Origin of the sequence: Mycobacterium sp. DL592 (genome assembly GCF_011694515.1) — a bacterium.
GTDB lineage: Bacteria > Actinomycetota > Actinomycetes > Mycobacteriales > Mycobacteriaceae > Mycobacterium.
The window spans coordinates 2,229,301-2,286,971 of record NZ_CP050192.1 but is presented as its reverse complement, the minus strand read 5'-3'; the positions used below and the strand labels follow the sequence as shown (position 1 = coordinate 2,286,971).

General features: G+C 68.3%; 47 protein-coding genes, 1 tRNA gene and 1 pseudogene (1 of these 49 running past the window's edge). 33 read left to right on the top strand and 16 right to left on the bottom strand.

Features of this window, described 5'->3' with window-relative positions; translation table 11 throughout:
* Nucleotides 1-1,047 carry the 3' portion of an MFS transporter gene (locus HBE64_RS11055; RefSeq protein ID WP_167101566.1) on the top strand. The gene continues 360 nt to the left of window position 1, outside the view, so 1,047 of the gene's 1,407 nt are visible here — the last part of the coding sequence; the start codon falls outside the window, past its left edge; its stop codon occupies nucleotides 1,045-1,047.
* Here HBE64_RS11055 and HBE64_RS11050 read toward each other — a convergent pair.
* On the bottom strand, nucleotides 1,044-1,748 hold the full coding sequence (locus HBE64_RS11050) for an MgtC/SapB family protein (RefSeq protein WP_167101563.1): 705 nt from the start codon (nucleotides 1,746-1,748) through the stop codon (nucleotides 1,044-1,046). The two genes, HBE64_RS11055 and HBE64_RS11050, sit on opposite strands and share 4 nt — an antisense overlap.
* A gap of 98 nt (nucleotides 1,749-1,846) precedes the next feature.
* Between HBE64_RS11050 and HBE64_RS11045 the strand changes: the two genes are divergently transcribed.
* Nucleotides 1,847-1,920: transfer RNA gene (locus HBE64_RS11045), tRNA-Cys, on the top strand.
* Between the two features lie 133 nt (nucleotides 1,921-2,053).
* Here the strand turns inward: HBE64_RS11045 and HBE64_RS11040 are convergent.
* Nucleotides 2,054-2,371 (bottom strand): hypothetical protein, encoded by a 318-nt coding sequence (locus tag HBE64_RS11040; RefSeq protein ID WP_167101560.1) that lies wholly within the window; start codon nucleotides 2,369-2,371, stop codon nucleotides 2,054-2,056.
* A gap of 96 nt (nucleotides 2,372-2,467) precedes the next feature.
* On the opposite strand from HBE64_RS11040, the gene HBE64_RS11035 reads away from it, so the two are divergent.
* A complete protein-coding gene (locus tag HBE64_RS11035; RefSeq protein WP_167096570.1) occupies nucleotides 2,468-5,128 on the top strand; it encodes a hypothetical protein in 2,661 nt (886 codons plus the stop codon).
* A 13-nt stretch (nucleotides 5,129-5,141) separates the two neighbouring features.
* On the opposite strand, the gene HBE64_RS11030 is transcribed toward HBE64_RS11035, so the two are convergent.
* Nucleotides 5,142-6,608: a glycosyltransferase family 39 protein gene (locus tag HBE64_RS11030; protein WP_243841577.1), complete on the bottom strand. Its 1,467-nt coding sequence runs from the start codon at nucleotides 6,606-6,608 to the stop codon at nucleotides 5,142-5,144.
* A 410-nt stretch (nucleotides 6,609-7,018) separates the two neighbouring features.
* Between HBE64_RS11030 and HBE64_RS11025 the strand changes: the two genes are divergently transcribed.
* The 3 genes from HBE64_RS11025 (at nucleotide 7,019) to HBE64_RS11015 (ending at nucleotide 12,218) form a co-directional block, all read left to right on the top strand.
* Nucleotides 7,019-7,465 (top strand): universal stress protein, encoded by a 447-nt coding sequence (locus HBE64_RS11025; protein WP_167101553.1) that lies wholly within the window; start codon nucleotides 7,019-7,021, stop codon nucleotides 7,463-7,465.
* Nucleotides 7,466-7,491: 26 nt separating this feature from the next.
* Nucleotides 7,492-8,514 (top strand): magnesium transporter CorA family protein, encoded by a 1,023-nt coding sequence (locus HBE64_RS11020; protein WP_167101550.1) that lies wholly within the window; start codon nucleotides 7,492-7,494, stop codon nucleotides 8,512-8,514.
* Between the two features lie 368 nt (nucleotides 8,515-8,882).
* Nucleotides 8,883-12,218: a right-handed parallel beta-helix repeat-containing protein gene (locus tag HBE64_RS11015; RefSeq protein WP_167101547.1), complete on the top strand. Its 3,336-nt coding sequence runs from the start codon at nucleotides 8,883-8,885 to the stop codon at nucleotides 12,216-12,218.
* A gap of 12 nt (nucleotides 12,219-12,230) precedes the next feature.
* Here the strand turns inward: HBE64_RS11015 and HBE64_RS11010 are convergent, their stop codons facing one another.
* Nucleotides 12,231-12,455, bottom strand: a complete 225-nt coding sequence (locus HBE64_RS11010; protein ID WP_167101544.1) for a hypothetical protein — start codon at nucleotides 12,453-12,455, stop codon at nucleotides 12,231-12,233.
* A gap of 79 nt (nucleotides 12,456-12,534) precedes the next feature.
* Complete coding sequence (locus HBE64_RS11005) at nucleotides 12,535-13,212, bottom strand: MBL fold metallo-hydrolase (protein ID WP_167101541.1); 678 nt, start codon at nucleotides 13,210-13,212, stop codon at nucleotides 12,535-12,537.
* Nucleotides 13,213-13,295: 83 nt separating this feature from the next.
* Here HBE64_RS11005 and uvrA point away from each other — a divergent pair, with 83 nt between their 5' ends.
* Complete coding sequence (gene uvrA / locus HBE64_RS11000) at nucleotides 13,296-16,196, top strand: excinuclease ABC subunit UvrA (protein ID WP_167101538.1); 2,901 nt, start codon at nucleotides 13,296-13,298, stop codon at nucleotides 16,194-16,196.
* A gap of 4 nt (nucleotides 16,197-16,200) precedes the next feature.
* On the opposite strand, the gene HBE64_RS10995 is transcribed toward uvrA, so the two are convergent.
* The 4 genes from HBE64_RS10995 to HBE64_RS10980 form a co-directional block, all read right to left on the bottom strand.
* On the bottom strand, nucleotides 16,201-16,515 hold the full coding sequence (locus HBE64_RS10995; RefSeq protein ID WP_243841576.1) for a hypothetical protein: 315 nt from the start codon (nucleotides 16,513-16,515) through the stop codon (nucleotides 16,201-16,203).
* A 40-nt stretch (nucleotides 16,516-16,555) separates the two neighbouring features.
* Nucleotides 16,556-18,037: an alpha/beta hydrolase family protein gene (locus HBE64_RS10990; protein WP_208300674.1), complete on the bottom strand. Its 1,482-nt coding sequence runs from the start codon at nucleotides 18,035-18,037 to the stop codon at nucleotides 16,556-16,558.
* 89 nt (nucleotides 18,038-18,126) lie between these two features.
* A complete protein-coding gene (gene lysX / locus HBE64_RS10985) occupies nucleotides 18,127-21,450 on the bottom strand; it encodes a bifunctional lysylphosphatidylglycerol synthetase/lysine--tRNA ligase LysX (RefSeq protein ID WP_167101535.1) in 3,324 nt (1,107 codons plus the stop codon).
* Between the two features lie 43 nt (nucleotides 21,451-21,493).
* The gene (locus HBE64_RS10980; protein WP_167101532.1) at nucleotides 21,494-21,829 is read right to left on the bottom strand and encodes a DUF1844 domain-containing protein; all 336 of its coding nucleotides are present in this window, start codon (nucleotides 21,827-21,829) and stop codon (nucleotides 21,494-21,496) included.
* A 287-nt stretch (nucleotides 21,830-22,116) separates the two neighbouring features.
* Here HBE64_RS10980 and infC point away from each other — a divergent pair, with 287 nt between their 5' ends.
* From infC to HBE64_RS10940, 8 genes and pseudogenes are all read left to right on the top strand, one after another.
* Nucleotides 22,117-22,716, top strand: a complete 600-nt coding sequence (gene infC / locus HBE64_RS10975) for a translation initiation factor IF-3 (protein ID WP_167109057.1) — start codon at nucleotides 22,117-22,119, stop codon at nucleotides 22,714-22,716.
* 22 nt (nucleotides 22,717-22,738) lie between these two features.
* The gene (rpmI, locus tag HBE64_RS10970; RefSeq protein WP_167101529.1) at nucleotides 22,739-22,933 is read left to right on the top strand and encodes a 50S ribosomal protein L35; all 195 of its coding nucleotides are present in this window, start codon (nucleotides 22,739-22,741) and stop codon (nucleotides 22,931-22,933) included.
* 44 nt (nucleotides 22,934-22,977) lie between these two features.
* Nucleotides 22,978-23,367, top strand: coding sequence for a 50S ribosomal protein L20 (gene rplT / locus HBE64_RS10965; RefSeq protein ID WP_011780528.1), 390 nt, complete (start codon nucleotides 22,978-22,980; stop codon nucleotides 23,365-23,367).
* Nucleotides 23,336-24,163 (top strand): RNA methyltransferase, encoded by an 828-nt coding sequence (locus tag HBE64_RS10960; protein ID WP_167101527.1) that lies wholly within the window; start codon nucleotides 23,336-23,338, stop codon nucleotides 24,161-24,163. The genes rplT and HBE64_RS10960 overlap by 32 nt, the downstream gene beginning before the upstream one ends.
* 118 nt (nucleotides 24,164-24,281) lie before the next feature.
* A complete protein-coding gene (locus HBE64_RS10955) occupies nucleotides 24,282-26,552 on the top strand; it encodes a xanthine dehydrogenase family protein molybdopterin-binding subunit (protein WP_167101525.1) in 2,271 nt (756 codons plus the stop codon).
* Nucleotides 26,552-27,094, top strand: a complete 543-nt coding sequence (locus tag HBE64_RS10950; protein ID WP_167101523.1) for a (2Fe-2S)-binding protein — start codon at nucleotides 26,552-26,554, stop codon at nucleotides 27,092-27,094. The genes HBE64_RS10955 and HBE64_RS10950 overlap by 1 nt, the downstream gene beginning before the upstream one ends.
* Nucleotides 27,091-28,077 carry a xanthine dehydrogenase family protein subunit M gene (locus HBE64_RS10945; RefSeq protein ID WP_167101521.1) on the top strand — a complete coding sequence of 329 codons (987 nt, stop codon included), beginning with the start codon at nucleotides 27,091-27,093 and terminating at the stop codon, nucleotides 28,075-28,077. Before HBE64_RS10950 ends, HBE64_RS10945 begins: the two co-directional genes overlap by 4 nt.
* Nucleotides 28,078-28,167: 90 nt before the next feature.
* A pseudogene (locus tag HBE64_RS10940) lies at nucleotides 28,168-28,498 on the top strand (hypothetical protein); the annotation flags it as partial.
* Nucleotides 28,499-28,660: 162 nt separating this feature from the next.
* On the opposite strand, the gene HBE64_RS10935 reads toward HBE64_RS10940, so the two are convergent.
* Both HBE64_RS10935 and HBE64_RS10930 read right to left on the bottom strand, forming a co-directional pair.
* Entirely contained in the window at nucleotides 28,661-29,899 is a 1,239-nt protein-coding gene (locus tag HBE64_RS10935) for an acyl-CoA dehydrogenase family protein (protein ID WP_167101517.1), read from the bottom strand.
* Nucleotides 29,900-29,912: 13 nt separating this feature from the next.
* Nucleotides 29,913-30,941: an oxygenase MpaB family protein gene (locus tag HBE64_RS10930; RefSeq protein WP_167101515.1), complete on the bottom strand. Its 1,029-nt coding sequence runs from the start codon at nucleotides 30,939-30,941 to the stop codon at nucleotides 29,913-29,915.
* 134 nt (nucleotides 30,942-31,075) lie between these two features.
* Between HBE64_RS10930 and HBE64_RS10925 the strand changes: the two genes are divergently transcribed.
* Nucleotides 31,076-31,975, top strand: a complete 900-nt coding sequence (locus HBE64_RS10925; protein ID WP_167101514.1) for an adenylate/guanylate cyclase domain-containing protein — start codon at nucleotides 31,076-31,078, stop codon at nucleotides 31,973-31,975.
* Between the two features lie 9 nt (nucleotides 31,976-31,984).
* Nucleotides 31,985-32,797: a rhomboid-like protein gene (locus tag HBE64_RS10920; protein ID WP_243841635.1), complete on the top strand. Its 813-nt coding sequence runs from the start codon at nucleotides 31,985-31,987 to the stop codon at nucleotides 32,795-32,797.
* Here HBE64_RS10920 and HBE64_RS10915 read toward each other — a convergent pair.
* Nucleotides 32,729-34,309, bottom strand: a complete 1,581-nt coding sequence (locus HBE64_RS10915) for an FMN-binding glutamate synthase family protein (protein ID WP_167101512.1) — start codon at nucleotides 34,307-34,309, stop codon at nucleotides 32,729-32,731. The two genes, HBE64_RS10920 and HBE64_RS10915, sit on opposite strands and share 69 nt — an antisense overlap.
* Before the next feature lie 146 nt (nucleotides 34,310-34,455).
* Here HBE64_RS10915 and pheS point away from each other — a divergent pair, with 146 nt between their 5' ends.
* From pheS to HBE64_RS10860, 11 genes are all read left to right on the top strand, one after another.
* Nucleotides 34,456-35,502: a phenylalanine--tRNA ligase subunit alpha gene (gene pheS / locus HBE64_RS10910; RefSeq protein ID WP_208300621.1), complete on the top strand. Its 1,047-nt coding sequence runs from the start codon at nucleotides 34,456-34,458 to the stop codon at nucleotides 35,500-35,502.
* Nucleotides 35,502-37,997, top strand: a complete 2,496-nt coding sequence (gene pheT / locus HBE64_RS10905) for a phenylalanine--tRNA ligase subunit beta (RefSeq protein ID WP_167101511.1) — start codon at nucleotides 35,502-35,504, stop codon at nucleotides 37,995-37,997. The genes pheS and pheT overlap by 1 nt, the downstream gene beginning before the upstream one ends.
* Nucleotides 37,998-38,110: 113 nt before the next feature.
* Nucleotides 38,111-39,160 (top strand): N-acetyl-gamma-glutamyl-phosphate reductase, encoded by a 1,050-nt coding sequence (gene argC, locus HBE64_RS10900; RefSeq protein ID WP_167101510.1) that lies wholly within the window; start codon nucleotides 38,111-38,113, stop codon nucleotides 39,158-39,160.
* Entirely contained in the window at nucleotides 39,157-40,365 is a 1,209-nt protein-coding gene (gene argJ, locus HBE64_RS10895; RefSeq protein ID WP_167101509.1) for a bifunctional glutamate N-acetyltransferase/amino-acid acetyltransferase ArgJ, read from the top strand. Before argC ends, argJ begins: the two co-directional genes overlap by 4 nt.
* Nucleotides 40,362-41,231 carry an acetylglutamate kinase gene (argB, locus tag HBE64_RS10890; RefSeq protein ID WP_167101508.1) on the top strand — a complete coding sequence of 290 codons (870 nt, stop codon included), beginning with the start codon at nucleotides 40,362-40,364 and terminating at the stop codon, nucleotides 41,229-41,231. Before argJ ends, argB begins: the two co-directional genes overlap by 4 nt.
* Nucleotides 41,228-42,406, top strand: a complete 1,179-nt coding sequence (locus HBE64_RS10885; protein WP_167101507.1) for an acetylornithine transaminase — start codon at nucleotides 41,228-41,230, stop codon at nucleotides 42,404-42,406. Before argB ends, HBE64_RS10885 begins: the two co-directional genes overlap by 4 nt.
* Nucleotides 42,403-43,332, top strand: a complete 930-nt coding sequence (gene argF, locus HBE64_RS10880; RefSeq protein ID WP_167101506.1) for an ornithine carbamoyltransferase — start codon at nucleotides 42,403-42,405, stop codon at nucleotides 43,330-43,332. Before HBE64_RS10885 ends, argF begins: the two co-directional genes overlap by 4 nt.
* Before the next feature lie 28 nt (nucleotides 43,333-43,360).
* A complete protein-coding gene (locus HBE64_RS10875) occupies nucleotides 43,361-43,846 on the top strand; it encodes an arginine repressor (protein ID WP_167101505.1) in 486 nt (161 codons plus the stop codon).
* A 24-nt stretch (nucleotides 43,847-43,870) separates the two neighbouring features.
* Nucleotides 43,871-45,109: an argininosuccinate synthase gene (locus HBE64_RS10870; protein ID WP_167101502.1), complete on the top strand. Its 1,239-nt coding sequence runs from the start codon at nucleotides 43,871-43,873 to the stop codon at nucleotides 45,107-45,109.
* Nucleotides 45,106-46,515: an argininosuccinate lyase gene (gene argH, locus HBE64_RS10865; RefSeq protein ID WP_167101499.1), complete on the top strand. Its 1,410-nt coding sequence runs from the start codon at nucleotides 45,106-45,108 to the stop codon at nucleotides 46,513-46,515. The genes HBE64_RS10870 and argH overlap by 4 nt, the downstream gene beginning before the upstream one ends.
* Entirely contained in the window at nucleotides 46,512-47,735 is a 1,224-nt protein-coding gene (locus tag HBE64_RS10860; protein WP_167101496.1) for an MFS transporter, read from the top strand. The genes argH and HBE64_RS10860 overlap by 4 nt, the downstream gene beginning before the upstream one ends.
* Here HBE64_RS10860 and HBE64_RS10855 read toward each other — a convergent pair.
* Nucleotides 47,732-49,513, bottom strand: coding sequence for an ABC-F family ATP-binding cassette domain-containing protein (locus HBE64_RS10855; protein ID WP_167101493.1), 1,782 nt, complete (start codon nucleotides 49,511-49,513; stop codon nucleotides 47,732-47,734). The genes HBE64_RS10860 and HBE64_RS10855 overlap by 4 nt on opposite strands.
* A 103-nt stretch (nucleotides 49,514-49,616) precedes the next feature.
* Here HBE64_RS10855 and HBE64_RS10850 point away from each other — a divergent pair, with 103 nt between their 5' ends.
* The 3 genes from HBE64_RS10850 (at nucleotide 49,617) to HBE64_RS10840 (ending at nucleotide 53,403) form a co-directional block, all read left to right on the top strand.
* Nucleotides 49,617-52,610 (top strand): acyl-CoA synthetase, encoded by a 2,994-nt coding sequence (locus tag HBE64_RS10850; protein WP_167101490.1) that lies wholly within the window; start codon nucleotides 49,617-49,619, stop codon nucleotides 52,608-52,610.
* Nucleotides 52,611-52,680: 70 nt separating this feature from the next.
* On the top strand, nucleotides 52,681-53,190 hold the full coding sequence (locus tag HBE64_RS10845; protein WP_167101487.1) for a hypothetical protein: 510 nt from the start codon (nucleotides 52,681-52,683) through the stop codon (nucleotides 53,188-53,190).
* A gap of 9 nt (nucleotides 53,191-53,199) precedes the next feature.
* Nucleotides 53,200-53,403: a Trm112 family protein gene (locus HBE64_RS10840; protein ID WP_167101483.1), complete on the top strand. Its 204-nt coding sequence runs from the start codon at nucleotides 53,200-53,202 to the stop codon at nucleotides 53,401-53,403.
* Here HBE64_RS10840 and HBE64_RS10835 read toward each other — a convergent pair.
* The 3 genes from HBE64_RS10835 to HBE64_RS10825 are packed head-to-tail and all read right to left on the bottom strand — an operon-like array spanning nucleotide 53,381 to nucleotide 55,487.
* Nucleotides 53,381-53,974 (bottom strand): TetR family transcriptional regulator, encoded by a 594-nt coding sequence (locus tag HBE64_RS10835; protein ID WP_167101480.1) that lies wholly within the window; start codon nucleotides 53,972-53,974, stop codon nucleotides 53,381-53,383. The two genes, HBE64_RS10840 and HBE64_RS10835, sit on opposite strands and share 23 nt — an antisense overlap.
* Nucleotides 53,971-54,789, bottom strand: coding sequence for an ABC transporter permease (locus HBE64_RS10830; protein ID WP_167101478.1), 819 nt, complete (start codon nucleotides 54,787-54,789; stop codon nucleotides 53,971-53,973). The genes HBE64_RS10835 and HBE64_RS10830 overlap by 4 nt, the downstream gene beginning before the upstream one ends.
* The gene (locus tag HBE64_RS10825) at nucleotides 54,723-55,487 is read right to left on the bottom strand and encodes an ABC transporter ATP-binding protein (RefSeq protein WP_167101475.1); all 765 of its coding nucleotides are present in this window, start codon (nucleotides 55,485-55,487) and stop codon (nucleotides 54,723-54,725) included. Before HBE64_RS10825 ends, HBE64_RS10830 begins: the two co-directional genes overlap by 67 nt.
* Nucleotides 55,488-55,536: 49 nt before the next feature.
* Between HBE64_RS10825 and HBE64_RS10820 the strand changes: the two genes are divergently transcribed.
* Nucleotides 55,537-56,157, top strand: coding sequence for a DNA-3-methyladenine glycosylase (locus HBE64_RS10820; RefSeq protein ID WP_167101472.1), 621 nt, complete (start codon nucleotides 55,537-55,539; stop codon nucleotides 56,155-56,157).
* Between the two features lie 27 nt (nucleotides 56,158-56,184).
* A complete protein-coding gene (gene tyrS, locus HBE64_RS10815) occupies nucleotides 56,185-57,459 on the top strand; it encodes a tyrosine--tRNA ligase (protein ID WP_167101470.1) in 1,275 nt (424 codons plus the stop codon).
* Nucleotides 57,460-57,671: the final 212 nt, after the last annotated feature.

Here is a 57,671-nt window from a genome sequence, read left to right as displayed (position 1 = left end):
GCCGGGGGCGTGCTCGCCGGGCTCGGCTATGCGGTCATCAGCGCCGCGCTGCCCGATCGGTTGTGGACTCGTGCGTCTGCGGTCGTCTCGGCGATGTGGGGGATCGGCACCCTCGTCGGGCCCGCAACGGGTGGTCTGTTTGCCCAATTCGGTTTCTGGCGAGGCGGTTTCGGATCGCTGGCCGTCCTGGCCGTCGCGATGAGCGCGCTGGTGCCGATCGCACTTCCGGCTCGCGCGCAATCCCCGGACGGGGAGGGGCCGCGCAGCGGGATCCCGGTCTGGTCGCTGGTTCTGCTGGGATCGGCGGCGCTGGCCGTAAGCGCCGCGGCGATACCTCGCAACCCCGCCGCCATCGCCGCGCTCCTGGGTGTCGGAGCGCTGTTGGTGGCCACGTTCATCACCGTCGACCGGCGGCTAGGCGCTGCAGTCCTGCCGCGCAAGGCTTTTCAGCCGGGACCGCTCAAGTGGATCTACATGACATTGGGTCTTCTGATGGCGGCGACGATGGTTGACATGTATGTGCCATTGTTCGGCCAGCGGCTGGGCGGGCTGGCCCCCATCTTCGCGGGGTTTCTCGGGGCGGCGCTATCGGTGGGGTGGACGGTCGGCGAGATCGCCAGCGCCTCGATTACCAACAGTCGGCTGACGGTGCGGGTTGTCGCAGTCGCCCCTGTGGTGATGGCGGTCGGTCTCGCGGTGGCCGCGGTGACCCAAAATAGCCATGCCTCAACAGCACTCGTGCTGTTGTGGGCGGCCGCGCTCGCTGTCACGGGCGCCGGCATCGGGATGGCCTGGCCGCACCTGTCGGCATGGGCGATGGGCTCGGTCGTCGACGATTCGGCGCAGCAGGCGGTGGCGGCGGCTGCGATCAGCACCGTGCAACTGATGTGCGGGGCGTTCGGCGCGGGCCTGGCCGGCGTCATCGTGAACCTGCGGGCCACCCCCGATGCCACCGCGAGTCGGTGGATGTTCGGGGTCTTCGCGGTCCTGGCAGCAGTCGGCGTAGTGGCCTCGGCCCGGTCTGGGCGCGGCCGGGTTGCGGCCTAATCTTCCTTGTCGTCCATGCGCCGGACGCTGGTGACCCCGTCGACGCCGGCGACGGCGCTGGGTGCGTGTCGGATGCCCGAACCGGTCAGGGTGAGCAGGACCCCGCCATCAGGGTCGCTGTTGAGTGCGGACAGCGTCCACTTGTGTTTGTCGCAGGCGCCCAGGATTCGGCCGATCACGCCGCGGTTCTGTTCGTAGGTGATGTGCAGTCGCACCGAGCCTGACAGTCGCGCGGTCAGCCGCTGGGTCAGCGGCGTGAAGCCGAGCACGATCACGAAATGCAGGATCGTCACGACGATGGCCAGCTTGACCAGACCGGCGCCGGCGGCCATGCCGATCGCGGCGCACTCCCAGATCGCCGCCGCCGTCGTCAGCCCGTGAACCGCGCCCTGGCGGGTGATGATCAGGCCCGCACCCAGGAAACCGATGCCCGAGACGATCTGGGCGGCTACCCGCGAGGGGTCGACTTCCACGGTTCCCGGGCTTAGGACGTCGGAAAAGCCGTACTTGCTGATGATCAGGATCAGCGCCGCGGCGGTGCCCACGATGGTCTGGGTGCGTAGCCCGGCGGCCTTGCCGTGTACCTCACGCTCGAGCCCGATCAGGGCGGTCAGCCCGAACGCGATCAGCAGCTCGACGATCTGGCGGGTGCCCTGCCCGGGGCCGCCGAGTAGGGGCGGATCAGCCAACCAGGTCTGCATGCCGTCACGGTAAAGCGCGAAGCGCCGGGTCAGCTAGTGCTCACGCTGATCGAAACGCTGGCCGGGACCCTGCCGTGCTGGAATCGTGACCTTCACGTGCGGGTGTGGCTGAGTGGCTAGGCACCGGCCTGCAAAGCCGTTTACACGGGTTCGAATCCCGTCACTCGCTCCACGTTCTTCATCCGATCGGCCCTGAGCCGTCATCGCCCGGGTAACTGCTGCGGCACCGGTTAGCAACAGTTCGGTAACCGCCCGACCGGCACCGCCGCGCAGAACTTACACGTCTGTAGTTTTCCCCTCAGACCTCACCACAGGAACGGGGGAACCATGTCTCGAACCACCACTCGCATAGCGGCGGTTACCGCTATGGCGACTGTTGGGTGCTTCTGGACGGCTCCTTTGTTCAGCCCACGGGCGATGGCCGACATCGTTCCCGGGGTTCCGTGCGTCAACATCATCCAGCAGGTCGCCTCGAATCCTCCCGACCTCAGCCAGGGCATCCCCGGTTCGGCGTCGTCGATCTTCACCAACAACCCGCCGGTCGCCGGCGGGCCGATCCCTCCCGCGACCGTCCCCGGCACCATCAAGGTGCCGCCGGCCAGCGTCCCCGGAACACCGGGCACCCACTCTGTCGCCAGCGGCGCAACACCGCCCGCGACGGTTCCCGGCGCACCCCGCCCGGCGGGATCGTCGGCGGCACCGGCACCCCGCCTGCCGCGGTGCCGGGCACCCCGCCCGGCGGGATCGTCGGCGGCACCGGCACCCCGCCCGCCGCAGTTCCCGGGACGCCCCCGGGCGGTCTGGTCGGTGGCGTTCCGACACCTCCGGGCGGCGTCGTCGCCCCGCCGGCGGGAGCAGGACTTCCGCCCGCCGGAGTTCCCGGTGCGCCTATCGCTGACGCCGCGGCAGGCCTTCCCGGTGGCGGCGCCGGTGCTGCGGGTGCCCCGATCGCCGACGCGTCGGCAGGCCTGGAAGCCGGTGCACAGATCGGCGCCGCCGGTGGCGGCGCAGGTGCGGGTGCCGGTGGCGGCGCAGGTGCCGCCGGTGCCCCGATCGCCGACGCTGCCGGCGCGCTGCCGGGCGGTGTGCCCGGTGCGGCCATCTCGGATGCTGCCGGTGCGCTTGCCCCGGTGCCTGCCGCGGCCCCCGGTGCCCCCATTGCCGATGCCGCCGGTGCGCTTCCGGCTCCGCCGGCCGCCGTCCCTGGTGCTCCGGTTCCCGCAGCCGCCGTGGTACCGCCCGGACCGCCGGCTGCTGTCCCGGGCGTTCCGATCCCCGAGGCCGCAGCCGTTCCGCCCGGGCCGCCCGGCGGCGTGCCCGGCGTGCCCGCCGGCGGGGGAGTCAACGTGCCCCCAGGACCTCCGGCCGCTGTCCCCGGAGTCCCCGCTGCTGACGCTGTTCCCTTCCCCGGGACTCCGCCCGGCGGTGTGCCCGGCGGGCTCGTGACCGACACCGCCGCAACACCTCCGGTGCCCCCCGCCGGGGTTCCTGGAGTTCCCGCCGCTGCAGCGGTGGACACCCCGCCCGTTGCAGGGGTCGGCACCCCCGGCGCCGAGATCCCGGTGTCGGTCAGTACCCCCGGTGCTCCCGGCGTCGAAACCCCCGCCGCGCCCGCCGCCGCATCGGTGCAGACACCCGGCGTTCCTCCGGTGGCCAATCCTGGTGCTGCCGTGAACAATTCGGTGTCCACGTTGCCTCCTCCGCCGCTGTCGATCCCGGGCAGCTCGGTGGGCGGCGGCACACTGCAGGTTCCCGGCACCCCGCCGCTGACCCTGCCCGGTGTGCCCAGCGCAGCGTCCATCCCCGGCATCAGCACGCCGCCGGCCGCCGTTCCGGGCACGCCCGGAGCTGTTGCCGCCGAAGGTGTTCCCGGTGTGCCCGCCGTGGTTCCCGGTGCTCCTGCCGCCGCGTCCGTCGAGACCGCGGGCACCCCGCCCGCAATGGTGCCGGGCACCCCCGGCGGGCCGGTCGTCGAGGGCGGCGGAGTTCCGCCCGCCGAGATCCCCGGTTCGCCCGGTGCACCGATCGTCCAGACCGGCGGTACGCCGCCGGCCGCGGTACCCGGTACGCCCGGTGGACCCGTTGTCGAAGGTGGCGGTACGCCTCCGGCGGCGGTGCCGGGTGCGCCTGGTGGTCCCGTTGTCGAAGGTGGCGGTACGCCTCCGGCGGCGGTGCCGGGTACGCCTGGTGGTCCGGTTGTCGAAGGTGGCGGTACGCCTCCGGCGGTTGTCCCGGGTACGCCCGGCGGCGGCGAAGGCGGCGGTCTGCCGACCCCGCCCGCAGCGATCCCCGGCGCCCCGGTCGGTGGCGGCGGCGGTGTCCCCGCAGCCGGGGGCGTGCCTGCCGGCGCGATCTCCGACGCTTCCGGCGTGGTGCCTCCCGCGGGTGCCGCGCTGGCCGACAGCTCAGGTCAACTCTCCGACGCCGCCCTGCAAGCCGGCGCTGGAGCCGGCGGCGGCGGTGGTGCCGGTGCTGGTGCCGGTGCGGGTGGCGGAGCTGCCGCCGCGGGCGCCGTCGGCGCTCCGATCGCAGACACCTCCGGCGTAGTCAGCCCGGCGGCTGGAGTTCCCGCCGAAGCGATCGCCTCTGCCGCTGCCGGGTTGCCGGCACCGCCGGCAGCCCTGCCTGCCGCCGCTGTCGGTGGTGGTGGTGGCGGGGTGCCTACTCCGCCGGCGGCCGTCCCGGGCCTCCCGGGCGGTGGCGGTGGCGGTGGGCTTCCCACTCCGCCCGCCGCGGTTCCGGGTGTGCCGGTTGTTGATACGGGTCTGGTCCCGCCGACTCCGCCTGCGGCGGTTCCGGGTGTGCCGGTTGTTGATACGGGTCTGGTCCCGCCGACTCCGCCTGCGGCGGTTCCGGGTGTGCCGGTTGTTGATACGGGTCTGGTCCCGCCGACTCCGCCCGCCGCGGTTCCTGGCACCCCGGTCGTCACCACCGGCGGCACGCCGCCCACCCCGCCGACGCGGACGCCGGGCAGCCCCATCGGCAATATCGACGCCTACCCGGCGACACCGCCGCGGGCGGTTCCCGGCACCCCCGGCGTCAACGCCGCGGCAAGCACCCCGGGGCTGCCGAGCCTGATCCCGGCTGCGCCGATCGCCAACGCGGCGGGATCGCTGCCGACGCCACCTGCCCAGGTTCTGCCCGCGGTGGCACAAGGTGTCGCAACGCTGCTGTCGCCGCCGCAGGTGACGATCCCGGGTATCCCCGGCTTCGGCATTCCGCTGCCGACGACGATCTCGACGCCGCGCGACCTGCTGTGCGTCGGCACCGGATGGTCGGCCACCAAGCCCGGTTCGGAGTCCGGTGCACCAGCCGGCGCCCCCGCCGGTGCGGTGCTCGGGGCCGATCTGCCGAAGGCCAACCGCTGGTTCGACGACTAGCTCGTGATTTCGCCTAGCGCGTCGACTTGGTCACCTGGGCGAAGCTGAACTGCCAGCGCTCCACAACACGAAAGCCGAACCGGCTGGGAACCTGATACGCCATGGCACGGCCCAGACGTGGTCCCGCCGCCAGCGGTGTGCCCTGCTCGTGGTCGGGACGCGTCGTGTCACGCTCGGTGACTGTCCAGATGGTCGGGCAACCGGGCATCTTGTCGGCCCATCGCCAGATTGCGATATGGCTGTCCCACAATCGGTTTCGCGCAATCGCAGGCGTCCCGCGGCCGTAGTCGCGGAGCTTCTCGAAGGCAGCGGGGCGCGCGGCGATCAGCGGCCGGATCGGCCCCGGTTTCCAGGCCGCCGAGTTGTCCATGATCAGGCAGTCACCCGGCTTCGCGTAGCGGGTGATGACGTCAGCCACCTGGCTGTAGTCCATCCCTTCCTTCGCATACGGGCCGCGCTGAGCAAGGTAATTGGGCGTCGCTGCGAGGGCGAAAAGCAGCAGCAGCCCCGCCACACCCGCGCGTGAGCGTCCGACGTTCACGACGCACAGTCCGATCAGCAGTGCGACCGCAGGCACCGTGAACGACAAGTACCGGGGGTAGTACACCGGATGGCGCACAACGGAGTACACCAGCAGCGCGGCGGTGGGGATCACGATCCAGGCGATCGCCACGATGACCAGCCGGGCGGGCTGCGTGCCGGCCAAGGTGGCCCGGGACCGGCACACCACTCCGGCGACGATGACCAGCGCCGACAGTATCGCGAACGTCAGCGAATGATCGAAGTACTGCTCCTGCAGGATCTTTCCGACCGTGTGGAGGCCCAGGGGGGAGATCCACCCGATCTGGAACACCTGCGTCTGGGTGAAGTAGAGGAACGGCACCGCTGGCACGACGGCGGCCAGCGCCGCCATGGCCCAACGCAATCGGATGCTGCGCGAGTCCGACGAGACGCCCACCAGGACGGCGTGGACGCCGACGATGAGCACCACGAAGACGTTCAACAGCGTGCCGAGAAGGACCAGTGCCGCGTAGCCGGCCCACCATCGCGGCCGGTTGCGCCGAATCGCGGTGACGCAGAGGGCGGTCAGCCATACCCCGGCGACCATGCACAACGCATACGAGCGGGCTTCGATACCGGCCCAGGTGACGCGGGGGAGAAGGGCGAACACCACGCCCGCGGTCACCGCCACCGGGCGCGTGGAGAGTTGGCGTCCCACAACGACCACACCGGCCGCAGCGACCCCGACGGCCAGCGAGCTCGACAGCCGCGACCAGAATTCGGTCGCCGGGAAGACCGCGAACCAGCCGTGCATCAGCAGGTAGTAGAGGCCGTGGACGGCGTCGATATTGCCCAGCATTCGCCACAATTCGGCGAAACTGCGCGTGGAGGCGGAGATGGTGGCGGCCTCGTCGAACCACAACGATGGCCGGGCTGCCCCCGCCGCGCTGACCGCAATGGCGAAGATCGCGACGGCCACAGCATCGAAGTGTCGGGGATCCCCTGACCGCTCGAGGACGCCAGTGCTTCGCTCTGGCCGGAAAGTAGTGCTCACGCCGGTTATCTCGTACCCATGTCCGTTGGTGTGCCAAACGGTAACGTGCACGGCGGCCGACCGCGCGGCATACGCCCGGCGACATCGATTTGGCGGCTGCATTTGCATATAGGGCATTGGTGTGGCGCAGCCGACAAAGGTCATTGTGTGCGGTCCCGATTCGCAATTCGGGTTGCTGTCGCGAAACTCACGGGACTAACGATGGCTGCGTTTGGGCCGGTAAAGTGACTCGTCGAAACGTTGTGCAAATGCCAGCTGGGGTGAATCGCACCCTGGCGTGGTGAAGAGGCGTTACTGTTCCCGATGGCGCTGTCATTGGAGACTGGAGGGTACGAATGGGCGGTTACAAGACCGTGGTCGTCGGAACGGACGGCTCGGATTCCTCGCTGCGTGCGGTCGATCGGGCGGGCCAGCTCGCCTCCGATCCCGGTTCGAAGGTCATCGTGGCGACCGCCTACTTCCCCGCCTCGGAGGACACCCGGGCAGCCGATCTGTTGAAGGACGAGGGCTACAAGATGGCGGGCAATGCCCCCATCTACGCGATCCTCCGCGAAGCACGTGACCGGGCCAAGGCCGCAGGCGCCGCCGATGTCGAGGAGCGGGCTGTCGTCGGCGCCCCGGTCGACGCCCTGGTGGAGCTGGCCGAAGAGACCAACGCCGACCTCCTCGTCGTCGGCAATGTCGGCCTGAGCACCATCGCCGGCCGTCTCCTGGGTTCGGTGCCCGCCAACGTGGCACGCCGCTCCAAGAGCGACGTGCTGATCGTGCACACCACGGGCTGAGTCCGCGTCGTCACCAGACCACGGCCGTGAGCACGCCCCAGGACACCGTTCGCACCCGGCTCTGGATCGACGGTGAGCTCAAAGCGGAGAACTTTCCGCTCGCGGACGTCTCGACGCATCTCGGCGAGGACCGCGCGCTGGTCTGGGTGGACCTGTGCAACCCCGATCACGACACGTTGTGCCGGCTGGCTGACGAACTCAATCTCGACGCGCACGCCGTCGAAGATGTCGTCGAGCGCAGTGAACGCACCAAAGCCACCCGCTACACGACCCACACCTTCTTGACGGTGTACGCCACGGCGCTCGGCCCCGAGTTGCCAGATGACCTCCAGTCCCGCTTGCTCACCGCACGGGTGTCCATCTTCGTGCTGCACGGCGGCGTCGTGACGGTGCGCCACGAAATCGACCCGCAGCGACCGGTTTTCGACGTCGAGGAGGCGGTCCGCCGCTGGGACGACAACACCGACCTGTTGCGGCTCGGCAGCCCGGCGCTGCTGCACGGCCTGCTCGACGTGATCGTCGACGGCCAGTTCGAGACCATTCAGGACCTCGACGACGCCATCGAGGCCCTCGAGGACGGTCTGTTCGACGACCGGGCGGTGACTCGAAAGTTCCAGCGCGACACCTACCGGCTGCGTAAGGAACTCGTGGAGTTGCGCCGCATCGTGCTGCCGATGCGCGAGGTCATCAACACGATCATGCGTCGCCGTGCCGAACGTGGCGACACCATCGAGCTCGACAGCTGGTACGCCGATCTCTACGACCACGTGATCCGTGCCGCCGAGTGGACCGAGTCGCTGCGCGACATGATCACCACCGTCTTCGAGACGAACCTCTCCCTGCAAGACGCCCGGCTGAACACGATCATGAAGAAGCTCACCGGTTGGGCCGCCATCATCGCGGTCCCGACGGCGGTCACCGGGTGGTACGGCCAGAATGTGCCGTACCCGGGCTTTCAGAGCGCGGCCGGTGTCATCGCCAGCGCGGCGATCATTCTGGTGACCTCGGGTCTGCTGTATCTGGCGTTCAGGCGGCGGGGCTGGATCTGAGGCCCCCAAACCTCGATTAGTGACACTCGCGCAAATTCCTGTGCGGCAAACAGCGTGTCGGTACGCTTTGGCCGAACAACGGCCGGCCGGGATCGGGGGGAATCGTGGTTTCTCGGAGCATGCGGTTTGCGGCGGCAGCCTTCGTCGTCGGGGTGTCGCTCACGGGTCCGCAAGTTGCGGTGGCGACTGCCGACGGACCCGACAGCGACTCGACAACGACGGCGGACTCGGCGAGTGCGGCTGCCGGGAATCGCACCGGGGCGACCGCGCGGTCAGGCAGGCCGGCAGCCGGCGTCACGCGCGCCGATCGCCGCGGCCGGGCGCCGGTTGGTTCCGCCGCGGCCCAGCGTGCCCGAGGTGCCGGTGCCGTGGTGCGGCCACCGGTATCAGCGTTGCGAACCGGTCAGTTGTCGCCGGACGTGAACATCACGGCAGCGCAGCCGGTTTCGGGTGCAGCAATCGATCCTGAGCTGACCGTAACGTCCGCCGCTGGTGCGGTCGGACAGTTCCCGGTCGCGGCGCGGGATCGGGTGGCGGCGCTGTCGGTCGGCAATAGTGGATGCGCGGCGTGCTGGGGGTTGGAGGCGCCGTCGATCACCCAGGCGGTCGGCACGGTCGTCAACCACCTGTTCAATTCGGCATTCACGTTGTTGTCCAGCTTCCCCGGTTCGCCGATCTCCGATCTGGTCGCCGGGGCGTTGGTGCTGATCCGGCGGGGCCTGTTCTTCGTCCCGGAGGGTGTCACCGCGAGCATGGTGGGTAACTCGCTGAACGTCACAGTGAATACCGGCAGCGTCGCGTACTTCCGCCAGAACGGTTCGGCGGTGCAGGTGTCGGGGGACCCTGGATTCGTCGGCGCCGAGAGCTTCTACGACACCACCCCGATTGATGTCCTGGTGAGCAACGGCGGTAATGCGGGATGCGCCGGTGTGGTGCTGACCGCGGGCACGGTCAACGGCAATCTGAAGACCTCGCAGATCGACGATCTTCGGTTCGGTGCCGGGGCGGCGTTCAGCAGCCAGGTCACAGCCACGGTCACCCGTGGTGTCCTGACGTTGCGTGATGCGGTGCGCGGTCTGGGCGGCGTGCAGTTCAACGGCCCCGTGATCCTGGCCGACGACGTCGAAGTCGATGCCGGCCTCGGCGACGCCACATTCAACGGGACAGTCGATGCAGCCCGGGCCGGCAAGCAGGGCCTGACGGTGACCGCTCTGGGCGCCACCAGCTTCGCTGCTGCCGTCGGTGGCCACAGCCCACTTGCGAGCCTGGTGACACAGGGCATCGCGCCGCTGAACGTTGCGCAGTCTGCCGACACCAAAACGATTCCGCTGCATTATCTTCCGGAGTTCAACACCTCGGGGCCGGCGGCGGTGAAGTATGGCATCGACGTGGCGATCGGTGACAACCCGTCGCAGCTCTACGAATTCGACACCGGTGGTATCGCATTCTTCGCGGGCTACAACCCGACATTCTGGAGCAACGTCCCGCTGACGTCGACGCCTATCTCGGAGACCTACTCGTCGAGCATCTACTACAACGGCGTCATCGCCGATACTCGCATCACCCTCGGTTCGGGCTCGCAGACGGTGTCCACCGGCCAGCCCATCCAGATCGCGGCCATTCTCAACGGTGGAAATGCCAACAACAGCACCGCATTCGATTTCACCAACCCCGCCGCTCCGCCCGTCGAGGACAGGTTCTTCGGTGACTTCGGCGCGTCGTTCACCACCTTGCCGGTCCCCGGGGACAGCACCGCGCTCGCCAACCCGTTGTTCCAGCTGCCCGGTAATCTGTCCAGCGGATTCCTGGTTCAATTGGGCCCCATCGGAATTCAGCCGCAGCTGACCGTCGGCATCACCGACGCCCTGCGCGCCCAGTTCCCCTATGCGGTGCCGGTGACACCACAGCCTGGCGGTGGCACCTATCCGGTCTCCGGGTACGACGTGCTGAGCTGGTTCGGCTTCGCGCCGAGCTACACCGCGACACTGGCCGGTGATCAACAGCAGATCGGCGTCACCCCGACGCTGCCGTCGCTGATCGACAGCGGCGCGCCATCCACCGGGATCCGGCTGAAAGGCCAGGGGGGCAACCCCTTTGACGACAGCGGGCAGTTGCAGCCCGGCGCGACCTTGACCGCGGTTTTCCCCACCACACAGGGCCGCTCGCCGTTGACGTGGTCGTTCCCCGCCGGTGACATCGGATCGGTCAACCTGGTCAACTACGAGCAAGGTCAGACCCTCAACAACATCCAGAACGTCAACACGGGCCTGAATCTCTACAACGCCTTCGACGTGATGTTCGACGTCGCCGAGGGTGTCATCTGGCTGCGGCCCACCGGCGGCCAGGCCACCGTGTCATTGTCGTCCGTCACGACCACGGGCGCCCAGACCTACCGCCAGAACGCCCAACTCACCGGCACCTACACCGCGAACAGCGGTGACTTCTCCGTCGCCGGTGTGACCACATTGTTGGGCAACACCGTTGTCAATGCGGGCAATGTCAGGTTCTCCGGCACGGTCGACTCCATCAGCGGAGCACAGACGTTGGCCGTGAACTCCAGCGGAAACACCACCTTCGCGCGGGAGGTCGGAAGCCAGCTGGCGCTGGGCAGCCTGACCACTGATGCCGGCGGAACCACCAGCACCGCGTCGGTGCAGACCACCGGCAACCAGATCTACGGCGACCCCGTGTCGCTCAACGGCCTGTACGCGGCCGGCGGCTCGTTCTCGGCACAGGGCGCGACCACGCTGACCGGCCCGACCAGCGTATCGGGCGGCGACATCACCTTCAACGGTCGGATCGACTCGACACCGGCTGCGGGCTACACGCTGACGCTGCAGCCAGGTGACGGCAAGACAGCATCGCTCAACGGCGATGTCGGAGTGAGCAATCCGCTCGGCGGACTCACGGTCAAGGTCGCCTCCGGCGGTTCGGCCACCGTGCTGGCTCCCAAATATGTTGCACTGTCCGGTGATCTGGGCTTCTCCGCCGATGTGGGACTCTATATCGGTGACGGTGTGACGGCGAAGTTCACCGGCGGTGGGGTGATCCGCCAGTTCCACGACAGCGGCGTCGTCCTCGGAGAGTCGACCGGATCCGTCATCGCCGGTCTCGCCATCAGCACCAACGGCCGCGACGGTATCCAGATCAACGGAGCCACCAACCCGCAGGTCACCAACAACGTGATTCTGGGCAACGGAAAAGCCGGGATCGATCTGGTGAATACCGACGGGGCGACCGTGTCGTCCAACACCATCCTGAACAATGTCGGTGCCGGGGTCATCGTCGACACGGGTACCGGCAACGCAATCCTGTCGAACTCGATAGCGGCCAACGGCGGCGCCAACGGTCTCGGCATCAGCCTCACCAATGGCGGTAACCGCAATCAGCCCACGCCGCAAGTCCATTCAGTGTCGCTCAACCCCACCCTGGCGACGATGACGGTGGATGCCACCATCACGTCGCGGCCCGACTACAGCGGCACCTTCACCGTCCAGGCGTTCTACTCCGCGGCTGGGAGCACTACCGCGGTGCAAGGCCAACAGCTGCTGTACCAGCAGGCTTCCGTCGCGGCCGGTGATGTGCAGTTGTCATTCCAAGTCCCGGCGGCCCTCTCCGGGGGTTACATCACCGTGACGGCGACGCCCGACACCGGTCCGCGTGACACCTCGGAGTTCTCCAACGGTGTGGCCGTTCCGGCGTGAGCCGAGCCCCGGCTACGGCTCGGGGGTGTGGTCGTCGGTCGCGGTGAACACCTCTTTGGTCCGCTCGACCGCGTGGGTGGCGATGTCGACGGAGTCCTGGACGATGGCGCTGACTCCCTCGGTGACGTTTCCGCGCAGCACGTGAGCGGCGTCCTCCACGATGTCGGAGGCCTTCTCGACGGCGTGGGTAGCGATGTCCCTGGCCGCGTCGAGTGCATTCTTCGGATCGAAGCCCATTGGACCCTCCTGATGTTCGGTGGTGTCGACACTAGACCCCTTGGGCCTGGAACACGCGCTGGTCAAGCCAAGTGGACGTTCACCAGCCGCGTTCGCGCCACTCGTCCAGGTGTGGCCGCTCGGCACCGAGCGTGGTGTCGTCGCCGTGACCCGGGTATACGACGGTGTCGTCACCGTAGGTACCGAACAGCCGGCTGGTGACGTCGCCGAGTAGCTCCTCGAAAGCGCCTGGCTCCCATGTCTTTCCGACACCGCCCGGGAACAGGCAGTCACCGGTGAACAGGTGCGTCTCGGTGCGTTGGGCGGTCGGGCGTAAGGCCAGCGCGACCGAACCGGGGGTGTGGCCGCGCAGGTGGACGACGTCGAAGGTGAGATCGCCGACAGCGATGGTGTCGCCGTTGGCCAGGAACCTGTCCGGCTTGACCGGCAGCGGCTCGGCGTCGAGCTGGTGCACGGCGGTGGGCGCGCCGGTGGCCTCGGCCACCGCCGCCAGCGCCTGCCAGTGGTCGAAGTGCTGATGGCTGGTCACGATCAGGGCCAGCTTCGGTGCGTGCTCGCCGACCAGCTCGACGAGCAGTTCCGGGTCGTTGGCCGCGTCGATGAGCAGGCTCTCGCCGGTCGCGGAACATGTCACCAGGTAGGCGTTGTTGTCCATGGGGCCCACCGATGTCTTGATGATCGTCGCGCCGGGCAGGGTGCGGCGTGACGAGGTCCGGGATTCGACGTGCCCGGTGTAGCTGTCGTCGACGACTGTCATGGTCGCCACGTTACTTGTCGGAGGGTCGACATAGCATGGGGTGATGTGTCGGGTGCCCGGAAAACCCGCAGGAAGGGGAGCTGGTGGCTGACCGGCTGATTGTCAAGGGCGCGCGCGAGCACAACCTTAAAAGCATTGACCTTGACCTGCCCCGCGACAGCCTCATCGTGTTCACCGGGCTGTCCGGGTCGGGCAAGTCCTCGTTGGCGTTCGACACCATTTTCGCCGAGGGCCAGCGCCGCTACGTCGAGTCGCTGAGTGCCTACGCACGCCAGTTCCTGGGCCAGATGGACAAGCCGGACGTCGACTTCATCGAAGGCCTGTCCCCGGCGGTGTCGATCGACCAGAAGTCCACCAACCGCAATCCGCGCTCGACGGTCGGCACCATCACCGAGGTGTACGACTACCTGCGGCTGCTCTACGCCAGGGCCGGCACTCCGCACTGCCCGGTGTGCGGTGAGCGGATCGCCCGGCAGACCCCCCAGCAGATCGTCGACCAGGTGCTGGCCATGCCGGAGGGCACCCGCTTTCAGGTGCTCGCCCCGGTGGTGCGCACCCGCAAGGGCGAATTCGTCGACCTGTTCGACAAGCTCAACACCCAGGGCTACAGCCGGGTCCGGGTCGACGGCGTGGTACATCCGCTCACCGACCCGCCGAAGCTGAAGAAGCAGGAAAAGCACGACATCGAGGTGGTCGTCGACCGGCTGACGGTCAAGGCCAGCGCCAAGCAGCGCCTCACCGACTCGGTCGAGACGGCACTGACTCTGGCCGACGGGATCGTGGTCCTGGAGTTCGTCGACCGTGAGGACGACCACCCGCACCGCGAACAGCGGTTCTCCGAGAAGCTCGCCTGCCCCAACGGGCACCCGCTGGCGGTCGACGACCTCGAACCACGCTCGTTCTCCTTCAACTCGCCCTATGGCGCCTGCCCGGAATGCAGCGGCCTTGGCATCCGCAAGGAGGTCGACCCGGAGCTGGTGGTGCCCGATCCGGAGCTGACGCTGGCTCAGGGTGCGGTGGCGCCGTGGTCGATGGGCCACAACGCCGAGTACTTCACCCGCATGCTGTCGGGCCTGGGGGAGGCGCTCGGGTTCGATACCGACACCCCGTGGCGCAAGCTTCCGCTCAAGGCGCGCAAGGCGATCCTCGAGGGCTGCGACGAGCAGGTGCACGTGCGCTACAAGAACCGCTACGGGCGAACCCGCTCCTACTATGCCGACTTCGAAGGTGTGATGGCGTTCCTGCAGCGCCGCATGGAGCAGACCGAGTCCGAGCAGATGAAGGAACGCTACGAGGGCTTCATGCGTGACGTGCCCTGCCCGGTCTGTGACGGCACCCGCCTCAAGCCGGAGATCCTGGCCGTGACGTTGGCCGCGGGGGAGTACGGGGCGAAGTCCATCGCCGAGGTCTGTGAGCTGTCGATCGCGGATTGCTCGGATTTCCTCAACGAACTCACGCTCGGCTCGCGTGAGCAGGCGATCGCCGGCCAGGTCCTCAAGGAGGTGCAGTCGCGGCTGGGCTTCCTGCTCGACGTGGGCCTGGAGTACCTGTCGCTGGCCCGTGCTGCCGGCACGCTGTCCGGCGGGGAGGCCCAGCGCATCCGGCTGGCCACCCAGATCGGTTCCGGCCTCGTCGGTGTGCTCTACGTGCTCGACGAGCCGTCGATCGGGTTGCATCAGCGGGACAACCGCAGACTCATCGAAACCCTCACGCGCCTGCGGGATCTCGGCAACACGCTGATCGTCGTCGAACACGACGAGGACACCATCGCCCATTCGGACTGGGTGGTCGACATCGGTCCGGCCGCAGGTGAGCACGGCGGCCGCGTCGTGCACAGCGGCTCGTACCAGGACCTCCTGAAGAACACCGAGTCCATCACCGGTGCGTACCTGTCCGGCAGGCAGAGCATCGACGTGCCGGCCATCCGCCGGCCCACCGACCGCCGCAAACAGCTGACCGTCGTCGGCGCACGCGAACACAACCTGCGCGAGATCGACGTCGCCTTCCCGCTCGGGGTGTTGACGGCGGTGACCGGGGTGTCGGGCTCGGGTAAGTCGACCCTCGTCAACGACATCCTGGCCGCGGTACTGGCCAACAAGCTCAACGGTGCCCGCCAGGTTCCCGGCCGGCACACCCGCGTCAACGGGCTCGAGCACGTCGACAAGCTGGTCCGGGTCGACCAGTCACCGATCGGGCGCACCCCGCGATCCAACCCGGCCACCTACACCGGGGTGTTCGACAAGATCCGGACATTGTTCGCCGCCACCACCGAGGCCAAGGTCCGCGGGTATCAGCCCGGCCGCTTCTCGTTCAACGTCAAAGGCGGTCGCTGCGAGGCCTGTTCGGGTGACGGCACCATCAAGATCGAGATGAACTTCCTGCCGGACGTCTACGTCCCGTGCGAGGTGTGCCAGGGCGCCCGGTACAACCGGGAGACACTCGAGGTGCACTACAAGGGCAAGACGATCTCCGAGGTGCTCGACATGTCGATCGAGGATGCCGCCGAGTTCTTCGAACCGATCACCAGCATTCACCGCTATCTGCGCACCCTCGTCGATGTCGGCCTGGGATATGTGCGCCTGGGCCAGCCTGCGCCCACGCTGTCCGGCGGCGAAGCACAGCGCGTCAAACTCGCCGCGGAGTTGCAGAAGCGGTCCACCGGGCGCACCGTCTACATCCTCGACGAGCCCACCACCGGTCTGCACTTCGAGGACATCCGCAAACTGCTCAAGGTCATCAACAGCCTTGTCGACAAAGGCAATTCGGTCATCGTCATCGAACACAACCTTGACGTCATCAAGACCTCGGACTGGCTCATCGACATGGGTCCCGAAGGCGGCGCCGGAGGCGGCACCGTCGTCGCCGAGGGCACACCCGAGGACGTCGCCGCGGTGCCGGAGAGCTATACCGGCAAGTTCCTCGCCGAGGTTCTGGCGGCACCAGCGCCGAAGCGGACCACCAAGCGACGTAAGGTCAGCGCGTAAGGGCTCAGCCGTCGGCGGGCTTGCGCATCGAGGCGCGGATCTCTTCGAGCTTGTCGTGTGCTGCCCGCTGCCGCGCCTCGTACTGCTCCTCGATGCTGCGGCCTTCCGGTGTCTCGGCGTCCAATTCCGCTGAACCCAGGGCGGTTCCATACCGGGTCTCGATCTTTTCGCGCACCGAGTCAAACGTCGGCACACCATCGGCGGTGTAGCCGGTGTCCACGGCAGGTGCAGGTGCGGGGGCCGCCGGCGGCGACGGTGGCGGCGCAGTCGCCGGCTCCGCCTCGGGTTTCGCGTGGCGTGGGATGTAGTCGTCGGCCATAGCAGTCACCGTACCCCCGGCAGGCGGCGTGCCCGCCGGGTTAGCGCACGGCGGCTTGGAGTGGCGGTGGACCGGCGGACGCGGCGATCGTCACCGGTTCCGGCGGGCCTGCGGGCGGCCCTGGCAGCGCCTGTGGTGCCACCCCGGGTGTGCCGATCTGGCCGGCCAGCCAGGGCAGTGAGGCGGTGAACACCCGCGCCGCAAACGGCCAGTCGTGCTTGCCCGGTTGGGCCACCACCGCACAGTTGATGCCGTGGGCGCTGCCCAGTGCGCACAGGGAATTGGCCGCCGACGTCTGGTCGCCCGGGTTGGGGTTGGCGTCGCGCCCGCCAAGGCCGGTCGCCCCGACGTTGATGGCCTGCGGCGCCGTCGGGGTGCTCGACGGATTGCCCGAGATCGCGAACCAGGCCGAGATGCCTTGGTAAGGGCCATGTTTAGTGATCACCGTGGCCGGATCAAACGACGCGTACGCTGCGGCATCACCACCGAACAGCCGGTCGATCGTCTGCGTCTTGTTACCGGAATTAGGGGCGAAGTCGCCGGCGATGTCGACCAGTGAGCTGAACATGTCGGGATGCATGGTGGCCAGGTCGACGGCGCAGGTGCCACCCATCGACCAGCCGACGATGCCCCAGTGGGCGCGGTCCCTGCTGACCCCGAAGTTCGATTCCATGTAGGGCACTACGTCTTTGGTGAGGTGGTCGCCGGCGTTGCCGCGCGGGCCGTTGACGCATTCGGTGTCATTGTTGAACGAGCCGCCGGAGTCGACGAAAACGAACACCGGTGCGTTGCCGTGATGCGCGGCGGCGAACTCGTCGATGGTCTTGATGGCATTGCCCGCCCGCATCCAGTCGGCCGGTGTGTTGAACTCGCCGCCGATCATCATCACGGTGGGCAGTGCGGGCGGCGGGTTGGTGGCGAAGTACGCCGGCGGCAGGTAGACCCACTCGCTGCGGTGTTTGAAGTGCGACGCGTCACCGGGAATGGTCACCGACACGACGGTGCCGGTGGCCGGAATGCTGTGGTGAGCCACCATCGCGGTCACGGTGGCGCGGTCGGTCTGATCGGGCAGCGGACCTGCGCTCAGTTGGTTCCAGGCGGTCTGCATGGTGGGGAAGTAACCCACCCACAGGTTGAGCATCAGCGCGGTGCATAACGCGCAGAGCGGGATCGCCAGCACCGACATGGTGCGCCGCCACCAGCGAGCACCGCGCCAGCCCACGACCGCCACCGTCACGGCCAGGCCGGTGACACCGATCCACACCCACAGCTGCCGGGGTGCCGGATCGCCGGCCAGTCCGTTGTCGGCGATATTCCAGTAGGTGTAGCCCGCGATCAGGGCGCCCACCGCGGCGGCGACGGGCAGCCACAGCAGGCGCCAGCGCCGGGATCGCCAGCCCATCGCCAGGACCAGCACGACGGCGGCGACGATCTGGGCGGTCAGTGGCACCCAGCCGTGCATCAACGAAATGCGTTGGTGGAACGGACTCGCCGGGTCCGCGAGGAACGTGTCGGCGACCATCGTCGTCGAAGGTGTCACCGCTCCATGGTGACCACGCGACCTTGGAGGTCGCTGTGAGTCAGCAGTGAGCCGGCGTCAATATCGGCTGCTCAGCGGGGCTTGGCCAGCGGGAACGGCAGCGTCTCGCGGATGCTTCGGCCGGTGATCAGCATGACTACACGATCGACACCCATGCCCATCCCGCCGGTCGGAGGCATGGCGTACTCCATGGCCTGCAGGAAGTCCTCGTCGAGTTCCATGGCCTCCGGGTCACCGTCGGCGGCCAGCAGTGACTGCTCCTGCAACCGGCGGCGCTGCTCCACCGGGTCGGTGAGTTCGCTGTAGGCGGTCCCCAGTTCGACACCCCAGGCCACCAGGTCCCAACGTTCGGCGACGCCGGGGATGCTGCGGTGCGGCCGGGTCAGCGGCGATACCGACGTCGGGAAGTCGGTGTAGAACGTGGGCGCTTCGGTACGGTCTTCGACCAGCCGCTCGTAGAGCTCCAGAACCACCGCACCCGCATCCCAATGCGTCAGGTACGGCACCTTGGCAGCGTCACACAGACGCCGCAGCACGGGTAGTTCGGTTTGGGCGTCGACCCGCTCGCCCAGGGCTTCGGATACGGCGTCGTGCACGGTCTTGACCCGCCAGGTTCCGGAGATGTCGACGGGCTCGAGCTTCTCGTCGGCGCCGGCAGTGCCTGCAGCGGGCCGCATCACCACTGCTGATCCGTTGGCGGCGATCGCCGCGTTCTGGATCAGCTCGCGGCAACCGTCGATCCACACCAGATAGTCGGCATGCGCCTGATAGGCCTCCAGGAGGGTGAACTCCGGGTTGTGGCTGAAGTCGACGCCTTCGTTGCGGAACGCGCGGCCCAGTTCGAACACCCGCTCCACACCGCCCACGCAGAGTCGCTTGAGATAAAGCTCAGGAGCGATGCGCAGATACAGGTCGAGATCGTAGGCGTTGATGTGGGTAGCGAATGGCCGGGCGTTGGCCCCGCCGTGGATCTGCTGCAGGATCGGCGTCTCGACTTCCAGAAAGCCCTTGGCGAACAGTGTTTCCCGGATGGCGTGCAGGACGTTGCTGCGGGCCCGGATCAGGTCGCGCGCTTCCGGGTTGATCGCCAGGTCGACGTATCGGGCGCGCACCCTGGCCTCGGGGTCCTGCAATCCTTTTCGCTTGTCGGGCAAGGGCCGCAAGCACTTTCCGATCAGCCGCCACTGCTTCACGATGAGCGAACGGGTGCCGTTCTTGCTGTAGCCCATGTGGCCGCCGGCCTCGACAAGGTCACCGAGGTCGACGGCGGCGAAGTCCTCGGCGGCACCGTCGAGCGTTGACTTGTCCAGCAGCAGCTGCACATCTCCCGACCAGTCCCGAAGCAGGGCGAACACCACGCCGCCGTAGTCGCGGGTGCGCAGGATCCGCCCGGCGATGGTCAGGGTGACGTCGTCAGCTTCCGCCACGGCCTGGGCCACCGTGTGGCTCGGGGGAGAGCCGACCGGGTAGGCGTCGATACCGTTGTTCTGCAACGTCTTCAGTTTGGCCATCCGTACGCGGACCTGATCGGGTAGTCGCGGCGCGGTGGACTCTGCGGTGCCCCCGATGAGCGGTTTGTCGACGTCGGGCGCGCTGCCGTCGGCATGTAACCGGCCGCTGGCGGCCAAGTCATGCGGGACCGCCGAGTAGTGGCCGGTGTGCTGTTTGGCACGCCGGGAGAACGGCAGCACCAGGAAGCCTTCGGCGATCACCGAGGCCACCCCGACCCGGGGAATCAACCGGGCGTCCTCGTAGCAGGCGTAGCGCGGCACCCAGTGCGGCAGGTACTTCATGTTCGACCGGTACAGGGTCTCCAGCTGCCACCACTTCGAGAAGAACACCAGCAGTGCCCGCCACAGCCGTGCCACCGGGCCGGCGCCCAGTTGGGCGCCCTGCTCGAATGCCGAGCGGAACATCGCAAAGTTCAGCGAAACCCGGCTCACGCCGAGGTCTTCGGCGTTCTGCATCAGTTCGCTGACCATCAGTTCGATGGTGCCGTTGGGGGATTGCGGTGAGCGGCGCATCAGGTCCAGTGACAGTCCGTTGTTGCCCCAGGGAACCAGCGAGAGCATCGCTACGACGTCACCACCGGATCCGTCCGAGCCGTCGCCGCTTACTGCCTCGACCAGCAGGCAGTCACCGTCGGCGGCATCACCGAGGCGGCCCAGCGCCATCGAGAAGCCGCGTTCAGTCTCGGTGTCGCGCCAGGTGTCTGCGCGTTTGATCACCGCGGCCATCTCCTCGGCGGAGAAGTCGCGATGCCGACGGAACCGGACGGTCAGCCCGGCCCGGCGGGCACGGGTGACGGCCTGGCGCACCGCACGCATGTCGGAGCCGGAAAGGTGGAACTTGTCCGGGTAGAGGATCGCCTCGTCGCCCAGCTGCAGGGCATTGAGCCCGGCCTCGCGAAAGGCCTGCGCCCCAGTAGAACTCGCGCCCATCACCCCTGGCGCCCACCCGTAGTCCTGGCACAGCCCGAGCCAGGCGGCGATGGCCTGTTGCCATGTGCGTGGGTCGCCGATCGGGTCGCCACTGGCCAGGCACACCCCGACCTCGACGCGGTAGGTGATCGCGGCCCGGCCGCTGGGGGCGAAGACCACCGACTTGTCCCTGCGGGTGGCGAAATAGCTCAGGGAGTCGTTCTTGCCGTAGACCTCCAACAGTCCCCGGATCGCCGATTCGTCCTCACCGGTCAGTGCGTTCTCGGCTCGCTGGGACTGGAACAACACGACGGCCGCCACCATGAGAGCCAGCGCGCCGAACAAGCCGAGCAGCGCGTTGACGAAGACGTGCGGGTGCCCGGTGAAGGCGTCGGCACCGGCGCCGGCGAACGCGCCGACGCGGTTGAGGGCGTACCAGAACCGGTCTTCGCGGGCCAGGCTTCCCGGGAAGAACTCGAGTAGACCCCATCCGACGAACGTGCCGATCGTCATGCCGGCGGCCAGGGTGGCCGCTGCCTTGAGCAACGCGCCGCGACGAACCCTGGCCCAGAATTCCCGGTAGGCCAGCAGCAGGAAACCGATCGACGCGACGTGGAAGACCACACCGATGACCTCGCCGACGTCGACGGCGGCCGACTCCTTGCCGGTGAGCAGGTCGACGGCGTTCCACACCGCTGCCGCGGCCATGTAGAACACGAGGATCCACCAGGCGATGCGTTTGCGGGCCGCCAGTGCGGCGGCGAGCAGTCCCAGCACGAACGCCCACGCGAAGCTGGTGTCGGGGAAGTTGAAGATGTAGTCGTTGATGAACTCGCGCGGCACCTTGATGATGTGGCGCAGCAGCGGCGAGAGGCTCGACAGCAGCGACAACGTGGCGATGACGCCGATGAGCCAGCCGGCTGCGGCGGGCACCCAGTGGAAGCGTGAGATTGGCCGACTCGTGGTGACGGTCATAGGCCGCGAGGATATTCCGTTGTCCTGCGAAATGCCTGCACCGCTACCACACCGGGCCGGTGTACTTCTCGCCCGGACCGCTGCCCGGTTCCTCGGGTGCGGCGCTGGCTTCCCGGAATGCGAGCTGCAACGTCTTCAGGCCGTCGCGCACCGGACCCGCATGCGGGCCCAGGTACTCCGCCGAGGCGGTGACCAGACCCGCAAGGGCGGTGATGAGCCGGCGCGCTTCGTCGAGGTCGCGATGGTCGCTGGCATCCGGGTCGGCGTCGGCCAGACCGAGTTTCTCGGCGGCGGCGCTCATCAGCATCACCGCGGCCCGGGTGATGACCTCGACGGCCGGGATATCGGCCAGATCGCGGATGCTAGGGGAATCCGTCATGCCTGTTAGACTGGCATGCACGACCGTCCCGGCGTACGCCAGGGACAGCAAGTGGAGTCCCACTCCCACCGCCGGCCGCGGACATGTCCGAAGGCCACGCGGTCCGGTCGCAGATACCGAAAGGGTATCTGTTCTGCGGTTTCGCAGACGGCTTCAGGCCGTGATCGGTCGGCATTGGGCCCTGCTATATGCAGGGCCTTCTCGCTGGTGGCGTGGTTTCTCCGCCGCTGATCTCGCTGTGTCACGTCGCGGGCGGTCAGCCCAGAAACGCTAACCAGGGAGGCCCCATCAGCACTGAGACACGCGTCAACGAGCGCATCCGCGTACCCGAAGTCCGCTTGATCGGACCGGGCGGCGAGCAGGTAGGCATCGTGCGCATCGAAGACGCCCTCCGCGTCGCCGCGGATGCCGATCTCGACCTTGTGGAAGTGGCCCCTGATGCCAGACCTCCGGTCTGCAAGATCATGGACTACGGCAAGTACAAGTACGAGACGGCACTCAAGGAGCGCGAGTCTCGCAAGAACCAGCAGCAGACCGTCGTCAAGGAGCAGAAGCTTCGCCCCAAGATCGACCCGCACGATTACGCGACCAAGCGGGGTCACGTCATCCGCTTCCTGGAAGCCGGGTCCAAGGTCAAGGTGACGATCATGTTCCGCGGTCGCGAACAGTCCCGGCCCGAACTCGGGTACCGGCTCCTGCAGCGGCTGGCCGCAGACGTAGCCGACCACGGCTTCGTCGAGACATCGGCCAAGCAGGACGGTCGCAACATGACGATGGTGCTGGCACCGCATCGCGGCGCGAAGACTCGTGCCAAGGCGGCGCAACAGACGATCGGAGCGCCGGCGGCAGAGCCCGCCCCAGAGCCCGACGCTCCCACCGAAAACTGACAACGACCAGAACTGAGGACACATGCCTAAGGCCAAGACTCACAGCGGGGCCAGCAAGCGCTTCCGCAAGACCGGCACCGGCAAGATCGTGCGGCAGAAGGCGAACCGTCGCCACCTGCTCGAGCACAAGCCGAGCAAGCGGACCCGCCGCCTCGACGGACGCACCGTCGTGGCGCCTAACGACACCAAGCGTGTCAACGCGATGCTGAACGGCTGAGCGCCGTAACCCCCTTTTGACCGAACGAGAATAGGAACACCCCCATGGCACGCGTGAAGCGCGCACTCAACGCCCAGAAGAAGCGGCGCACAGTACTGAAGGCGTCGAAGGGCTACCGCGGGCAGCGTTCGCGGCTCTACCGCAAGGCCAAAGAGCAGCAGCTGCATTCGTTGACCTACGCCTACCGGGACCGTCGTGCCCGCAAGGGCGAGTTCCGCAAGTTGTGGATCTCCCGGATCAACGCGGCCGCCCGCGCCAACGACATCACCTACAACCGGCTGATCCAGGGCCTCAAGGCCGCCGGTGTCGAGGTCGACCGCAAGAACCTCGCCGAGATCGCCGTCAGCGATCCGGCCGCGTTCACCGCTCTGGTTGAGGTCGCCAAGGCCGCCCTGCCGGAGGATGTCAACGCTCCTTCCGGCGAAGCCGCCTGACATACCCCTGTCAGAGGTACTGACTGAACGATCCGCCCGGGTGGCGGCTGCAGCAAAACTGCAGCGCCACACCGGGCGTCGTCGTGCTGGGCAGTTTCTGGCCGAAGGACCCAATCTGGTCGAGGCCGCGGCGCGCAGTGGCCTGGTGATCGAGGTGTTCGCCACCGAGGCCGCTGCGCAGCGCCACGCCGGACTGCTGACCGGCCTGCCGGCCCACCAGGTGACCGAACGCGCTGCCAAAGCGCTCTCCGAGACGGTGACCCCGTCGGGCCTGGTCGCCGTGTGCCGGACCCCGCACGCCGTACTGGATGACGTGCTGGCGTCGCAGCCGCGGCTTGTCGCGGTCGCCGTCGAACTGTCGGAGCCGGGCAATGCCGGCACGTTGATCCGGCTTGCCGACGCGATGGGTGCCGCGGCGGTGATCTTCGCCGGGCACAGTGTCGATCCCTACAACGGCAAATGCCTGCGCTCCTCGGCGGGCAGCATCTTCAACGTGCCGGTCCTGGTCGAGCCGGACACCCCCGAGGTCCTGGGCCGGCTGCGTGTCGCCGGGCTGCGGACCCTGGCGACGACGTTGGACGGCGAGGTCAGCCTCGACGATGCCGAAGCGGACTTAGGTGCGCCGACCGCCTGGCTGTTCGGTCCCGAATCCCAGGGACTGTCCGCGGAGATCGCTTCCCTGGCCGACGTCCGTGTCACCATCCCGATGACCGGCGGCGCCGAGAGCCTCAATGTTGCTGCCGCCGCGGCGATTTGCCTGTATCAGAGCGCCCGCGCGCAGCGTGCGCAGGGCTGAGGGCGCACAGTCCCACACTCGCACCGACCGGTACAGCGGTAGCCTGTGAGCGATGATCCGAGACCCGGCTGGGCGCCACGCTGGACCACCCGCCGCAGTATGGGAGAGCATTCACCCGATGACGCCCGCTACCGCTCAGACCGGTCTACCCGTGACCCGGGTCGAGGGCCGCGATAAGGTGACCGGCCGGGCCCGCTACACCGCGGACACGGCGGTCGAGAACCTCACGTACGCGGCCATCGTGCAGTCCCAGGTCGCCCACGGCACGGTCACCGAGGAATCGCTGCGCGAGAGCACCGCGCGCGCCTACGCGGCGCCAGGTGTGCTTCACGTTCTCACCCCACTGAATTGCCCTGTGCTGCACCGCCTGCCGGCGGACATGACATTCGATCTGCCGATGGAGCGCCGACCGCCGCTAGCCGACCTCACCGTCCAGCACGTCGGCCAGCACATAGCAGTGATCGTCGCCGACACCCCGGAGAACGCAACCCACGCCGCGTCGCTGTTCGACCTGCGCTACGACAGCCGGCCGGCGCAGCTGCATGTCGCGGACGTCGTGGCCGGTTCGGTGCCGCCCGACGAGACGAACGGCGAGATCCGTTACGGCAGCTATCTTCCCGATCACTTCGTCAAACTCGAGGAAGAGAAACTCCAGGACCGCCGCGGCCCAGTGGACGAGCCAGACCTTCCGGTGCGCCTGCAGGCGCGATACACGACGCCGCTCAACGCGCACTATCCGATCGAGCTGTCGGCCACCATCGCCGAGTGGGACGACGATCGGCTCACGATCCACGACGCGACCCGCTGGATCACCGGGGAGCGGGCCGCGCTGGCCGCCTACCTCGGGCTGCCCGAAGCGAACGTTCGGGTGATCTCGCCGCTGGTCGGCGGCGCGTTCGGGTCCAAGAGCTTCCTGTGGATGCATGTGGTCCTGTGCGCCGTCGCGGCCCGCGAGCTCGGCAGGCCCGTCAAGCTCGTGCTGACCCGCAACCACATGTTCTCCTCGACAGGGCACCGGCCGCGGACCTATCAGGACGTGACGCTGGTCGCCGATGACACCGGCGCGCTGGCCAGCATCGAACACCACACCCTGACCGAGACGTCGACCGTCGCGCACTTCTGCGAACCGGTCGGTCTCTCCAGCCGGTTCCTTTACCAGTCGCCCCGCATGGTCGTGTCGCATCGGGTCGCCCGGATCAACACGCCGACACCGTGTTTCATGCGTGGCCCGGGTGAAGCGCCGGGGCTGTTCGCGCTGGAGTCGGCCATCGACGAGCTGGCCGCCGACCTGGGGGTGGACCCGCTGGAGCTGCGCATCCGAAACCACGCCGACGTCGACCAGGCCAGCGGCAAGCCGTGGTCGGGTAAGCACCTGCTGGATTGCTACGAACTCGGGGCGCAGCGCTTCGGCTGGGACAAGCGGCCGCTGCCGCCGCGATCGTTGACCAGTGGTGGGGTGCAGCTCGGCTGGGGGATGGCCACCGCCACGTACCCGGGCAGGCGTATGCCTGCCTCGTGCAGCGTGATCACCGGGGCCGACGGTGCGGTGCGGTTCGCGTCGGCCACACATGAGATCGGCACCGGCGTCCGCACGACGATGAGCCAGGTGGCCGCCGACGCCAGCGGGCTGCTGCCGGGGCAGCTGACATTCGAATCCGGTGATTCGGCGTTCCCGGACGCGCCGTACAGCGGTGCCTCTCAGACCACCGCGACGGTGGGCTCGGCGGTGTACGCCGCGGGGTCGCAGTGGGCCGCCCGGCTGATCGAGCTGGTCCGCACCGACCCGGCATCCCTGTTCCACGGGCGGTCCCGTGACGACATCGCGGTCACCGGCGGCCGGATCGTCTCCGGAGGCATCCGCGCCGGCGTGGCGGAGGCGATCGCCGCAGGCGGGCAGCGCTACCTCGACGAGCTGAGCTTCACCGCGTCCGTCGACGCCGGCGAGCAACGCGATAGCGTGTCACAGTCGTTCGGCGCGCACTTCTGCGAAGTGGAGGTCGACGAGGCGATCGGCCGCGCCACGGTGACCCGCTGGGTTGCGGTGATGGACTGCGGGCGTGTGCTCAACCCCGCGCTGGCGCGCAATCAGGTGATGGGCGGCATCACCTTCGGTGTCGGCATGGCGTTACTCGAGCAGGTGCCCTACGACAGCCGCACCGCGCAACTGATCGGCGAGTACTACGTGCCCACCCACGCCGACCGGCCCGACTTCGACATCACGTTCGTCGACGAGCCGGACTACGCGCTGGACCCGATCGGTGTGCGCGGGATCGGCGAGATCGGCGCCTGCGGCGTGCCGGCGGCCGTCGCCAACGCGATCTACCATGCCACCGGCCGGCGGCTGCGGGACCTGCCGATCACCGTCGAGCAGCTGATGGGGGAGGACTGATGGACACCGGCGACAGTCGCGATATCACGTTGCACGTCAACGAGATTCCGTTTCAGGTGACCGTTGATGTGCGGGCCACCCTGTTGGACCTGCTGCGTGAGCGCCTCGGATTGACCGGCACCAAGAAGGGCTGCGACCACGGCTTGTGCGGGGCGTGCACCGTCGCCCTCGACGGGGAGCGGATCGTCAGCTGCCTGGCGCTGGCGGTCTCAGTCGACGGGGCCTCAGTGACGACGATCGAGGGCCTCGGTACCGGTGACGACCTGACGCCGGTCCAGCAGGCGTTCCTCGACCACGACGCCTTCCAGTGCGGGTACTGCACGCCGGGCCAGATCTCGTCGGCGCACGCGATGCTGCACGAGCACGCCCGCGGGGACCTTTCCGCGGCGTCCTTCGACGGCGACCGAAGCGCCGCTCTCGACGGGTGCCCGGCACTCACCGAGGACGAGATCCGGGAACGCATGGCAGGCAACATCTGTCGTTGCGGTGCGTACTCGAACATCGTCGATGCCATCGCCGCGGTGGCGGAGGGTTCGGCGTGAAGACATTTGCGTTCGGGCACGCCACGTCGGTGGACGACGCGATCCGTTCAGTTCAGGACAGCGGCGGCGTCTACCTGGCCGGCGGTACCAACCTGGTGGACCTGATGAAAAACGGTGTGCTGCAACCGCCGGCACTCGTCGACATCCGGCGGCTGGGGCTGACGTCGGTGACCACCACAGCGTCCGGTGGGGTGCTGATCGGCTCGGGCGTCACCAACAGCGCACTGGCCAACCACCCGCTGATCCGCAGCCGGTATCCGATGCTGTCGCAGGCCATCCTCAGCGGCGCGACCACCCAGCTGCGGAACATGGCTACCGTCGGGGGCAACCTGGTGCAGCGCACCCGCTGCCCGTACTTCATGCAGACCGAGTTCGGTCAGTGCAACAAACGCCTGCCCGGTTCGGGATGCGCGGCCCGCGACGGATTCAACCGGGAGCATGCGATCTTCGGCGCCAGCCAGAAGTGCGTGGCGACCAATCCGTCGGATATGGCCGTTGCCCTGGCGGCACTCGATGCGAGCGTCCACCTGCACGGGCCGTCGGGTACTCGAGAGGTTCGGTTGGCTGACTTCTTCGTCTTGCCCGGTGATACCCCGGATGTCGAAAACTGCTTGTTGTCAGCCGAATTGATCGTCGCCGTCGAGCTGCCGCCGTCGCAGTACGCACCGCACTCGTGGTATGTGAAGCTGCGCGACCGGCACAGCTACGCGTTCGCGCTGGTGTCGGCGGCTGTGGGCCTGGCGCTGGCCGACGGGGTGATCTCGTCGGCCTCTATCGCATTAGGCGGGGTGGCGGCCACGCCGTGGCGGGTGCCTGCCGCGGAGTCGGTGTTGGTCGGCGCGCGGCCCGACGAGGCGGTGTTGGAGGCGGCGGCGCGGCAGGCTCTGATGGGTGCAGAGCCATTGAGCCAGAACGGGTTCAAGGTTGCATTGGGGCGCAGCGCAGTGGTGCGTGCGCTGACCCGCGCACTGTCTGCCGACTAGGACGGCGGGGCTGCTCCCGGAGGTGCGGGAGTCGGGGACCACCATGATTTTTGCCCACCTCTGAGCGACAACTGAGATTGTGTCGGTGCAGTGTGGGACGTTGGCGGCATGAGTAACGCGATGGTTCTGCGGGGGACCGAACTCCGCTACGCGCTAACGATGTACGTCCAAGTCCACGGGCCGGCCACCATCCCGACCCTGCTCGACGTGCTCGACCATTGGGGCTTCGCTATCGAAGGGCGCCCAAGCAAAGTCGTCTCCGACGCGCTGCGCTGGGAGGTGCGTTACGGCCGCGTCCGGCGGCTCGGACGAGGCCGCTACGGTCCGGGACCGATTCCCCGCTCCACCGCGCACCGAATCGATCAGCGGGTGCTCGCGCTTCGTGCCGAGGCTCGGCGGTTGTCGCTCGGAGGCGGGCAAGAATCACCATGGTGGTGATCCCGCGCGGTGCGCGCGGGGGCTGGGGCAGTGCGGTGGTGTGGCGCTGGGGCAGTGCGGCGGCGCGGCAATGCGGCAGTAGGGCCGTTGTCGCTCGGAGGTGGGCAAAAATCGCACCACATCCGAACCGGCCCCGGCGCCACCGCTAACCGCTGAGTAACCCCTTCGCGACATGGGTGATCTGCACCTCGTTGCTGCCGGCATAGATCATCAGCGACTTCGCGTCGCGGGCCAGCTGCTCCACGCGGTATTCCGTCATGTAGCCGTTGCCGCCGAACAGCTGCACGGCGTCCATCGCCACGTCGGTGGCCGCCTGCGAGCAGTAGTACTTCATCGCCGAGGCCTCCGCCAACGAGATCGGGGTGCCGGTCTGCCCGCACTCGATCACCCGGAACAGCATGTTGCGGACGTTCATCCGGGCCACTTCCATGTTGGCCAGCTTCAGCTGGATCAGCTGGAACTGACCGATCTCCTTGCCCCACAGCGTCCGTGTCTTGGCGTAGTCCACGCACAACCGCAGGCATTCCTCGATCGCTCCGAGCGCCATCGCGACCACGCCGATCCGTTCGGCCGCGAAGTTGGACCGCGCGCTGGCGCGGCCGTCCCCGGAGGAGTTGTCCTCGGTCTCGCCCAGTAGCCGGTCACGCCCGAGCCGCACATTGTCGAAGAACAGCTCGCCGGTGCGAGAGCTGTGAATCCCCATCTTGCGGAACGGCTTTGCCTGAACAAAGCCTTCCATTCCACGGTCGAGCACGAACGTCAGCACCTTGCGGTCGCGCTTGTCCACGCTCGGGTCACCCTCGTCGAGCTTGGCGTACACCACCACGACGTCGGCATCCGGCCCGTTGGTGATGAAGGTTTTCTGCCCGTTGAGGATGTAGTCGTCGCCGTCGCGCACCACATAGGACTTCATGCCGCCGAAGGCATCCGAACCCGAATCCGGTTCGGTGATCGCCCACGCCCCGATCTTGTCGTAGGTGACCAGGTCCGGCAGCCACCGCTCCTGCTGGGCCAGCGTGCCGCGGCCCTGAATGGTCGGCACCGTCAGGCCTAGGCTCACACCCATCCCGGTGACCAGACCCATGCTCACCCGGCACAATTCGGCGAGCAGGACGAAACCCATACCGCCCGAGCCGCCCTCGCCGAACATGCCGCCGCCGCCACCGGACTTCGACGGCTCGCCGGCACGCAGCCGGTCCAGCCGCTTGTTCAGCGACTCGCGTGCCATCTCGTCGATACCGAAGGTGGCGAACAACTTTCGGACGATGGGGTAGGGCTCCATGTCGCCGCTCTCCAGCTCGTCGACGTGCGGGCGCACTTCTTTGTCGACGAACTCGCGGACGGCATCACGCACGGCAAGGTCGACGTCGGACCATTCGATCAAGGCAATCTCCGGTTCAGGCGGCTGCGGAACGTCCTCGGGCGGGCCGCAGTCCGGCGAGTGAGAACGTGGTGTGGACCAAGGACCCGGCGCGTGCGACGAGGCTCTTGTGTCTGGGGACATAGTGCATGGGCATACCGCGCCGATCTTTCGGGGGTGCCACGAAACCGGGCGCCTCCACGAGCGGGCCGTCTGCGGGAAGCCGCCCGGCGGCCCGCCGATAGGCCGACAGGGCCCGCGGATGTAGTCGGATCTCGTCGGGAACACCCCAGAATGCGACTTCGACCGCCTTGCCCAACAGGCGCAGTAGGACCTCGTCGCCGGGTGTCCAGCGCATACCCGCCTTCTCCCGCACCACCGGGTCGAACAGTCCTGCCGCGATCCAGCGCTGCCCGGCCACCATCGGCTTGACCAACTGGTCCCACACCGGTGTGGGCATCAGCACGAACTTCGGCTTGGGAATCCGGATATCAAAGATGTCCAGGGTGGCCCGGTTGATCTCCAGATCCTCGCGGCACACCCGGTCCCAGTACTCGCAGAACTCCTCCCAGGTGTCCGGGACGGGCCGCATGCTCATCCCGTACATCCGGTACCACTGCACGTGCTCGTCGAACAGCTGACGCTTCTCAGCCTCGGTGAGGCCACCGCAGAAGTACTCGGCGACCTTGAGGATGAGCATGAAGAAGGTGGCGTGCGCCCAGTAGAAGGTCTCGGGATCCAGTGCGTGGTAGCGCCGGCCCGCGGTGTCCACGCCCTTGATGGAGGCGTGGAATCCCTTGATCTGGTCACCGGTGTCCCGGGCGCGCGCGCCGTCGTAGACGACTCCCATGATCGGGTAGACCGACCGCGCGACCCGCTGCAGCGGTTCACGTAGCAGGATCGAATGCTCCTCGACGCCCGCGCCCAGCGGCGGGTACATGTTCTGCAGCGATCCGATCCACACCCCGAGCATCCCGGTACGCAGATCGCCGAAGTACTTCCACGTCAGTGAGTCCGGTCCGAGCGGGGTGGGCTCGGCCGCCTTCTGGGTCTTCGTTGACCTCATCGTCCGACGGTAGGTCTGACAACGTCGGTTGTCTACGGCGGCGACGAAGCTGTGACCAGTCGTTTGACGAAGTGAGACGTTGGCCCCGTCACACACGTTGGCCGGGCTGAAAGCCGTTCCCTACCCTTGAGCGTGTGGACGTCGAGCCGTTCGACGATCAACCAGTTCCCTCTGTTGACGTCGATCAACTTCCGCGGCCCGGACGAGGTCCCGCCGCGTGGTTGCACAACACCAACCACAACCCTGACGTCATCGCCCTGATCCGACGTGCTCGCCGGGCGCTGCCCGGGGATCCCGACTTCGGCGATCCGCTTTCGGCAGCGGGAGACGGCGGCGCCAGGGCCGCCGCGCGGGCGGCCGACCGGCTGCTGCGCTACCGGGATGCGGCCACCCGGGAGGTGAGTTTGGCCACACTTCAGGTCTGGCAGGCGCTGTCCGAGCGGGTCTCGGGGCGTCCGGCCAATGCCGAGGTGACGCTGGTGTTCACCGATCTCGTCGGCTTCTCCGATTGGTCGCTGCAGGCCGGTGACGACGCCACGCTTCGGCTGCTGCGCCGGGTGGCCCAGGTCGCCGAGCCACCGCTGCTCGACGCCGGCGGGCACATCGTCAAGCGCATGGGTGACGGCATGATGGCGGTCTTCCCGGAGCCGGCCACCGCGGTGCGGGCGACGATCGCGGCCCGCGAGGCGGTCAGGAATGTCGAGGTCGACGGCTATACACCGCGGATGCGCGCCGGGATCCACACCGGCCGGCCCCAGCGCATCGGGTCGGACTGGCTGGGCGTCGACGTCAACATCGCGGCCAGGGTGATGGAACGCGCCACGCGAGGCGGACTTATTGTCTCCGAAACGACCCTGGGGCTGATCGACCAGGACGACCTCGACGCACTCGGGGTGACCGTCAAGCGGGTACGGCGCCAGGTCTTCGGGTCACGTGCCCATGGGGTGCCCCCCGATCTGGCGATGTACCGGCTGCGCACCCGCAAAGACGTCCCGCCTGAGGAGGAAGCGGACGACCCCGACTCGCAGGCATAGTGGATGTCGATGTTCGTCGCAGTCTTCGCGCGCCTGGCCCGCGTCCGGGTGACCCTCGGTTACACCACCGCCCTGGTTGCGGTGGCGACGGCGCTGCTCCTCCTGGGCCCCCACGTCCGCGACCAGGTGATTCGGCACGCCAGTACCAATCTGCACAACCTGGGCGACGGACGCTTCGGAACCCTGATCGGCAGCGCGTTCGTCACCGACACCGGACCCATCTACGTGTGGCTGCCCGGCCTGGTTGCGCTGCTGGCGCTGGCCGAGCTGCTGTGGCGCAGTCGTCGGCTCCTGGTCGCGTTCGCCGTCGGCCACATCGGGGCCACCCTGCTGGTCGCCGCCGGCCTGGCTGCCGCGATCGGGGTCGGCACCCTGTCGATGTCGATGGTCGACGTCACCGACGTGGGGATGAGCTACGGCGCCATCGGTGTCCTCGGTGCGCTGACCGCGGCGATACCGCGGCGCTGGCGGGCGGCCTGGACCGGCTGGTGGCTGGCGGTGGCGGTCGGCTCGGCCGCAGTGTCCGGCGGTGATTTCACCAACGTCGGGCATGCGATCGCCCTGGTTCTCGGGATGGTGGTGGGCACCCGATTCGGGCATCCCGCGCACTGGACCACTGCGCGCTACGGGTTGCTCGCCGTCGCGGTCGCCTTCGGCTACATGATCCTGGCCTACACCCCGCTGTCGATCGTCACGTCCGCGGCGCTCGGCACCGTCGGCGGCTTGTTGGCCTACTGGGTCGACCGGCGCCGCCTAGCGAAACTCCTCGGCGCTGGCTTCGATCCAGTCCGACAGCCACGACTCGGGTGCGTCCTCGAGTAGCTCATCGGGCATCAGCCAGTCGTAGATCTCCGCATAGGTGCGGGTGCGTTGTCCTTCGATGCGGCGGTTGAGCATCGACGGCTCCAACTGATCGAACCCGTCGAGCCCCATCGAGGCGACGATCTGGGCCGCACTGGCCACGGTCGCACGCTGGAAGTTGGCCACCCGGTCGATCTTGTCCGGCACGTACAGTGCGCGCGCCAACCCCTGGTCCTGGGTGGCCACCCCGGTGGGGCAGCGGTTGGTGTTGCACTTCATCGCCTGGATGCAGCCCAGCGCGAACATCATGGCGCGCGCCGACAGCGTGAAGTCCGCGCCCTGACACAGCCGGCTCACGATGTCGACACCGCTGGCCACCTTGCCCGAGGCGCCGACCTTGATGTGCGGGCGCAGCCCGGTTCCCACCAAGGCGTTGTGCACCAGCATCAGCCCCTCGGTCAGCGGCATGCCGACGTGGTCCTCGAACTCCTGCGGTGCGGCACCGGTGCCGCCCTCGGCGCCGTCGACGATGATGAAGTCGGGGGTGATGCCGGTCTTCACCATCGCCTTGCAGATCGACAGGAATTCGGTGCGCGCACCGATGCACAGTTTGAACCCGACCGGCTTACCGCCGGACAGGCTGCGCAGGGTCGCGATGAAGTGCACCAACTCCACCGGCGTGTGGAACGCGGTGTGCGCGGGCGGCGAGACGACGGTCTGCCCGATCGGCACCCCGCGGGTCCCGGCGATCTCCGCGGTCACCTTGGCGCCGGGCAGCACGCCGCCCAGGCCGGGTTTGGCGCCTTGGGACAGCTTGATCGAGATGGCCTTGACCGACGGCAGCGCGGCCTTCTCGGCGAACAGCGCCGCATCGAAGTGCCCGTCGGCGTCGCGGCAGCCGAAGTAACCCGAGCCGATCTCCCAGATCAGGTCGCCGCCGTGCTTGAGGTGATACGGGCTGATCGCGCCCTCGCCGGTGTCATGGGCGAAGCCGCCGCGGGCCGCACCGCCGTTGAGCGCCTCGATGGCGTTGCCGGACAGCGCCCCGAAGCTCATCGCCGAGACGTTGAGCAGCGCGATGTCGTAGGGCTGGGTGCAGTCGGCGCCGCCGAGGCGCACCCGCGGGGTCAGGTCGGTGGCCAACCGGGCGCGCAACGAATGACGCAAGAACTCATAGCCCAGCCCGTAGACGTTGCGTTCGGTGCCGAACGGCTCGTCGCTCTTGATCCCCTTTGCCCGCTCGTAGACCATGTCGCGGGTCTCCCGGTCGAACGGGCTGGCCTCGGTGTTGGACTCGACGAAGTACTGGCGGATCTCCGGACGCAACAACTCGGCCAGGAATCGGGCATGGCCGAGGATGGGGAAGGCCCGCAGGATCGTGTGCTTGGTCTGCAGTACGTCCCAGGTGCCCAACGCGGCCAGCGCCGCGATGATCGCGGCCGGGATCCACCAGGCCCCGTGCACCACCACCGCCAGGACCCCGAGGGCGAGGGCCACTGCCCATACTCCGGCCACGATCAGCAGCCTCGTCATGGGACCTCCCCGACGGTGTATCGGCCCGGGACGCTGCCGGGGCCGGGCGAAATGCCTGCGAGGCGTCATTGTGGCATCACCTATGATCGGCACTTGCGTCACACCCGTGCCGCGCCCCGATCCCGCTAGCCAAGGAGTCTCGCCGCGTGGGTGAGCACGACGCCGACCTGCTGTCGCAGGACTCGCTGACCGGAGCCGTCGCCGCGGCCCGTCAGGCGTTCGGCCAGGCCGGTGACCTCGACGCGCTGGCCCGGGCCAAGACCGAGCACCTCGGCGATCGCGCGCCGCTGGCGCTGGCCCGCCAGGCGCTGGCCACGCTGCCCAAAGACGAGCGCGCCGACGCGGGCAAGCGGGTCAATGTCGCCCGCACCGAGGCCCAGACCAGCTACGACGAGCGCCTGGCGGTGTTGCGCGCCGAGCGTGACGCGGCGGCCCTGGTCGCCGAGGCCGTCGACGTCACCCTGCCGTCCACCCGTCAGCCGCTGGGGGCACGGCACCCGATCACCATCCTCGCCGAGCACATCGCCGACACGTTCGTGGCGATGGGCTGGGAGCTGGCCGAAGGGCCCGAGGTGGAGACCGAGCAGTTCAACTTCGACGCGCTGAACTTTCCGCCGGACCATCCGGCCCGCAGCGAGTCCGACACGTTCCACATCGCGCCGGAAGGCTCCCGGCAGCTGCTGCGTACGCACACCTCACCGGTTCAGGTCCGCACGCTGCTCGACCGTGAGCTGCCGGTATACATCGTCTCGATCGGGCGCACCTTCCGCACCGACGAACTGGACTCCACCCACACGCCGGTCTTCCATCAGGTCGAAGGCCTGGCCGTGGACCGCGGCCTGACGATGGCGCATCTGCGCGGAACCCTGGACGCCTTCGCGCGTTCGGAGTTCGGGCCGACCGCGCGCACCCGGATGCGGCCGCACTTCTTCCCGTTCACCGAGCCGTCGGCAGAGGTGGACATCTGGTTCCCGAACAAGAAGGGCGGCCCGGGCTGGGTCGAATGGGGTGGCTGCGGCATGGTCAATCCGAACGTGCTGCGCGCGGCCGGCATCGACCCCGAGGTGTACTCGGGGTTCGCGTTCGGGATGGGCCTGGAGCGAACTCTGCAGTTCCGCAACGGGATTCCCGATATGCGCGACATGGTCGAGGGTGACGTCCGGTTCTCGCTGCCGTTCGGAGCCGGGGTCTGATGCGACTTCCCTACAGTTGGCTTCGCGAGATCGTCCAGCGTGGCGCCCCGGGCTGGGACGTCGAACCGCACGACCTCGAGCAGGCGCTGATCCGTGTCGGCCATGAGGTCGAGGACATCATCACCCTCGGGCCGGTGAGCGGTCCGCTGACCGTCGGGCGGGTCACCGCCTTCGACGAGCTCACCGAGTTCAAGAAGCCCATCCGGGCCTGCAAGGTCGACGTGGGTGAAGCTGACGATCGCGATATCGTCTGCGGTGCAACCAACTTCGCGGTGGGTGACCTGGTCGCCGTCGCCCTGCCGGGTACCACGCTGCCCGGCGATTTCCAGATCGCCAGCCGCAAGACCTACGGCAGGCTTTCGGACGGCATGATCTGCTCGGCCGCCGAACTCGGCCTGGGCGCCGATCACTCCGGGATTCTGGTGCTCCCGCCGGGCACCGCCGAACCGGGCGCCGATGCCGCCGCCGTGCTGGGCCTCGACGATGTGGTGTTCGACCTGGCGGTGACCCCCGACCGTGGCTACTGCATGTCGATACGCGGGATCGCCAGGGAGATCGCCTGCGCCTACGACTTGGACTATGTCGATCCCGCCGATGTCGAACCACTGCCCGCCGAGGGGCCCGCGCTCGCGGTGACCATCGCGCCCGGCACGGGCGTCAGCCGGTTCGCGCTGCGCCCGGTCACCGGAATCGACCCGAAAGCGTTGTCGCCGTGGTGGTTACGCCGCCGGTTGATGCTGTCGGGCATCCGGCCGATCTCGCCCGCGGTCGACGTCACCAACTACGTCATGCTCGAACTCGGCCACCCGATGCACGCCCACGACAGCAGCCGGATCAACGGCGACTTCGCGGTGCGCTTCGCCAAGCCGGGGGAGACCGTCGTCACGCTCGACGACATCGAACGCACGCTGGACCCCGGTGACGTGCTCATCGTCGACGACGTCGCCACCGCGGCGATCGGCGGCGTGATGGGCGCGGGCACCACTGAGATCGACGGCGACTCGACCGACGTCCTGCTGGAGGCCGCGGTGTGGGATCCCGCCGCAGTGTCGCGCACCATTCGTCGTCTGCACCTGGTCAGCGAGGCGGGCCGCCGCTACGAACGCGCTGTCGATCCCGCCATCTCGGTGGCCGCAGTGGATCGGTGCGCGTCGCTGCTCGCCGAGATCGCCGGGGGCACAGTGCAACCGCGCCTCACCGACTGGCGGGGCGACCCGCCGCGCAAGGACTGGTCGCCCGAGCCGGTGCGAATGCGTTTCGACCTGCCCGACCGGATGGCCGGGGTGGACTACGAACCCGGGGCCTCGGTGAAGCGACTGACTCAGGTCGGCGCGCACGTCAGCGAGGACAGCGCCGACCCGGCGATCCTCGTGGTCACCCCGCCGAGCTGGCGGCCTGATCTGGTGCAGCCCGCCGACCTCGTCGAGGAGGTGCTGCGCCTGGAGGGTCTCGACAAGATCCCGTCGGTGCTGCCCACCGCGCCCGCGGGCCGCGGACTGACCGCCACGCAGAAGCGCCGCCGCGCGATTGGCAAGTCGCTGGCACTGTCGGGTTTCGTCGAGGTGTTGCCCACACCGTTCCTGCCCGCCGGCATCTTCGACCAGTGGGGTCTGACCGACGACGACCCTCGCCGGGACACCACCTTTGTGCTCAACCCGCTGGAGGCCGACCGGCCGCACCTGGCCACGACGCTGTTGCCCGCGCTTCTGGAAGCCCTGTCCCGCAATGTGTCCCGGGGCTTCGCCGATGTCGCGCTGTTCTCCATCGCCCAGGTTGTCCAGCCCACCGAGGACACTGGTGCCGTCGAGCTGATCCCGACCCACCGCAGGCCGACCAACGACGAGATCGACGCGCTGAACGCGTCGCTGCCGCACCAGCCGGTGCACGTCGGTGCGGTGCTGACCGGCCTGCGTGAACCGCGCGGGCCGTGGGGTCCTGGCCGTCCCGTCGAGGCTGCCGATGCGTTCGAGGCGGTCCGGATCATCGCGCGCGCCAGCGGTGTCGAGGTGTCGTTGCGCGCCGCCCAGCACCTGCCCTGGCACCCCGGCCGGTGCGCCGAGGTTCTCCTCGACGGCCGCATCGTCGGCTACGCCGGCCAGTTGCATCCCGCGGTGATCGAGCGCTCCGGACTGCCCAAGGGCACCTGTGCGGTCGAACTGAACCTCGACCTGGTGCCGATCCCCGAGACCCTGCCCGCACCGCGGGTGTCGCCGTTCCCCGCCGTCTTCCAGGACGTCAGCCTGGTCGTCGCCGGTGACGTCGCTGCGCAGGCGGTGATCGACGCGGTCCGCGAGGGTGCCGGCGAGCTGTTGGAGGACGTCGCGCTGTTCGACGTCTACACCGGCCCGCAGGTCGGGGAGGGCCGCAAGTCGCTGACCCTGGCGCTGCGCTTCCGTGCCACCGATCGCACCCTGACCGAGGACGAGGCCAGCGCCGCCCGCGACGCAGCGGTCGCCACCGCCGCCGAGCGCGTCGGCGCCCACCTGCGCACTTAAGCTCGGGGGTCCGTCCAAACCAACGTTTGCGCGGGCTTGTCCGAGTGCGGCGCGCCATTTCGTCGATCTCGACGCAGGCACCACGGAATGAATTTGCATCAGCGTGCATAACCATGCAGAATCGCGGAATGACTTCGGTGGCTGTTGCCGGTGCCAGCGGTTATGCCGGCGGCGAGATCCTGCGTCTGCTGCTCGGTCACCCCGCCTACGCCGACGGCAGGCTGACCATCGGTGCCCTCACCGCGGCCGCCAGCGCCGGTACGCACCTCACCGAGCACCACCCGCACCTGCTGCCACTGGCCGACCGGGTCATCGAACCCACCGACGCCGAGTTGCTGCGCGGGCACGACGTGGTGTTCCTGGGCCTGCCGCACGGCCACTCGGCGGAACTGGCCGAACAGCTCGGCGACAACACCGTGATCATCGACTGCGGCGCCGACTTCCGCCTCACCGATGCCACGGCATGGGAGCGGTTCTACGGCTCCGCCTACGCCGGCAGCTGGCCCTACGGGCTGCCCGAGTTGCCCGGCGCCCGAGATCTCCTGCGCAACGCGACCAGGATCGCGGTCCCGGGCTGCTATCCGACGGCGGCGCTGCTGGCGCTGCTGCCCGCGGTCGGAGCAGACCTCGTCGAGCCCGCCGTCACCGTGGTGGCCGTCAGCGGCACCTCGGGCGCGGGCCGGGCGGCCAAGGTCGACCTGCTGGCCTCGGAGGTCATCGGCTCGGCGCGGGCCTACAACATCGCCGGTGTGCACCGGCACACCCCCGAGATCGCCCAGGGTCTGCGCGCGGTGACCGACCGGCCCGTCACGGTGTCGTTCACCCCGGTGCTGATCCCCACCGCGCGAGGCATTCTAGCCACCTGCACCGCGCGCACCTCGGCGTCACAGTCCGAGATTCGTGCGGCCTATGAAAAGGCCTACGGAGCAGAGCCGTTCGTCCATCTGCTGCCCGAGGGCCAACTGCCGCGCACCGGTTCGGTGATCGGCAGCAACGCCGCCCAGCTGGCGGTGGCCGTCGACGGTGAGGCGGGTGTGCTGGTTGCCGTGTGCGCGATCGACAACCTGGTGAAGGGAACCGGTGGTGCGGCGGTGCAGTCGATGAATCTCGCACTGGGCTGGCCGGAAACGGAAGGACTGTCGATCGTGGGAGTGGCGCCGTGACCAGACTGCTGCGCACCCAGGGTGTCACCGCCCCGGCCGGCTTCCGGGCCACCGGGATCGCCGCGGGTATCAAGAAGTCCGGTGCTCTGGACCTCGCGCTGGTGCTCAACGAGGGACCCGACTACGCCGCCGCCGGGGTGTTCACCCGCAATCAGGTCAAGGCGGCCCCGGTGCTGTGGAGCCAGCAGGTGCTGACGACCGGAAAGCTGCGCGCGGTGCTGCTGAACTCCGGCGGTGCAAACGCCTGCACTGGCGCGCCGGGCTTCCAGGACACCCACGCCACAGCCGAGGCGCTGGCGGCCGCCCTGTCGGAATGGGGCACCGAGACCGGGCCGATCGAAGTCGCGGTGTGTTCCACCGGCTTGATCGGCGACCGGCTCCCGATGGACAAGGTGCTGGCCGGGGTCAGCGAGATCGTGCACGAACTCGCCGGTGGGCTTACCGGCGGTGAGGAAGCCGCCCGGGCCATCATGACCACCGATACCGTGCCGAAACAGGTTGCGCTGCATCACGCGCCGGACTCCGGGCAGAACTGGACAGTCGGGGGGATGGCCAAGGGGGCGGGCATGCTCGCCCCGTCGCTGGCCACCATGCTGGTGGTGCTCACCACCGACGCGGTGGCCGACGCCACCGCTCTGGACACCGCACTGCGCCGTGCCGCCGCAAAGACATTCGACCGCCTCGACGTCGACGGCAGCTGCTCGACCAACGACACCGTGCTGCTGCTGGCCTCCGGCGCCAGCGAGATCACCCCCAGTCAGGACGATCTCGACGAGGCGGTGCTGCGGGTGTGCGACGACCTGTGCGCCCAGCTGCAGGCCGACGCCGAGGGTGTCACCAAGCGGGTGGCCATCACCGTCACCGGCGCCCCGAACGAGGCCGACGCGGTCACCGCAGCCCGGGTGATCGGCCGCGACAGCCTGGTCAAGACCGCGCTGTTCGGCTCGGACCCGAACTGGGGCCGGGTGCTCGCCGCGGTCGGGATGGTGCCGTTCACCATCGAGCATGACCGGATCACGGTGTCCTTCAACGGGTTCCCGGTGTGCGTCGACGGGGCCGGCGCTCCGGGTGCCCGCGACGTCGACCTGTCCGGACCCGACATCGACGTCACCGTGGACCTCAAGCTCGGTGACGGACGGGCCACCATCCGCACCACCGACCTCTCGCACGCCTACGTCGAAGAGAACTCGGCCTACAGCTCATGACCGTCCCTACCCAGGCAAAGGCGGCGGTGCTGGCCGAAGCGTTGCCGTGGCTCAAGGCGCTGCACGGCAGGATCGTCGTGGTCAAGTACGGCGGAAACGCGATGACCGACGACCTGCTCAAGGCGGCGTTCGCCGCCGACATGGTGTTCCTGCGCAATGTCGGCATCCACCCCGTCGTCGTCCACGGCGGCGGTCCCCAGATCAGCGCCATGCTCAAAAAGCTCGGTATCGCAGGCGATTTCAAGGGTGGCTTCCGCGTCACCACACCCGAGGTGCTCGACGTCGCACGGATGGTGCTGTTCGGTCAGGTCGGCCGTGAGCTGGTGAACCTGATCAACTCCCACGGCCCCTACGCGGTCGGGCTCACCGGGGAAGACGCTCAGCTATTCACGGCCGTGCGCCGCAGCGTCAACGTCGACGGTGTCGCCACCGACATCGGCCTCGTTGGCGATGTCGACCGGGTCAACACGGCTGCGATCATGGATCTCATTGCTGCCGGCCGGATTCCGGTGGTCTCGACGATCGCACCCGACGTAGACGGAGTGGTCCACAATATCAACGCCGACACCGCGGCGGCAGCGCTGGCAGAAGCACTCGGGGCCGAGAAGCTGTTGATGCTCACCGATGTCGAGGGCCTCTACACCCGCTGGCCCGACCTCGATTCGCTGGTGAGCGAGATCGACACCGCCACCCTGACCCAGCTGCTGCCGAGCCTGGAGACCGGCATGGTCCCCAAGATCGAGGCGTGCCTGCGGGCCGTTGAGGGCGGGGTGCCCAGCGCGCACGTCATCGACGGCCGCGTCGAACACTGTGTACTGGTCGAGCTTTTCACCGACGAGGGGACCGGAACGAAGGTGACGCCATGAGCGAGGGACTGCTGCAGCGCTGGCAAGCCGTGATGATGGACAACTACGGCACCCCTGCGGTCGCGTTGGTCAGCGGCGATGGTGCCGTCGTCACCGACGAGAACGGCAAGACCTACCTCGACCTGCTGGCCGGGATCGCGGTCAACATTCTCGGCCACCGCCATCCGGCGGTCATCGATGCCGTCACGAACCAGCTGAACACGTTGGGCCACACCTCGAATCTGTACGCCACTGAACCCGGTGTCGCGCTGGCCGAGGCGCTCGTCGACCACCTCGGGGTCGATGTTCCGGCGCGGGTGTTCTTCTGCAACTCCGGCGCCGAAGCCAACGAGGTCGCCTTCAAGCTGACCCGGCTGACCGGACGGACCAAGCTCGTCGCCGCCGAGAACGCCTTCCACGGCCGCACCATGGGTGCGCTGGCACTGACCGGCCAGCCCGCCAAGCAGGCCCCGTTCGAGCCGCTGCCCGGTTTCGTCACGCACGTGCCGTACGGGGATGTCGAGGCGCTGGCCGCCGCCGTCGACGACGACACCGCGGCGGTGTTCCTCGAACCGATCATGGGGGAGGGCGGCGTCGTCGTCCCCCCGGCCGGCTACCTCGTCGCCGCCCGCGAGATCACCAGCCGCCACGGGGCCCTGCTGGTGCTCGACGAGGTCCAGACGGGGGTCGGGCGTACTGGAGCCTTTTATGCCCACCAGCACGACGGCATCACCCCCGACGTGGTCACGCTCGCCAAGGGGCTCGGCGGTGGCCTGCCGATCGGGGCCTGCCTGGGCATCGGTCCGGCGGCGGACCTGATGACACCGGGCTTGCACGGCAGCACGTTCGGCGGCAACCCGGTCTGCACTGCCGCGGCGTTGGCGGTGTTGCGGGTGCTGGCGGCCGAGGACCTCGTTGAGCGCGCCGACGTGCTGGGCAAGACGCTGTCGCACGGGATCGAAGCGCTGGGACACCCGCTGGTCGACCACGTCCGCGGACGGGGACTGCTGCGCGGTGTGGTGCTGACCGCGCCGCAGGGCAAGGCCGTCGAGACCGTGGCACGCGACGCCGGCTTCCTGGTCAACGCCGCCGCACCGGACGTGATCCGGTTGGCGCCCCCGCTGGTCATCACCGAAGCGCAGATCGACAGCTTCCTGGCCGCACTGCCCGACATCCTCGACAAGGCGGCACTATGAGCACCCTTCGGCATTTCCTGCGCGACGACGACCTGTCCCCGGCCGAACTGGCCGAGGTTCTCGAGCTCGCTGCGGCCCTGAAGAAAGAGCCGCTGAGCCGGCGCCCGCTGGAGGGTCCGCGCGGCGTTGCGGTGATCTTCGACAAGAACTCCACCCGCACCCGGTTCTCGTTCGAGATCGGCATCGCCCAGCTGGGCGGCCACGCGGTGGTGGTCGACGGGCGTGCCACGCAGCTCGGCCGCGAGGAGACCCTGGAAGACACCGGCCGCGTGCTCTCCCGGTATGTCGATGCGATCGTGTGGCGCACGTTCGCCCAGAACCGGCTCACCGCCATGGCCTCTGCGTCCACCGCGCCGGTGGTCAATGCGCTGTCCGACGAGTTCCATCCCTGCCAGGTGCTCGCCGACCTGCAGACCCTCGTCGAGCGCAAGGGATCGCTGGACGGTCTGCGGATGACCTACTTCGGTGACGGCGCCAACAACATGGCGCATTCGCTGATGCTCGGCGGGGTCAATGCGGGGATCAGCGTGACCATCGCTGCCCCAGCAGGTTTCGAGCCCGATCCACGGTTCGTGGCGGCCGCGCAGGAACGCGGCGCTCAGACCGGGGCCACCGTGACCCTGACGGCCGATCCCATCGCGGCGGCCAAGGGTGCCGATGTGCTCGTCACCGACACCTGGACGTCGATGGGGCAGGAGAACGACGGGCTGGACCGGGTGGGCCCGTTCCGGCCGTTCCAGGTCAATGCCGAGCTGCTGTCGCGGGCGGACTCCGAAGCTGTTGTCCTGCATTGCCTTCCCGCGCACCGCGGCTTCGAGATCACCGATGAGGTGATCGACGGCCCGCACAGCGCGGTCTGGGATGAGGCCGAGAACCGGCTGCACGCCCAGAAGGCGCTACTGGTGTGGCTGTTGGATAAGCGATGAGCCGCTTGCGCGAAGAGCAGAGACACCGATGACCACCGAAGTCAGCTCCACCAGGGCCGGACGCCAGGCCCGGATCGTCGCGATCCTGTCGTCGCAGTCGGTGCACAGCCAGAGCGAGCTCGCAGCACTGCTCGCCGACGAAGGTATCGACGTCACCCAGGCGACGTTGTCGCGTGACCTCGAGGAACTCGGTGCGGTCAAGCTCCGCGGGGCCGACGGCGGGGTGGGCGTCTACGTGGTCCCCGAGGACGGCAGTCCGGTGCGCGGGGTCTCCGGCGGCACCGAGCGCATGTCGCGACTGCTGACCGACCTGCTGGTGTCCACCGACGCCAGCGGTAATCTTGCCGTGCTGCGCACCCCGCCGGGCGCGGCGCATTACCTTGCCAGCGCGATTGACCGGGCAGCGTTGCCCGATGTCGTCGGCACCATCGCCGGCGACGACACCATCCTTGTGGTGGCCCGCGAGCCGATGACCGGTGCCGAACTGGCCACCATGTTCGAGAACATCCGCTAGATCCGAAGACAAAGGAGACACTTCATGTCCGAGCGCGTCATCTTGGCGTATTCCGGCGGTCTGGACACCTCGGTGGCCATCAGCTGGATCGGCAAGGAGACCGGCCGGGAGGTCGTGGCCGTGGCCATCGACCTCGGTCAGGGCGGCGAGGACATGGAAGTGGTCCGCCAGCGCGCCCTGGACTGCGGAGCGGTCGAGGCGGTCGTGGTCGATGCCCGCGACGAATTCGCCGAGCAGTACTGCCTGCCGGCCATCCAGTCCAATGCCCTCTACATGGACCGCTACCCGCTGGTGTCGGCGCTGAGCCGCCCGCTGATCGTCAAGCACCTGGTGGAGGCGGCCCGTGAGCACGGCGGCGCGATCGTCGCCCACGGCTGCACCGGCAAAGGCAACGATCAAGTCCGGTTCGAGGTCGGATTCGCCTCGCTGGCACCGCATCTGGAGGTTCTGGCCCCCGTCCGCGACTATGCGTGGACCCGGGAGAAGGCCATCGCGTTCGCCGAGGAGAACGCCATCCCGATCAACGTCTCCAAGCGTTCCCCGTTCTCCATCGACCAGAACGTGTGGGGCCGGGCGGTGGAAACCGGTTTCCTGGAGCACCTGTGGAACGCGCCCACCAAGGATGTCTACGACTACACCGAAGACCCGACGCTGAACTGGAACACCCCTGACGAGGTGATCGTCGGGTTCGAGCGCGGCGTTCCGGTGTCCATCGACGGCAACCCGGTGACGGTGCTGGAGGCCATCGTCGAGTTGAACCGGCGGGCGGGGGCCCAAGGCGTCGGTCGCCTCGATGTCGTGGAGGACCGCCTGGTCGGTATCAAGAGCCGGGAGATCTACGAGGCGCCGGGCGCGATGGTGCTCATCACCGCGCACACCGAACTCGAACACGTCACCCTCGAACGTGAGCTCGGCCGGTTCAAGCGCGGCACCGACCGCAAGTGGGGTGAGCTGGTCTATGACGGACTGTGGTTCTCGCCGCTGAAGCGCTCGCTGGAGGCGTTCGTCGCCGACACCCAGAAGCACGTCACCGGCGAGATCCGAATGGTGTTGCACGGTGGGCACATTGCCGTCAACGGCCGGCGCAGCCCCGAGTCGCTCTACGACTTCAACCTCGCCACCTACGACGAGGGTGACACCTTCGACCAGTCCTCGGCCAAGGGATTCGTCCACGTGCACGGCCTGTCGTCGAAGATCGCCGCCCGGAGGGACTTCCGGGCAGACGACACAGCCCGCCGTGACCTGGCAGGCAACCAGACGTGAGCACCAACGAGGGCTCGTTGTGGGGCGGGCGCTTCGCCGACGGGCCCGCGCCGGCGCTGGCGGCGCTGAGCAAGTCCACCCACTTCGACTGGGTGCTGGCGCCCTATGACGTCGCCGCGTCCAAGGCGCACGCCAAGGTGCTGCACCGCGCCGGGCTACTGACCGACGAGCAGCGCGACGGTCTGCTGGCCGGCCTGGACAGCCTGGGCACCGACGTCGCCGACGGCAGCTTCACCCCGCTGGTGACCGACGAGGATGTGCACGGCGCGCTGGAGCGCGGCCTGATCGAGCGGGTGGGCGCCGACCTCGGCGGCCGGCTGCGGGCCGGGCGGTCCCGCAACGACCAGGTGGCCACCCTGTTCCGGATGTGGTTGCGCGACGCGATGTCCCGGGTCGCCAGCGGTGCCCTGGAAGTCGTCTCGGCGCTGGCCACCCAAGCCGCCGCGCACCCGACGGCGGTCATGCCGGGCAAGACTCACCTGCAGGCCGCCCAGCCGGTGCTGCTCGCACACCACCTGCTCGCCCACGCCCACCCGCTGTTGCGAGATGTCGACCGCATCGTCGACTTCGACAAGCGCACCGCGGTGTCGCCGTACGGTTCGGGTGCCCTGGCCGGCTCATCGCTGGGACTTGACCCCGACGCGATCGCCGAAGAGCTGGGATTCGCCGCGGCGAGCGACAATTCGATCGACGCGACGGCGTCCCGGGACTTCGCGGCTGAGGCCGCCTTCGTGCTGGCGATGATCGGCGTCGACCTGTCCCGGTTGGCCGAGGACATTATTCTTTGGAGCACAACAGAATTCGGCTACGTCACCCTGCACGACTCCTGGTCGACCGGCAGTTCGATCATGCCGCAGAAGAAGAACCCCGACATCGCCGAACTGGCCCGCGGCAAGTCGGGCCGGCTCATCGGCAACCTGACCGGGCTGCTGGCCACCCTCAAGGCGCAGCCCCTGGCTTACAACCGCGACCTGCAGGAGGACAAGGAGCCGCTGTTCGACTCGGTGGCCCAACTCGAGTTGGTGCTGCCCGCGATGGCCGGCCTGGTCGCGACTTTGACGTTCGACGAGGACCGGATGGCGGCGCTGGCCCCCGCCGGGTACACCCTGGCCACCGACATCGCCGAATGGCTGGTGCGCCAAGGCGTGCCGTTCCGGGTGGCGCACGAGGCCGCGGGTGCGGCGGTGCGCACCGCAGAGAGCCGGGGAGTGGGCCTCGACGAGTTGAGCGATGAGGAACTGGCTCAGGTCAGCGACGCCCTGACACCACAGGTGCGGGACGTGCTCACCGTCGACGGGTCGGTGTCGTCACGCGATGCCCGCGGCGGGACCGCCCCGGTGCAGGTGGCCCACCAGCTCGGCGTCGTGCGGGAGACCGCGGAGAGACTGCGGCTGCGGCTGCGGTGACACACAGCGGGGGATACCACCTTTTCGCGCAGCGCCAGTTCCGCGAATTGTGGTTGGCGAACCTGCTTTCCGGCCTCGGGCTGGTCATGCTGTTGCTCGGCGCCGCCTGGGTGATGCTGTCGTTGACGACGAACCCTCTTCTGGTCAGCATGGTGCAAACGGCCGTCAGCCTGCCGTTTCTCGTGTTCGGGATCCCCGCCGGTATCGCCTCGGATCTCTACGGCCACCGGCGCCTGCTGCTCGGCGCGCACACCTGGATGCTGCTGGCCGTAGCCGGCCTCGCCGCGCTCACCTTCAGCGGACACCTCAACGCCGGATCGCTGTTGGTGGCGCTGTTCCTCATCGGCATCGGCATGGTCTTTCAGCAGGCGGCGTGGAAACCCTTTCTGCACGACCTCCTTCCGGCCGACCAGCTGGTCGCCGCGATCTCGTTCAACGCGTTGAGCAACAAACTCGCCCAGGTCGTCGGACCGCTGCTCGGCGGTCTTCTGGTCGGTTTCAGAGGTGCGCTGCTGGTGTTCGGCATCCGCGGGCTGTCCCATGTCGTGATGATGGCCGTCGTCAGGCGGGTGCCCAAACCCCTGGGCCGCACCGAGACCGGTTCGTTCCGGGAGGCACTGGCCTCCTTCGCCGGCGGGTGGCGTTCACTGCGGGCCTCCCGCGAGTTGTACGGCCCGCTGATCCGGCTGGCCGCGTTCATGCTGCCCTGCACCGGGATGGTGGCGTTGTTGCCGCTGGAAGCCAAGGAGAACATCCAGACCGAGGTCATCGGATACGGCGGGCTGCTTACGGCGCTCGCCACGGGAACGGTGTCGGCAGTGTCGTTGATGCCATGGATGCAGACGCGCGCGCGGATGAGCGTGTTGAGTTCGGCTGCGCTGGCGGGGTTTTCGCTCGCGGTCCTGGGAATCAGCCAGTGGGACAGCATGCCGCTCGACGCGTCGTTCCTCCTGGTCGCCGGATTCTGCTGGGGCATCCTCACGGTGGCTCATCAGTGGGCGGTGCAGACGGCGGCACCGGCCGACAGTCGTGGCCTGATGACGTCGTTCTACACGCTGACCCTGCAGGGTTCGCTGGCTGCGGGCAGTCTGCTGTTCGGGCTGATCGCAACCTGGATCGGGGTGAGCCCGACGATCCTGATCTGCGGCCTCGTCGCGGGGTGCGGGCTGCTGCTCGTGCGGCCGTTCCCGATGCCCGACGCCGTTGCGCAGACGGCCTAGTCGACCAGCTCGGAAAGCTCCAGCCAGCGGTTCTCCTTTTCGGCGACCTCGGCCTCCAGCTCGCGCAGCTCCTTGGTCAGCCGGCCGAGCCCGATGTGGTCGGCTTGGTCGTGTTCGGCCAGTTCGACGTGCTTGGCGTTCACCCGGTAGGACAGTTTGCTCAGCGCGCGGTCCAGCGCAGCGATTTCCTTTTCGACGTTGCGCAATTCCGCGCCCGACAGCGCGGCGGGCGGTGTCGGGGCCGCAGAGGCAGGTCCGGCAGCATCCGCAGCGTGCCGGCGTGCGGCGATCCGCAGATATTCGTCGACTCCGCCGGGCAGGTGCCGCAGGTGGCCGTCGACGATCGCGTACTGCTGGTCGGTGACGCGCTCGAGGAGGTAGCGGTCGTGGGACACCACGATCAGGGTGCCGGGCCAGGAGTCGAGCAGATCCTCGGTGGCCGAGAGCATGTCGATGTCGACGTCGTTGGTCGGCTCGTCGAGCACCAGCACATTGGGCTCCTCGAGCAGGATCAGCATCAGCTGCAGGCGGCGGCGCTGTCCGCCGGAGAGCTCATTGACCCGAGCAGACAGCTGTTCGCGGCGAAAACCCAAGCGCTCCAACAGTTGTGTGGGCGTCAGCTCGCGTCCGTCGACCACGTACCCCGCCTTGAGGCGGCCCACCACATCGCGGACCAGATCACCCTCGATATCGGCGAGCTGGCTGGACTTCTGGTCGAGCATGGCCAGCCGAACGGTCTTGCCGCGCTTGATCCGGCCGCCATCGGGCTCCAGCGTGCCGGCGATCAGGCCCAGCAGCGTCGACTTCCCGGCGCCGTTGGCGCCGACGATGCCGGTGCGCTCGCCCGGGCCGATGCGCCATTCGACGTCACGCAATACCGGCCGGCCGTCGAACGACACGGACGCATCGAGCAGGTCGATGACGTCCTTGCCCAGCCGCGCGGTCGCGAGCTTGGACAGTTCCACGGTGTTGCGCAGTGGCGGGACGTCGGCGATCAACTGGTTGGCCGCGTCGATCCGGAACTTCGGCTTGGAGGTGCGCGCCGGTGCGCCGCGGCGCAACCACGCCAACTCCTTGCGCATCAGGTTCTGCCGCTTGGCTTCCGTCGCCGCCGCCACCCGGTCACGTTCCACGCGCTGCAGAACATAGGCCGCATAGCCGCCGTCGAACGGCTCGACGATCCCGTCGTGAACCTCCCACGTCGTGTTCGCGACCTCGTCGAGGAACCAGCGGTCGTGGGTGACCAGCAGCAACCCGCCGGAACTGGGTGACCAGCGGTTCCTCAGGTGCTCGGCGAGCCAGGTGATGCCTTCGATATCGAGGTGGTTGGTCGGCTCGTCGAGAGCGATCACATCCCAGTCACCGATCAGCAGTTCGGCAAGTTGGACGCGGCGGCGCTGCCCGCCCGACAGCGATCCCACCGGCATCTGCCAGTCGATGTCGGACACCAAGCCGTCGACGACGTCGCGTACCCGGGCGTCGCCCGCCCACTCGTGTTCGGCCTGATCCCCGACGAGGACCGTACCGACAGCGGCGGCCGGGTCGAGGGTGTCGGCCTGGTCCAGCGCCGCCACCCGGATGCCGCCGCGGCGGGTGACACGGCCGGAGTCCGGGATGATGCGGCCCGTCAGCATGCCCATCAAGCTGGATTTTCCGTCGCCGTTACGTCCGACGATCCCGATCCGCGCGCCCTCGTTGACACCGACGGTCACCGACTCGAAAACCACCTGAGTCGGATACTCGAGGTGGAGGGCTTCGGCCCCCAGCAGGTGCGCCACTGCAAGGACATTAGCGGTGGCCCGCCCAGCGACACCAAAGCCGCAGGCGGCACGTCGGCTTTATGCCATGATGTGCTGGCTGTCGGGGCCTTACGCAGCTGTGATGTCGGACAGGGGAGTGGTTGTGGACTTGAACTTGTCGGCGGTCACCAGGCCGGTCGAGCGTCTGATGGCGACGGCACAGAACGGTTTCGAGGTATTGCGCTGGGGCGGTCTGGAGACCGGCGTGGTCCCCTCGCCATTCCAGACCGTCGAGAGCAAGTCGATGTACAAGCTGCGGCGTTACTTCCCGCCGGACAACCGGCCGGGTCAGCCGCCCGCCGGGCCGCCGGTGCTCATGGTGCACCCGATGATGATGTCGGCGAACATGTGGGACGTCACCCAGGAGGACGGCGCGGTCGGAATCCTGCACGGCGCAGGCATCGACCCGTGGGTGATCGACTTCGGGTCGCCCGACGAGGTCGAAGGTGGCATGGAACGCACCCTCACCGACCACATCGTCGCGCTCAACGAGGCCATCGACACCGTCAAGGAGACCACCGGCCAGAGCGTGCATCTGGCCGGCTACTCGCAGGGCGGGATGTTCTGCTACCAGACCGCCGCCTACCGCCGCAGCAAGGACATTGCCAGCATCGTGGCCTTCGGCTCGCCGGTGGACACCCTGGCTGCACTGCCCATGGGCATCCCGGCCAACATCGGCGCAGTCGCCGCCGACTTCATGGCCGATCACGTCTTCAACCGGATCGACATCCCAGGTTGGTTGGCGCGCACTGGTTTTCAGATGCTCGATCCGCTCAAGACCGCCAAGGCCCGCATCGACTTCGTGCGTCAACTGCATGACCGCGAAGCACTACTGCCCCGGGAGCAGCAGCGGCGTTTCCTCGACAGCGAAGGCTGGATCGCCTGGTCGGGTCCCGCAGTGTCCGAGCTGCTCAAGCAGTTCATCGCTCATAACCGGATGATGACCGGCGGGTTCGTCATCAACGAGCAGCTCGTGACGCTCAGCGACATCACCTGCCCGGTACTGGCATTCGTCGGAGAGGTCGACGACATCGGCCAGCCCGCCTCGGTCCGCGGCATCAAGCGCGCCGCGCCGAGCGCCGACGTCTACGAGGTGATGATCCGGGCCGGCCACTTCGGGCTGGTGGTGGGATCCAAGGCCGCGACGGCCACCTGGCCGACCGTGGCCGACTGGGTGCTGTGGCTCTCGGGCCGCGACGGCCGCCCGGCGGCGATCTCCCCGATGCCCGACAGCACCGCCGAGCCGGAGGATTCCGGGGTGGCGCTGAGCTCACGCATCATGCACGGCGTGGCCGAGGCGTCCGGTCTGGCGGCGTCGGTGGTGCGCGGTGTCGCCGACGCCGTCGTCACCACCAACAAGTCCATGCGCACCCTGGCCGTCGAGACCGCCCGCACCCTGCCGCGGCTGGTGCGCCTCGGTCAGATCAACGACCACACCCGAATCTCGTTGGGCCGCATCATCGATGAGCAGGCCGACGGTTCGCCCAACGGTGAGTTCCTGCTCTTCGACGGCCGGGTCCACACCTATCAGGCGGTCAATCGCCGCATCAACAACGTGGTCCGCGGCCTGATCAAGGTCGGGGTGCGCCAGGGTGTGCGGGTCGGGGTGCTGATGGACACCCGGCCCTCGGCGCTCGTGGCGATCGCCGCCCTGTCCCGGCTCGGCGCGGTCGCGGTGCTGATGCCCCCGGATGCCGATCTCGCCGAAGCGGTCCGTCTCGGCGGCGTCACCGAGGTCATCACCGACCCGGGCAACCTCGAAGCAGCCCGCAAGCTGCCGGTGCAGATCCTGGTCCTCGGCGGCGGCGACGCCCGTGATCTCAACCTGCCCGGCGACAGCGGCGTCATCGACATGGAGAAGATCGACCCCGACGCCGTCGCACTGCCCGGTTGGTATCGCCCCAATCCGGGTTTCGCCCGCGACCTCGCGTTCGTGGCGTTCAGCACCGTCGGCGGCGGTCTGATCCCCAAGCAGATCACCAACTACCGGTGGTCGCTGTCGGCCTTCGGTACCGCCTCGGCAGCGGCGCTGGGCGGCAGCGACACCGTCTACTGCCTGACCCCGCTGCACCACCAGTCCGGTCTGCTGGTGAGTCTGGGCGGCGCAGTCGTCGGTGGGGCCCGTATTGCACTGGCGCGCAGCCTCGAGCCGGAGCGGTTCTTCGCCGAGATTCGCCAGTACGGCGTCACGGTGGTGTCCTACACCTGGGCGATGCTGCGCGATGTCGTCGACGCCCCGTCGTTCAACCTCTCGCCGACCCATCCGGTGCGCCTGTTCATCGGTTCGGGTATGCCGACCGGCCTGTGGCAGCGCGTCGTCGACGGGTTCACCCCGGCCAATATCGTCGAGTTCTTCGCCACCACGGACGGCCAGGCAGTGCTGGCCAATGTCGCCGGCGCCAAAGTCGGCAGCAAGGGCCGCCCGCTGCCCGGTGGCGGCGTGGTGGAGCTGGCCGCCTACGACCCCGACGACGATCTGATCCTCGAGGACGACCGCGGCTTCGTGCGGGTCGCCGAACCCAATCAGGTGGGGCTGCTGCTGGCCAAGCCGTGGGGTCCGATCGACCCGACCGCATCGGTGAAACGCGGCGTGTTCGCACCCAGCGACACCTGGATCTCCACCGAATACGTGTTCCGGCGCGATGCCGACGGCGACTTCTGGCTGCTGGGCAGCCGCAACCTGCTGATCCGCACCCCGCGCGGGGTGGTGTTCCCCGAGCCTTGCACCGACGCACTCAGCCGCATCCTGGCTGTCGACCTGGCCGCCACCTATGGCGTCGAGACATCCGCCGGCACACTCGCCGTCACAGCCCTGACCCTGCGGCCGGGTGCGGGCGTCACCGCCGCCGACCTGACCGAGGCGGTCTCGGCGATGCCGGTCGGCCTGGCTCCCGACATCGTCCACGTGGTCGCCGACCTACCGCTCACCGCCACCTACCGGCCGACCGTGTCGGCGCTGCGTGCGGCCGGTGTACCGAAGGCGACGCGTAACAGCTGGTATCTGGACGCCGATACCCAGAAGTACAAGCGGCTCACGGCCGCGGTGCGGGCGCAGCTGGCGAGTCCCCAGAACTGAGCCCCTGCCCTGGCCGTGCCGCACTGTTAGGCTCGCCGATAGTCGGGGTGCCCACGCGTCGGAGGATTGCATGACTGTGCACAGCGTTACCAGCCGCTCGCATCGCGGCGCCAAGGGCGCAGCGATCGGAGTGCTGACCGCTGCCCTGATCGCCGGCCTCGGGTCCGCGACCGCGCTGGCCGATCCGTCGTCCACCGCACCAGCCACCCCCACAGCGCAGTCGGACTCGGGGGTTCCCCAGTTCAAGAGCGCCGACGAGCTGCTGCTGTTCATCGACCAGGAATACGACCAGGGTGCGGGCGGCGGCCAGCTGTCGAACCTGATCAAGTCCGTCATGAAATTGCGTTCCCAGGGTTTCAAGCCTTCCAAGACGAACGTCGCCGCAATCATGGATGCGCTGAACTACCGGCCCAATCAGAAGCCGTTGATCCAGGCGCTCAGCGACACCCTGGGCTACCAGCAGAAGATCAAGGCGCAAACCGAAATGCTCCAGCAGGCCCAAGCCGCGCAGAACAACAACGCGGTGATGGGTGCCGGCCAGATGCCGTCGGACGGCAGCCCCAGCATTCCGGGGCAGTAGGTGGGCGCCGTGCTCGACGAGAAGCTTCTGAGCATTCTGGTGTGCCCGGCCGATCGTGGCCCGCTGCTGGCGGTCGACGGACTTCTGTACAACCCGCGCCTGCACAAGGCCTACCGCATCGAGGACGGTATTCCGGTGCTGCTGGTTGATGAGGCCGTCGACGTCGCTCCCGAAGAACACGAACGCCTGATCACAGCGGCAAGTCCCCAGTGAGATAGCGCTGCAGGGCAGGCGCGATCGTCTGGGCGATCTGCTGCGGCGGCAACGATGCGAACGGTTCGATACCGACGATGTAGCGCGCGATGGCCACACCGAGCATCTGTGAGGCCACGAACTGTACGCGGATGCGCCCCGTTCCCGGTGGATTGTCAACGCGCGGAGCGATTTCCGCGGTGACAATATCTTCGATGAACGTGCGGATCAGGCTGACGTCGGCGCCGCTGAGGATGGATCGCATGGTGGCCACCAGTGCGTGGCCCATCTCCGAGTCCCACATGGCCAGCAGCATCGCCGGCAAGGCGTTGCCGAGGTCCTCCACCGGGGTCTCCCGCATCCGGGCGATCACCGTCATCGGGTCGAAGGGCATCCGGATGGCCGCGGCGAATAATTGCTGCTTGGTTCCGAAGTAATGGTGCACCAGCGCGGAGTCCACGCCCGCGGCGGCCGCAATCGCTCGGATCGAGGTTCTGTCGATACCGTTGCGCGCGAACAACTCTCGCGCCGCGACCAGGATGCGCTCGCGGGTATCGGAGGTATTGCCCGGCGGGCGTCCCGGACGCTTCACGGTGTGCGCCGCCGCAGTGTCGCCGCAGCCAGTGCCAGTGCCACCACCGCGAAGCCGAGGACGACGAGCATGTCGCGGACCGCCACGCTGGTCAGTTCGGCGTGGCTGCTGACCTGTTGCAGCGCTTCCAGCGCGTAACTGGCCGGCATCACGTTGCTGATCCACTCCAGCCAGGTCGGCATCAGCGCGCGCGGCACGATGATGCCCGCCAGCAGCAGTTGGGGGACGATGACGACCGGCATGAACTGGACCGCCTGGAACTCGGTGCGCGCGAACGCACTGGCCAACAACCCCAGGCCCACCCCGAGTACCGCGTTGATCACCGCGATCACGAAGACCCATAACGGGCTGCCCGCGGTCTGGAACCCGAGCAGCCAGAACGACACGACACACGCCAGGGTGGCCTGGGCGGCGGCGGCGACGGAGAACGCGGTGCCGTAGGCGGCCAGCAGGTCGAGCCGACGCAGCGGTGTGGTGAGAATCCGCTCCAGCGTCCCGGAGGCGCGCTCGCGCTGCATGGTGATCGAGGTGATGAGGAACATCACGAACAGCGGGAACAGCCCGAGCAGGATCAGGCACGCGTTGTGGAAGGGCGACACGGTGCCGGGCCTGGTCGGCACGTCGGAGAACATGAAGTACATCAGGGTTATGACCGCGCTCGGGACGACGAGGATCATCGCGATACTGCGGTGATCGGAGCGCAGCTGCCGCAGGATGCGGGTGGTCGTGGCCAGGTAGGCCCGCGGGCTTAGCCGGCCGGCGCTGCGGTGGTGTGCCGGATGACGGACAGGAACGCTTCCTCCAGTGACGCGCATCCGGTGTCCTCTCGTAGCTGGGTTGGGGTGGTGTGGGCCAGCAGTCGGCCCTCGCGCATGAGTAGCAGGTCGGCGCAATGGTCGGCCTCGTCCATCACGTGGCTGGATACCAGCAGGGTGGCACCGCGCCGGGCCAGGGCATGGAACTGCGCCCACAGGTCGGCCCGCAGGACCGGGTCCAGTCCGACTGTGGGTTCGTCGAGCACCAGCAGGTCGGGTTGGCAGACCAGGGCGCAGGCCAGTGATACCCGGGCGCGTTGACCGCCGGAGAGGTTTCCGCAGTACGCGCCGGCGTGGTCGCGCAACCCGACACTGTCGACGGCCTCGTCGGCTGCGGTCGTGTGCACCCCGTACAGGGCGGCGAAGTAGCGGACGTTGTCGATCACCCGCAGATCGTTGTAGATCGTCGGATCCTGGGTGACGTAGCCGACGCGCCGCCGCAGCGGGGGAGAGCCCGCCGGATGGCCGAGCACGGTCACTGTCCCGGAGGCGATGATCTGAGTTCCGACGATGCTGCGGATCAGGGTCGTCTTGCCGCACCCGGACGGACCGAGCAGCCCGGTCACCGTGCCGCGTGCGATGTCCACCGAGAAGTCGTGCAGGGCCACCCGCTTACCGCGGACCACCCGAAGGTGTCTGGTGTGAACTGCGCCGTCGGCAGGCGCCGCTAGTAATTCATCACCGGATGAAGTCATCACGCGATGAATAATGCGCCTGCTGCGTCGCCGCGTCAAGGAAACGGGCACAATGCGTGTCGTGACTGCCCAGCTGCTGGCCGGCGACCCGGTCAGCGCAGCCCGTCGGCTGCTCGGCGCGGTGATCAGCTGCCGGGGTGTCTCCGCGCTGGTCGTCGAAGTCGAGGCCTATGGCGGACCGCCCGATGGGCCGTGGCCGGACGCCGCCGCCCATTCCTATCGCGGCCCGACGGCAAGGAACTCGGTGATGTTCGGTCCGGCGGGCAGGCTCTATACCTATCGCAGTCATGGAATCCACGTGTGCGCCAACGTGTCGTGCGGCCCCGACGGCGTCGCAGCGGCGGTTCTGCTGCGGGCGGCCGCAATCGAATCCGGCCTGGCGGATGCCCAGGCTCGCCGGGGCCTGGCGGTGCGCCCGGCCGGGTTGGCGCGCGGGCCGGGCAACCTGTGCTCGGCCCTGGCGATCGGCATGGACGACAACGGACTCGACGTCTTCGACGACAAGTCTCCGCTAACACTGCACCTCGGTGAGCCCAGTCCGGACAGTTGCGGGCCGCGGGTTGGGGTGAGCCGAGCGGCCGATCGTCCCTGGCGGTTCTGGCTGACCGGACGCCCGGAGGTGTCGGCCTACCGGCGCAGTCCGCGCGCACCAATGCCGGGCGCGAGCGACTGAGCCGATCCGATACGGGAAGATCAACCCATGGGCACGACGATTCTCGACGAGTTGGGTTGGCGGGGACTGATCGCGCAGTCCACCGACATCGATGGGCTTGCGGCCGTTGCCGCGCAGCCGCCGATGACGGTGTACGCCGGGTTCGACCCCACCGCACCGAGCTTGCATGCCGGAAACCTGGTGCCGTTGCTCACATTGCAGCGCTTCCAGCGCGCCGGTCACCGGCCGATCGTGCTGGCCGGCGGAGCGACCGGGCTGATCGGTGATCCGCGCGACAACGGTGAGCGCACACTCAACACCGCTGACACGGTGGCCCAGTGGTCCGAGCGGATTCGCGGGCAGCTCGAGCGGTTCGTCGACTTCGACGACTCGCCGACCGGTGCCGTCGTGGAGAACAACCTGAGTTGGACGTCACAGCTGGGGGCCATCGAGTTTCTGCGTGACGTCGGCAAGCACTTCTCGGTCAACGTGATGCTCGACCGCGACACCATCCGCCGACGCCTCGACGGCGAGGGCATCTCCTACACCGAGTTCAGTTACATGCTGTTGCAGGCCAACGACTATGTGGAGTTGCACCAGCGCTACGGCTGCTCGCTGCAGCTCGGCGGCTCCGATCAGTGGGGCAACATCATCGCCGGCGTGCGCCTGGTCCGGCAGAAGCTTGGCGCGACCGTGCATGCGCTGACCGTGCCGTTGGTCACATCTGCCGACGGCACGAAGTTCGGCAAGTCCACCGGCGGCGGCAGCCTGTGGCTGGACCCCGAGATGACCAGTCCGTATGCCTGGTACCAGTACTTCGTGAACACCGCAGATGCCGACGTGATCCGGTACCTGCGCTGGTTCACCTTCCTGTCGGCCGAGGAGCTGGCCGAGCTGGAACTGGCCACCGCAGAGCGGCCGCATGAGCGTGCAGCGCAGCGTCGATTGGCTCAGGAGCTCACCACTTTGGTGCACGGCGAGGCCGCCACCGCGGCGGTTGAACACGCATCGCAGGCACTCTTCGGCCGCGGTGAACTGTCGCAGCTCGACGAGGCCACGCTGGCCGCAGCGCTGAACGAGACCTCGGTGGCGACCCTTGAGCCGGGGGCCCCGGACGGGATCGTCGACCTTCTGGTGGCCACGGGTCTGTCGGCCAGCAAGAAGGAGGCCAAGCGGACTATCGCCGAGGGGGGAGTGTCGGTCAACAACGTCAAGGTCGCCAGCGACGACTGGGTGGCGAATGCGTCCCACTTCCTGCACGGCAGCTGGCTGGTGCTGCGCCGCGGCAAACGCAATGTTGCTGGCGTGCAGCGTGTTCGGTGAGTTCCGAGCTGCCGAAACCCTGCTTCTAGCAGGCGATTTGACTCCCCGTTAGCACTCACGTAACTTAATCCACGTCGCCGCGACGCGGTCAGCCCGCAGAGCGCGACGGCATCTTCGAGGAATACTCCCGGATTCCGGGATGTTCCACTGTCCGCTCTACAGGCTCGCGGCGAAAGTCGCGGGGTTGCTTGCGCGGTCTGCGAGGTTGTCGA

Bases quoted from the DNA above. Each gene is read 5' to 3' on its own strand.
- HBE64_RS10830 (WP_167101478.1), bottom strand. From the start codon at position 54,789: ATGCGCGTCACTGGAGGAAGCGTTCCTGTCCGTCATCCGGCACACCAC.
- HBE64_RS10990 (WP_208300674.1), bottom strand. From the start codon at position 18,037: ATGGTCGCCGACACGTTCCTCGCGGACCCGGCGAGTCCGTTCCACCAA.
- HBE64_RS11050 (WP_167101563.1), bottom strand. From the start codon at position 1,748: ATGCAGACCTGGTTGGCTGATCCGCCCCTACTCGGCGGCCCCGGGCAG.
- rplT (WP_011780528.1), top strand. From the start codon at position 22,978: ATGGCACGCGTGAAGCGCGCACTCAACGCCCAGAAGAAGCGGCGCACA.
- HBE64_RS10915 (WP_167101512.1), bottom strand. From the start codon at position 34,309: ATGACGAGGCTGCTGATCGTGGCCGGAGTATGGGCAGTGGCCCTCGCC.
- argB (WP_167101508.1), top strand. From the start codon at position 40,362: ATGACCGTCCCTACCCAGGCAAAGGCGGCGGTGCTGGCCGAAGCGTTG.
- HBE64_RS10955 (WP_167101525.1), top strand. From the start codon at position 24,282: ATGACGCCCGCTACCGCTCAGACCGGTCTACCCGTGACCCGGGTCGAG.
- HBE64_RS10995 (WP_243841576.1), bottom strand. From the start codon at position 16,515: ATGGCCGACGACTACATCCCACGCCACGCGAAACCCGAGGCGGAGCCG.
- HBE64_RS10885 (WP_167101507.1), top strand. From the start codon at position 41,228: ATGAGCGAGGGACTGCTGCAGCGCTGGCAAGCCGTGATGATGGACAAC.
- HBE64_RS10845 (WP_167101487.1), top strand. From the start codon at position 52,681: ATGACTGTGCACAGCGTTACCAGCCGCTCGCATCGCGGCGCCAAGGGC.
- argC (WP_167101510.1), top strand. From the start codon at position 38,111: ATGCAGAATCGCGGAATGACTTCGGTGGCTGTTGCCGGTGCCAGCGGT.
- HBE64_RS10980 (WP_167101532.1), bottom strand. From the start codon at position 21,829: ATGACGGATTCCCCTAGCATCCGCGATCTGGCCGATATCCCGGCCGTC.
- rpmI (WP_167101529.1), top strand. From the start codon at position 22,739: ATGCCTAAGGCCAAGACTCACAGCGGGGCCAGCAAGCGCTTCCGCAAG.
- HBE64_RS10920 (WP_243841635.1), top strand. From the start codon at position 31,985: ATGTTCGTCGCAGTCTTCGCGCGCCTGGCCCGCGTCCGGGTGACCCTC.
- HBE64_RS11010 (WP_167101544.1), bottom strand. From the start codon at position 12,455: ATGGGCTTCGATCCGAAGAATGCACTCGACGCGGCCAGGGACATCGCT.
- HBE64_RS10870 (WP_167101502.1), top strand. From the start codon at position 43,871: ATGTCCGAGCGCGTCATCTTGGCGTATTCCGGCGGTCTGGACACCTCG.
- HBE64_RS10820 (WP_167101472.1), top strand. From the start codon at position 55,537: ATGCGTGTCGTGACTGCCCAGCTGCTGGCCGGCGACCCGGTCAGCGCA.
- HBE64_RS10930 (WP_167101515.1), bottom strand. From the start codon at position 30,941: ATGAGGTCAACGAAGACCCAGAAGGCGGCCGAGCCCACCCCGCTCGGA.
- HBE64_RS10960 (WP_167101527.1), top strand. From the start codon at position 23,336: ATGTCAACGCTCCTTCCGGCGAAGCCGCCTGACATACCCCTGTCAGAG.
- pheT (WP_167101511.1), top strand. From the start codon at position 35,502: ATGCGACTTCCCTACAGTTGGCTTCGCGAGATCGTCCAGCGTGGCGCC.
- argF (WP_167101506.1), top strand. From the start codon at position 42,403: ATGAGCACCCTTCGGCATTTCCTGCGCGACGACGACCTGTCCCCGGCC.
- HBE64_RS10950 (WP_167101523.1), top strand. From the start codon at position 26,552: ATGGACACCGGCGACAGTCGCGATATCACGTTGCACGTCAACGAGATT.
- HBE64_RS11005 (WP_167101541.1), bottom strand. From the start codon at position 13,212: ATGACAGTCGTCGACGACAGCTACACCGGGCACGTCGAATCCCGGACC.
- HBE64_RS10875 (WP_167101505.1), top strand. From the start codon at position 43,361: ATGACCACCGAAGTCAGCTCCACCAGGGCCGGACGCCAGGCCCGGATC.
- HBE64_RS11025 (WP_167101553.1), top strand. From the start codon at position 7,019: ATGGGCGGTTACAAGACCGTGGTCGTCGGAACGGACGGCTCGGATTCC.
- lysX (WP_167101535.1), bottom strand. From the start codon at position 21,450: ATGACCGTCACCACGAGTCGGCCAATCTCACGCTTCCACTGGGTGCCC.
- tyrS (WP_167101470.1), top strand. From the start codon at position 56,185: ATGGGCACGACGATTCTCGACGAGTTGGGTTGGCGGGGACTGATCGCG.
- HBE64_RS10850 (WP_167101490.1), top strand. From the start codon at position 49,617: ATGTCGGACAGGGGAGTGGTTGTGGACTTGAACTTGTCGGCGGTCACC.